Raw genomic sequence first — 57,671 nt, 5'->3', positions numbered from 1 at the left:
GTGAAGAGGGTCGGGAAGCGGGGCGCCAGCCAGGGCCTGCGGCCCCAGGCCAGGACTCGGCCACCGGCGATCGCGCCCCACGGCTCGCAACGGCCCAGCGCCATCAGGAGGAACGTGACCGGCTCGATGAGGATCGTGCAGTCGGGGCGGACCGGCGGCTGCGCATCCACTTCCACCGCGCCGTCCGTGAACGTGACGCCGAAGCCGGTGCCGCCCCGCATGCGGACCCTGTAGCACGCGGTCAGGCCGGCGGTGGCAGCGGCGTTCGTCACCCGGGGCATCGCCGTGATCATGAAGGGCAGGGCGAGCTCCACCCGGGCACGGTCGATCATGTGCGGACGGCGCACGGCAAGGGCGAGGTCGTAGCCGTGGCCCAGCATGTGCGTCAGCAGGTACGAGCCCAGCACGGCCCGGGTCATCGGGCCCAACGGGGTGAGCACGACCTCCTCCGCCGGGCCTTGGTCCATCGCCTTGAGGTAGGCGCCGGCCTGCGCCACGATCATGTCGGCCAGCGGACCGGCCCCGCGCTCCGCGAACTCGGCCAGGGCGCGCTCATTGGCCTGGGCCAGGCTCTGCGGTGTGCCGTCGCCGTGGCTCCGTTCGTTCCCGGCCGCGATGTCCGCCATCAGCTCGTTGGCCTGTGCCAGGTGCGCCGCCGCCTCCCCGACGCTCCACTGCGACCGGGGTACCGGAGCACCCGTGTCGGCGACCCCGCGCAGCAGCGCGGCGATCTCCTCGGCGGTCCCGCGTATCGCGTCGGCGAGTCCGTCGGGCAGAGTGCGTCGCGCCTCCTGGCCGGCCACTGGTTCCACGCCTGTCCCCACACGTTCGTCACCACGCGGAATGCGTGATCGCTCGCCGTACACAAGACCAGGCCACGTGGGCCGCGACAAGAGATGCACCGCAACGATGAGATACCGGAGAGTGGCTCGCGCGGCCGGCTGTCCCGCCGATCCTGTGGCACTCGTCCGGCGGAAGCGTCTGCGGAGCGCGGGACCCGTGATCCGCTGTGAACCCTACGTGACACGGGCCTGATCCGACCGCGCGTGAAAAGGGCCGCGCCCAGGCTGTGACCGCCCCTGACGCAAGGTTCCCGGAACGCAAAAGACCCCAGATGAACTGGGGTCTCGCTGGTGTCCGAGGGGGGATTCGATCACTAACGATACGGTCGTGATCGCCCAAGGGCGTCTCGGGCCGCAAGATCCTCCGGGTGGTCCCACCGCCTCCTCGTGAGAACTGGCTCCCGCCCATCACGACACGGCCAGTCTTCAGCAACCCACCAATCGAATTGCGCTGTCCTACCCACACACCCGCCCGCTGCACTACCGTTCCGGGCACGCTCGATACTCGCTGATCGAGCCGTTCCGAGGTTGAAGATCAGGGTTTCAACTACTCGCGATTCGTCACATCCATTTGAGTTTCATGACGCGTCCGTCGGCCACTCCCAGACAGTGGCTGCCACATCCGTGTCTCGTACTCCCTTAATTGCTCCCGTCCTTTGGCGGCCTCGCCGTTGGCGAAACGGACCTTCGGCTCAACAAGCCCAAGCGCCTGTCGGAGGCTCAGCCGCTCGTCTTGGTTCGGTGACCCGCGTCACACCCGGATCCTGTCAGCAATCGGGGCGCCGTCTCGTTCAAAGGGCACGCGAACGAGACAGGAGCAACGCCATGAAGCACCGCATCGTCGTACTCGGCGCCGGATACGCCGGGGCCTTCGCCGCCGGAAACCTGGCCCGCCGGCTCTCCCCCGCCGACACCGAGATCACTGTCGTCAACGCCGTGCCCGACTTCGTTGAGCGGATGCGGCTCCACCAGCTCGCGATCGGCCAGGACCTCGCGTTCCGCAAGCTCACCGACGTATTCGCGGGCACCGGGGTGCGGCTGCGCCTGGCGCACGTCACCGGCGTCGACCCCGAGCGCAGGACCGTCGCCGTGACCGGCGAGGACGGCGATGGCGAGCTCGCGTACGACACGCTTCTCTACGCGCTCGGCAGCTCCGTAGCCCACCATGGCGTCCCCGGCGTGGCCGAGTACGCCTTCGATGTGACCGGCCGGTCCTCGGCGCTGCGTCTGCGCGAGCGCCTGGCCGGCCTGGGCGAGGGCGGCACCGTGCTGGTCGTCGGTGAGGGGCTGACCGGCATCGAGACCGCCACCGAGTTCGCCGAGTCCCGGCCCGACCTCTCGGTCGCGCTCGCCGCCCGCGGCGAGCTGGGCGCCTGGCTCTCCCCGAAGGCCCGCCGTCACCTGCGCCAGGCCTTCGACCGGCTCGGCATCACCGTCCACGAGCAGACCGGCATCGAAGCCGTCGAGCCGACACGGGCGATCGCCGCCGACGGTACGTCCATCCCGGCCGACGTGACCGTGTGGTCGGCCGGGTTCGCCGTGCACCCCATCGCGGCCGCCAGCGGCCTGGAGGTCGCCGAGACCGGCCAGATCGTCGTCGACCGCACCATGCGCTCGGTCTCGCACCCGGACGTCTACGCCGCCGGTGACTGCGCCTACGCGATCGGCGAGAACGGCCTGCCACTGCCGATGTCCTGCGCCTCGGCCGGCTTCACCAACATGCAGGCGACCGCCGCGATCATCGCGCGCCTGACGGGCAGCGAGGTCCCGACCACCGGGCTGAAGTACCACGGCAACCACATCAGCCTCGGGCGCCGGGACGCGATCTTCCAGATGGTGGACGGGGACGTCCGGTCGAAGTCCTGGTACCTGGGCGGCCGGACCGCCGCGCGGCTCAAGTCGGGCGTGCTCACCGGGGCCGGGTGGGGCATCGCCCACCCGACCTTCGGCATGCCGAAGCGCCAGCGCCGCCTGGCCACCGCACCGGACCGGGCCGGTGTGAGGGTCGCCGCATAGGTTGTTCCGCATGGACAGCGCAGCCATCGATCGGTTCGAGGCCAGCCGGGGCCGGCTGGCCTCGCTCGCGTACCGTCTGCTCGGCTCGGCCGCCGACGCCGAGGACGCCGTGCAGGACACGTTCCTGCGCTGGCAGGCCGCAGACCGCGAACGGGTCGAAGTGCCGGAAGCGTGGCTGACGAAGGTCGTCACCAATCTCTGCCTCGACCAACTCCGCTCGGCGCAGGCGCGCCACGAGCGGGCGGCCGGTGCCTGGCTGCCCGAGCCGCTCCTCGAGGGCGACCCGATGCTCGGCCCGGCCGATACCTTCGAGCAGCGCGAATCGGTGTCCTTGGCCGTACTGACCCTCTTGGAGCGCCTCTCCCCGGTCGAGCGGGCCGTCTACGTCCTGCGTGAGGCCTTCTCGTACAGCCACGCCGAGATCGCCGGGATCCTCGACATCACCGAGTCCGCGAGCCAGCAGCATGCCCACCGGGCCCGGATCCGGGTCGCCGCCGAGCGCCGCGGCGGCGAGGCCGACCCCGTGTCCGCGCGCCGGGTCGTCGAGGAGTTCCTCGCCGCCGCCACATCAGGGCGCACCGAACGGCTGGTGGCGCTGCTCACCGACGACGTGACGGCGGTCTCGGACGGCGCCGGACTGGGCAAGCGGCTGCTGCGGTACAGGACGCGCGAGCGGGTCGCCTCCTACGTGCGGGCCGGCTTCAAGCCCACGCCGGCGAAGCGGCGGCTGGCCGGCGGCTCGCCCGCGATCCATATCGCGCTGGTCAACGGCTCCCCGGCCGTCCTCGCCGTGGTCGACGACCGGGTCGTGGGCGCCGTGGCGTTCCAAGTCAGCGACGGCAAGGTCGCGTCCCTGCGTGGCATCGCCGCCCCGGACCGGCTCGCGCGCCTCAACGAGGCCTGGCGGCAGTACGACCCCGACGCGCCGGTCATCGACGCATGGTGACCAGAGCCACCCCCCGAATCCAGTGACGAGTCGGAGCGAGGACGGCCCCCTGGTGATGGGGGACCCGAATGAAAGCTCGGACGATGGTGAGCGTGGCGGTATCGGCCTGTGTGGCGCTGGTGGCGTGCGCGTGCGGTCCGGAGAACTCGAAGGAGGACACGGACGCGAAGCCTTCGCAGCCGTCCGCGTCTACGCAGGCGGAAGAGCCGTCGGCCACGCCGTCCGTGTCCGCTCGGACCGAGAAGCCGTCGGCCGAGCCGACCGGCGACCAGCGCGCACCCAGGACGAAGGAGGGCGCGATCCAGCGGTACGAGCAGTACCTCCACGCCCTGGGCCGTGAGGACATCGACACGGTCTGCGAAGTGGCCGGGCCCGCCGCGAAGAAGGCACAGGACCAGGGGTCCGGCCCGTGCACGTCGACGTACTCCGTCGTGTTCCAGATGATCTCGCCCGCGCAGAAGAAGGCCCTGCGAACCGCGACGGTCGACCCGCAGCGCATCGCCGTGCGCACGCCTGACAAGATCGAGATGCCGGTCGAAGCGGTCAGGGCTTCCGCAACCTTCTCCGAGAGCGACCTCGGCAGCTACACCCTGGAGTACTTCAAGAACGATTGGTACATCACCGACTGAACCCGACGCTCCACGCGCACGCCACCCGGCGGCCGGTCGACCTACCGGCGCCCGCCGACGACCTTCAGCACGCACCGTCCTTTCGGCTGTTCCGCCCCCGTGTCTGGCCGCGCCGATGTGCTGGCGATCTTCCGCTTCCATGCGGACGATGAGATCGACTTCGACGTTGACCTGCGGGAGTTGCAGCCGCAGCCGCGGATTGATGCGTTCTGCGACTTCCTTCGGGAGATCGGGCGGCGGTTGGGCAGCCGGTGCTGATGATCCCGAAGGCGGCCATGGCCATCCGGCCGCGTCCAGATCACCACCGACACCGTCATCGACGGCCGCACCCTCTTCCGCGACCACGGCCTGATCCAGGGCAATTCGAACCCCGACGGTCGGCGCCGGCCGTTCACTCCTCGCGGCGGGCCGCGCCCGCCACGGTGATGTTCACCAGCCGCGGCACGCGCAGCCCGCGGTCGCGGAACTCCTCGGTCACGGCGGTACGTAAATCCGTCAGCCGCTCCCGCGGTAGCAGGACCATGGCGCTGCGCTCCGGCCGCCGCCCGGGCCACCAGGCGGCCGTCGCACCGGCGCGCCGGGCGCAGGCCACCGCGCGCTCGATCTCGTCCGGCGCGGGCTCGTCGCCACGGGTCACCAGCAGCGTCAGCCGCGAACCATGTGCGTCCGGATCGAAGCGGACCCGGCGCCGAGTGCCGCGGCCGAGCATCAGTGCTTGTCCCGGCCGCGCGAACAGCGCCGCCTCGCGCAGCACTTCGTCCCCTTCGGGGACGGCCGCCCGGGCCAGGGCGGCCAGCCGGCCGCGCGGCAGCCGTGGTCCGGCGCGGCCGGCGTGCAGATCGGCGACCGCCAGCGCCACGGCGCACTCCAGCGGCTCGGCGCTGGACAGCCCGGTCGCCGCGGTCAGCGTGGAGTGGATGTGGAGATCGAGGCCGCCTCTGCCGTATCCGGCGCCGGCCAGGGCGCGCAGCAGGGCGTAGGTGCGAGCCGCCCACTCGGGATGCGGCAGCGGCGGTCCGGTGAGCGGGAGTTCGCAGCTGTGCGCGGGATGGGCGAGGGAACTCAGCCGTACGATCCCGTCGTCGCGCGGCGCGGCAGCGGCGGCCACGGGCCACCCGGCCGCGGCAACAAGCCGCGGTGACCCGAAGTGGAAGGCGTGCGGAGCGCTCCACACGGTGGCCGGTGGCCGGTCGTGGGCGGCCTCCAGGGCGTAGGCGACGAGCCGGAAGAGGGGGTCGGCGGTGTGCCGCCGGGCGATGCCGAGCGGCCCGACCGGCTCGGGGCTCACCTCCGTCACCTCGGCTCGTGGAGCGTCGGTGTGCGGCGGGCCAGCAGACGGTAGGCGTTGCCGCCGTCGGTGACGCGGGCCGCGGCCGCGCGGACTTTGTCCAGGACAGCCGCGGCAGCGAAGCACGGCAGCGAAGCCGTCCAGACGCCACGGCGGATCGCCCGGCTGGTCAGGGTCGCGCTGCCCGGGCCCCACGGGGCGTACGGACTGGGCGCGATCCGGTTCGCGGCGAGCAGGACCGCGCCGACGAAGTCGCAGGACTGGTGGGCCGCGCCGCGTTCCTCGGCCAACACCGTGAAGCCGCGGTCGGCCAGCGCATCGCGGAGGTTGCCGACCGGGATCAGGTGCTGGTGCTGGGGCTGGAACCACGGCAGCCAGTACGGGCCGAGCATGCGGCCGAGGCGTGATTCGGGGTCCGGGAGTTCGATCAGAAGATGCCCGCCGGGCGGCAACACCTTGGCGGCGGCGTCGAGTTCGGCGAACGGGTCACGGGTGTGTTCCAGGTAGTGGCACATGCTGATCGTGTCGTAGCGGTGCACCAGTTGGGCAGCCAGCTCCGGGAACTGCCCGCAGTGAGCCGTTCCGATCCAGCCGCGGGCCTGCGCGCCCTGCACTTCCGCAGCCATGTCGAGGCCGTCGAAGCGCGTGTCGGGCCAGACGTCGCGCGCGCTGTTGCAGAAGTGACCGTGCCCGGTGCCCACATCGAGCCAGGCGGACGGGGTGCCGTACGGCTTGAGCATTTCCGCGCGGGCCAGATACGAGCGGCTCATCCGGCCGAACACGTGGGACGCGCTGCTCACGCTGAGGCCGTCGTAGAAGTCGCGGTAGTAGAAGTCGAGTCCGTCCAGGGACAGGCGCGGGTTCTGGAACACATGCCCGCACACCCCGCACTCCTCGAGGGTGAAGCTGCCCGGCTTGGCCTGGAACAGATCCGGCATCCGGGTGCGTACGGACAGGTCGGCGGAGCCGCACCAGGGGCAGTCGGGGCGGCGCGGTTCGAAGAACCGAGCGGTGCCGGCCTTGAGTTCGGCCGCGTAGAGGGGCCGCAGCGTCTCCATTTCCGGAGTCGGACCGGACTGGGACGGGCCCCTGCTGGTGGCCGTTCGCAGCACGGTGTGGACGGAGTACAGCGGCCGCGCCGTGGTGGCGCGCGGCAGATCGGCCGGTCGCAGCGGGCTGTCCGGACGGCCCAGGATCAGCGAGGGCTGCAGCCAGTACAGCGCGAGCGCCGCCGCGCCCCACCGGCCGTCCTTGACGGCCGCGCGTGCCAGCAGGGCAAGACCTGCCAGCTGGGCCGCGGTCACCACGCCCGGCGGCAGCCCTTGGGCGCGTAACTCCACTGCCCGCCGGGCGGGTTCACGGGCCGGGACGGCCAGTCCCGGAGCGATGGCGATGCCGGTGGAGGCCGGTGCGTAGTCCTTCAACCGGCCGAGCAGAGTGTGCAGTTCGGCGGTGGTGAGGTCGTCGTCGGTCTTGATTCCCGCGCGCGTGCGGACGTCCTCCGTGACCAGGACGGCATGGCCCGCGCCGCGTGGCTGCGCCGTGCGGGCATGGCGCCCGTCGCTGATGTCCAGCAGGCGCAGGAGGCCCAGTGCGCGTTCCGCGTCGAGGCTGCCCGGCAGCAGGTCGAGGACTTCGAGACCGGTTCGTTCCGCGTGGGCGACTGCGGCACTCACTGTCACTCTGTCGACTTCGATGCCCCGGGCCGCGATCACGTGCCAGCCGTCCGTGGGGTGACTCTCGACGGTCATGTCCAGGACGGGTACAGCGGCCAGCCGGCGGCGGGCGCGCACCGTGCCCGCGGTGAGGCCAGCCAAGACGGCGATGGCGGTCCAAGGGACGCGGCGGGCACGAGACGGTGTCATCTGAGCTTCTCCAACCTGTCGGCCGCGGCCGCGGCGCCGCCGGCCGCCGCGAAGGATGCTTGGACACGGCGGGCGGCCCGCCGGTGATCCGGATCGTCGAGCACCGCGGTGAGCGCGGCCTGGATCTCGTCGGCGCGAGGCCGGCCGAAGCGCACCCGGACTCCGGCCCCGGCCGCCGCGACCTGCTGGGCGATGATCGGCTGGTCGTCCCGGACCGGCGCGACGACCAGCGGCAGACCGTGGGCGAGGGTCTCGCAGACGGTGTTGTGTCCGCCGTGGCAGATCACGGCGTCGAGATGCGGCAGCAGGGCGAGTTGGGGAACGTACTCCTGAAGCAGGACATGGTCCTCACGCACCTCGCCGACCACCTCCGCGGGCGCGGCGACGATCAGCTGCACCTGCTCGGCCAGCCGTTCCGCGGCCTTCAGGACAGCGGCGTAGAAGCGGACGCCTGCCTCCCGGTTGAGCGTGCCGAGCGAGACCAGCACCCGGCGCCGTGCGGGATCCAGTCGCCGCCACGGGAACGATGCGGCGTCGGAAGGACGGGGGCCCAGGGCGGGTCCCACCCAGGCATGGTGATCGGGGAACGCGCCGTTCCCGCCGACCAGTTCACGGGTGGAGAAGACCAAGACCAGCCGGTCCGAGAACCGCGGATCCCAGTCGGCGGGCACGCCGCAGTCGGCCAGGAATCCGGCGATCCGGTCCGTCACCCACTCCCCCACCTTCGGGAATCCGGCGAACGGCCCGGTGAACTCGGCCGTGGTCGTCGCGGATGTCACCCATGGCAGTCCGCGCCGCCGCGCGACCACGGCCCCGGCCAGCGCCTGCTGGTCGACGACGAGTACATCGGGGTCATACGTGTCGACCGCCGCCTCCACTCCGGGAACCATCGCGTGGGCGAGCGGGATCAACGCCTCCTGCCAGAGGAAGCGCAGTGCGGCGACGCCGCGCAGATCGCGCCAGCGGCCGTGCAGCGCGCCATAGCCTCCGGGTCCGGTGTGGTCGCCGGACGGGAGGAGCGTGACGTGGGCGGGCAGCAGCGCGGACAGGACTTCGGCGGGGCCGGTCCACGCGACCTCGTGTCCGCGTGCGGTGAGTTCGGCGGCGACGGCGACGGTGGGGTTGACGTGCCCGGCGAGCGGCGGCACGACGAACAGCGCCCTCATACCGTCACCGCGTCGGGCTGTCGGCGGGCGGCTGCGGCCAGCCGGTCGAGCACGACCCGGCGGAGCTCGTCGATGCCGCCCTGCAGTACGTCGTGACCCAAGCCGGGCAGGACGCGAACGGTGCAGTCGGGTGCGTGGCGGGCCAATTCCTCCGCACCGGGGACGAGTTCGGAGTGTTCACCGCACACGGCCAGCACCGGACAGCGCAGCTGCGCGAAGTCCTCGGCCGTGAACACCCGGCCCGCCGCGATGTCGTCGATCAGCGACGTCCGGTTGAGGAGTTCGTCGGCGGTCGCCGTCAGCCGGGCCGCCTTGCGCGCTCCGAGCGAAGCGAGTTCCTTCGGTACCTTGCTGCCTTCGAGGTCGAGAGCCGCGACGGAGAGCGTGTCCAGCATGTTCTCGATCCACGGGCCGCTGAGCGGTGCCTCGATGAGGATCAGCCCGGCGACGAGTTCGGGCCGCGCCAGTGCGGTGCGCAGGGCGATCGTGCCGCCGTAGCTGTTGCCGATGAGGGTCACCGGGCGGGTGTCGAGTCCGAGGGCCCCGAGCAGGGCGGTCAGGTCCTGTACGGCTGTGGCGGTGTCGTAGCCGGTGGGCGGGCGTTCGGTGCGGCCGTGGCCGCGCAGGTCGTACAGGACGATGTCGTGCCCGTCCCGTGCGGCCGGGACGGCGAGGGTGGCGTAGAAGCTGGAGAGGTTGTCGACGACCAGACCGTGGAGGAAGACGGCGGTCGCGCCCGCTTCACCTGGTGCGTCGGCGGCCGGCAGCCGGTGGACATGGAAACTCAGGGAGTTGGCGAGTATCTCGGCCATCGCGTGCTCAGCCGGCCGGAGCCGACACGGGTGTGCCGGAGATATGGGCCACGAGGTCGCCGACCGTCAGCGCCAGGATCCCCTCCATGTCCTTCTCGGCCAGGAAGGAGATCAGGTCCGCCGCGGCGCCGTACCGCTGCTGGAGCAGTTCGGCGAGCGCGACGAACTCGATGCTCTCCAGCGCCAGGTCCTCGTTGAAGGTGGTGTCGAACGTGATCTCTTCCGCGAGGAGGAACTCGTCGCCGACGGTCTGCACGAGCATGGCGGTGATCTCGGCGAGTATTCGCATCGCCGTGGGGTCGGATGTCATGGCTGGGCTCCGTCCGGGTCGGGGGTGGGGGATACGGTCCAGGCGACGACGTGCGGGCTGGGTGCGGTGTCCGGTCCGGACAGGTCGTGCACGGTTTCGGTTCGTACGCAATGGGCGCGGCCATCCGGAGAGACCACGCGGAGCCCGGCCGTTCCGTCGGTGACGGTCCACTGCCGAAGGCGTCCGCCCAGGCCGGTGCCCTCCGCCTTGGCCGCGGCTTCCTTTGCGCACCAGAGCGTGGTGAGCGCGTGCGCCTCGCCGTGTCCGTCACGGGCGGCGATCTGTTCGGCGAGCCGTCGTTCGTCGGCGGTGAGCGCGACACGACTCAGGGCGGCGGGGTCCTCGGTGACGGTCTCGATGTCGATGCCGACGGCGTGGGTGGGGTGGGCATACGCCACCGCGAGGCGGTCCTTGTGGGCCAGCGACATCCGCAGCCCGGCGGTGAGCGGACCCTCGGGGTGCGGGCGGCCCGCCTCGTCATTGCCGACCGTGAACTCCACGGGGAACAGGGGTCCGGCACCACGGTCCCAGAGGAGCTGGCGTACGGCGTCCTTCGCGGCGATCCGCCCGAGTAGCCAGGCCGCGCGGGCTCGCGGCGCGCGCTGCTCGTACGCCGCCCGCTCGGCGGCACCGAGATAGCGCCGCATCACCAGCTCCTGCGAGGCGGGATCGGTCCAGCGACGCCGGGCCAGACACCAGCCGCCGGGCTGCGGCTCGCCGATGCCGCAGATCTCCGGCGTGAACTTCATCGGCCATACCCGCTCGTCGGCGGCAAAGCGCCGGTACGTCCAGCCGTCCAGCCGGGCCAGTACGGTGCCGTCCGCGCGGACGAGCTCCACGTCGCCCTGTACGGCGTCCGGCCGCACGGAGCGGATGCGGGCGGTGGCGCGGATCAGCGAGCCGTCGCGGGGCACCGGTCCGTACAGGCTGACCCGCTCCAGCGACGCGGGAAACACCAGCCGGTCGACCGGCAGCCGCAACTGCATCCAGTGGCCGAGGAGTTGACCGGCCGCGTCGAGCAGCGCGCCGGGCGCGGGCAGGGCCCGCAGCACCCCGCGAATGCCGTCGTCGGCGACGGCGGACACCTCGTGGACACCGGCGAAGCCGGGACCGTGGAACATCCACCGGTCGCGGTAGAGGGCCTCGGCGCTGACGGGAGCCGGGCCTTCGCGGGTCAGTGCGGAAGGATCGCGTGCGGGAGGGGAGGGGTGGCGGGATCCGAGCACGACGGTGACGCTCGCGCACCCGCCGATCTCCACGCGTACACGCCCGCCGGCCTCTGGAGTGACGGTGAACTCCGCGTCGACGGGGGGCGCGACGGGCAGCCAGCGCAGAGCCCGTACGTCGTCGAATCCGGTCACGGTGGTCTGCGGCACCGCTTGGAGGGCGGCGTCCGCGGCGAGGTCGAGCAGGGTGGTCATGGGGACGACGGGGAAGCGGTCGGAGGGCTCGGGCCAGGCGTCGGGCTGGAGGTAGACGCAGTGGTCGCGGACGTAGGGCATGGTGTCGAGGGACAGCTGTCGGATGGTGGCCCCGGACGCCGGCGGGGTACGCCAGCCGTCGGCGACGGCGCGCGCTGCTTCTTCGGCCTCGTCGAGCACGGCGTCGAGGGCCAACTGCAGTCGCGGCCGATCGGCGAGGTGCGTGCGGGCGGTCCGGGGCGGTCCGGCCAGTTGGAGCGTAGGCGCGGCGGGACCGAGGCGGATGAGGGGCGAGCCGAGATCGAGGGGTACGGAGCGGGGCGCGGGGCCGGTGGGCTTCGCGGAGTCGGCTGCAGCTGTCGGCGCCACCGGCTCGGTGCTCATCAGGGCAACGGATTCCGGCTCGCGTTCGACCAGAGCGTCCCAGCGAACGTCCCGGCCTTCCGTCCACAACGCCGCCGCCAACGCGCGTAGTTGGGCGATGCCGGTGTCTCCCCGGGACGCACCCGCCGAGACCGCCAGGTGGGGGTGGCCGTGCAGGGTGTCCGAGACGAAGCCCGGGAGGCTGCCCGGGCCCAGCTGGACGAAGGCGCGCACGCCCTCCGCGTACAGGCGGTTCGTCAGCTCCCGAAAGCGCACCGGTTCCAGCAGGTGGCGGAGCACCACATCCCGTACCTCGCGCTCGTCGGCGGGGTACGGCGCGACCGTGGTCGCCGACCAGACCGGCACCGTCGGGGGCCTCAGCGGCAGGCGGCCGAACGCGGCGCGGACCTGGTCGAGGTACGGGGCCCACATCGGCGTGTGAAAGCCCGAACGGAACGGTAGCTCCTGTGTGAGCACACCCTGCCCGGCCAGCCGCCGCAGCGCTTCCCCCACCGGGCGGGGCTCTCCGCAGAGCACCGACTGGTGGGGGCAGTTGTCGTGGCTGACGGCCACCCCGTCCATGCCTTCCAACACCTCGGCCGCCTGCCGGGATCCGCAGCCGATGGCCGCGTACACCAGATCCGGAACATCGAGGTCGCCCGGCCGCAGCGAGTCGAGGAACGTGTCGACGGCCCGCTGTGGATACATCCCGGCGACCACCATCGCGGTCCACTCGCCCAAGCTGTGCCCCGCCAACAGATCGGCCTTTATGCCGAGTTCGGGCAGGACGCGGGCGAAGAACCGACCGACGGCGATGGCGTCCACCGCTCGCTCCACAAGTGTGCCGCCGTGGGTCAGGGCGGGCCGGGGCAGGCCGAAGTGGTCGGCGACGTCGGCGACGTACGGCGCGAAGTCCGGCTCCAGGCCCGGGAAGACGAACGCCAGCCGGCCGTCGTGCGCGAGCAGCGGGCTGGGGGTGAACCAGACGCCTCCGCGACCACGCCACGGCCTGCCACGAGCCACGACCGCCGCGGCCAGCGCCTGGCGTTTGGGGGTCAGTCCGAGGACGGCGAGGCGGCAGGGTCCGGCCGTCGACGGCATGACTTCTCCAGGCAGCGCCTCGACCAGACGGCCGAGTTCGGCAGGAGTCGTGGCGGCCAACAGCGTGACATCGGCCGACACGGGCCGTCGGACACGGCCGGCCGGGACGACCGCTCCCGGTGCCTCCTCCAGCACCACATGCGCGTTGATCCCGCCGAACCCGAACGCGTTCACCCCCGCCCGCCGCGGCCCGCTCCCACGCCGCCAGGGCTCCGCCTCCGTCACCGGACGCATCCGTGTCCCGGCAAAGCCCTCGTGCGGCTCTTCCAGATGGAGGGTCGGCGGCAGCGTCCCGTGGTGCACGGCGAGTACCGCCTTGATCAGCCCGGCCATCCCGGACGCCTGCATGGTGTGGCCGAGCATCGACTTCACCGAGCCCATCGCCACCGGTTCGGCGCCCGGCGTGCGCCGCCCGAACACCTCACCGAGCGTGACGAGTTCGGCCTCGTCGCCGACGGGCGTTCCGGTGCCGTGCGCCTCGAGCAGACCGAGCGCGTCGGGCGCTGTCGGGTCGAGGCCGGCCTGCGACCAGGCTTTCCGCAGAGCACGGACCTGGCCGTCGACGAGCGGGCTCATCAGGCTCGCGGCCCGCCCGTCGCCCGCGACGCCCACTCCCCGTACGACGGCATAGACGCGGTCGCCGTCGCGCTCGGCATCGGCCAGGCGTTTGAGGAGTACGACTCCGGTGCCCTCGGACAACAGCGTGCCGTCGGCGCGGCGGTCGAACGGGCGGATGTGCTGGCTCGGGCTCAGCGCCCGCAGCTGGGTGAAAACGCTCCAGAGCGTAGCGATATGGCAGTGGTGCACGGCTCCGGCGGCCACCACGTCGCAACTGCCGCTCGCCAGCAGACCGACCGCCTGCTCGACGGCGATCAGCGACGACGCGCAGGCGGCGTCGAGTGTGTAGGCGGGGCCCCGGAAGTCGAGCCGGTTGGCGGCCCTGGCCGCGGTGAAGCTCGGTACGAGGCCGATCGAGGCCTCCGGCTGCTCGGGCCCGAGCCCGGCCTGGAAGGCGTCGCGTACGGCGGCGATCCGCTCGTCGCCGAGTTCGGGTGCGAGTTCACGCAGGGTCGCGGCGAGCTGATGGGCGGTGCGTACGCGCTGGTCCAGGCGGGCGGTGGCGACGCCCATGAACCCGCCGCGGCCGAGGATCACGCCGATGCGGGAACGGTCGGCGGGCAGCCGCTCCTCGCCTCCCGCGTCGGCCAGGGCCTCGGCGATGACGCGCAGCGCGAGCAGCTGATCGGGCTCCGCGCCCGCCACGGCCGCGGGCATGATGCCGAAGCGGGTCGGATCGAACGCGGTGAGGTCGTCGATGAATCCGCCGCGCCGGCAGTAGAAGTGGTCGCTGCGGGCGAAGCCCTCTGACGCGCCCGGGTCGTAGTAGACCTCAGGGTCCCAGCGGTCGGGCGGCACATCGCTGATCGCGTCGGTGCCGGCGAAGAGATTGCGCCGGTAGGCGGCCAGGTCCCCGGCACCGGGGAAGACCGCGCCCATGCCGACGATGGCGGCGTCGGTCGGGCGTGGCCCGCCGTCAGCCATGGGAGGTCTCCCCCGCCATGAGCACGACCTGCCCCTCGGTGCCGTGCGCCAGTTCGGCGAGGAACGCCGCGGTCCCCGCTGCCGGATCGAGGACCGGGATTCCGCGGCTCGCGTACATCCGCTCCAGCTCGGGTGTGACCATGCCGCCGGCCTCGGCTGCCCACGGGCCCCAGTCGACACTCAGCACACGGCCTGGGAACCGGCGTGACCAGGCGGGGGTGGTGGCGAGCGTGTCCAAGGCTTCGTTGGCGGCCGCGTAGTCGGCCTGGCCGCGGTTGCCGAAGACACCGGCGACGCTGCCGAAGAGAGCGAGGAAGGCGGGGGCCGGATCCTCGCCGTGGTCGGCGGCGGCGTGGGCGAGGTGGCGGGCGCCGTCGACCTTGGTGGCGAAGACCCGCGCGAAGGATGCCGGGTCCTTGTCGGCGAGCCGGCGGTCCTCGATGGTTCCGGCGCCGTGCACGATGCCGTCGAGACGGCCGTGGCGCGTACGGATGTCGTGCACGACGGCGCGTACGGCTTCGGCGTCGGTCACGTCGGCGACGTGGTAGCGCACCGAGGCGGCTGTGCTGTGGAGGGCGGCGAGCGTGGCCCGGACCTCACGCGCGACGAGGATGCGGGTCGCCTCGTTCTCGATTTCGGCGGGTGTGCGCAGGCCTTTCCCGAACAGGGCGGCACGCAGGGACACGCGGTCATGGGCGTGGCCGACGGCCGGGTCCTCGGTGTCCTCGGGCCGTGAGGTGCGGCCGACAACTTCGATGTGGCAGCCGGTCGCCTTGGCGAGGGCGAGGGCCGTGCGCGCGGTGATGCCACGGGCTCCCCCGGTGAGGAGGACGACGGCGTCACGGCCGATCGGGAGCGGTGGCATCGCTTCGGTGACCGGCAGGGGCGCGGCCACGGTCCGCAGAGTGTTGCGGGTGCCGTTGGTGTAGCCGATGACCAAGGGCTCGTCGGGCGCGCACAGTTCGGCGATCAGATGGGCGGCGATCCGCTCGGGGCGGTCCTTGGGGTCGACGTCGACGGCGCGTACTGCGGTGCCGGGGTGCTCGATCGCCGCGGTGCGGGCGAAGCCGTACAGTCCGGCGCCGGGGACGGGGTCGGGCGAACCGGTCCGGCCGAAGTCGCCGCCGCGGCCGGTGACGAGCAGGAGCCGGTGCGTTCCTTCGGTCAGAATGTCGCGCAGCGCGGCGAAGTTCTCCGGAAGCACGGGCACGGGGGCGGGTCGCAGGGCGCTGAGGTCCACGACGCCGTCTGCTCCTGCAGCGTCCGCGAGCCGGTCCGGGTGGAGTGTACGCACCTCTGCGCCATGGGACTCCAGCGCGGCGGCGAGGGCAGCGGCGACACCGAGCCCGTCGTCGGCGACGGCGAGCCGCAGTCCGGGGAGTACGTCGGCGGGGTCGCGGGTGTTGGCCGGCCCGATGGGGGCGACCTCGACGACCATCCGGTCCGGCAGCAAAACCGGCGCGGCGGCTTCCTCGGGGGCCGGGGGCGCGGCGGCCCGCACCGGCACGTCGTCCGACACCGTTTCCGCCGCCGCGTCCCGTGTCACGATCCAGTCGACGATCCCGCCGATGGTCTTCAGCCGGGACAGTTCCTCGACGGCCGAATTGGCCGGGCCGTCCGCTCCCCGCGGCAGCCCGATCCGGTCGGCCAGCGCGCCGATGATCTCCACTCGCTTGATGGAGTCGACCGAGAGGTCGGCCTCCAGATCCAGCGTCGGGTCGAGCATTTCTCTCGGGTAGCCGGTCCTGACGTGGACGATTTCCAGGACCGTGTCCAGGAGTTGATCGGGCGTCAGAGGCGGATGCCCGGCAGCGGGCTCATCGGAGTCGACTCGCACCGGCGCAGGCACCGCCTGCGGCTCCGGCAGCGGCTCCGGCAGCGGCTCCGACACAGTTCTCGGACCGGCCTCGGCGCCCAAGTACCCCAGCAGTACGTCCCGCTGCGCGGCCACGAGTTCCCGTGCCCCACGCAGGTACTCCAGTACTGCGTCCTCCCGCCGGTCCACGGCCTCCGCCGCCGCACGAACCGGGGTCACCCGCCGTGCCGGGAGCAGTCCACCCGCCACCGGAACGCCGTCCGCCGTGCGGACGAGGTGGCCGTCGACCAGCCATCCGGCTCGGCGGGGCGGCTCGGCAGGCAGGGCGGAGGCGCGGCCGGCGAACAAGGGCTCCGGGTCGAACGGAATCCCGGCGGCGGCGAGTTCGCCCAGCGCGTTCACCAGGCGGGCCAGGCCGTGCTCGCCCACGATGTCGATCGGCACCGCGGTGTGCGGCCGGTCGCCCAGAATGCGGCCGACGAGGCCCGTGAGCACCCGGCCCGGGCCGGCCTCCACAAAGGTCCTCACTCCCGAGGCGTACATCGCTTCGATCTGCTCGGCGAATCGCACGGGTTCGGCGAGTTGACGCGCGAGGAGCGCCCGTACGGACGCCGCCTCGACCGGATAGGGGCTCGCGGTCGTGTTGGACCACACAGGGATGGCGGGCTCGGTGACGGACGCAGCGGCCAGCTCGGAGGCCAGCGCATCCGCTGCCGCCGCGACGACCTCGCTGTGGAACGCGCAGGCGACCGGGATGCGTTCCGCCCTGATTCCCGCGTCTCGCAGCGCTCCGATCGCGGCGTCGACCGCCGCGGTCGGGCCGGAGATGACGCTCTGCGCCGGTGCGTTGTGGTTGGCGAGGACGCATCCGGGCGGCAGTTCGGGCAGCTCGCTCGGCGCCGCGGACACGGCTGCCATCGTTCCCGGGTCGTCGTCTGCCGCGGCGAGGATCGCATGGGCACGCCGGTCGCTGAGCCGCAGCAGCGTCTCGGTGTCGTACGCGCCTGCGGCCCAGAGCGCGACGAGTTCGCCGTACGAGTGGCCTGCGGTGCAGTCGGGACGTATGCCGAGTGAGGTGAGCAACTGGTGAGCGGCGGCGCCCGCGATGCCGAGGGCGGGCTGGGCGGTGCGGGTGTCGGTGACGGCGGCGCGCTGGGCGGCTCGCTCCTCGGGGGTGAAGGCGGCGGGCGGGAACATCGCGGCCGCGAGGCGTGGATCCGCCTCGTACAGCAGCCCGCGCAGGTGGGGAAAGGCGATGAACAGGTCGTTCAGCATGCCCGGGCGCTGGCTGCCCTGGCCGGGGAAGAGGAAGGCGGACCGGCCGCCCGAAGCGGGCGCGGCGTCGTGCACGTAGACGCCCTCGCCGGAGGCGTAGGTCCGGGCCCGGTCCAGCTTCGCGGGCAGGTCGTCCAGGCCCGTGGCGACGACCGCGATCTGGATGGCTCCCTCGCCGCGCGAGGTCTCCGCGGCGAGGTCGCGCAGGGGCCAGGGCCGGCCGGCCGCGTCGTTCTGCTCCAGACGCGCGGCGAGGCGGTCGATGGCGCCGAGCGCGGCGTCCCGGTCGGCTCCGCGGAAGCAGAACAGCTCGGCGGGCCAGGCGTCCAGGCCGTGCTCGGGCTCACCGCCGCCGTAGGGTCCGTCCTCATGACCCGAGAGCACTGCGTGGTAGTTGGTGCCGCCGAAGCCGAAGGCGCTGACGCCCGCGAACCGCTTTCCCGGGGGCGCGGTCCACGGCCTGGCCTCGGTGTCGAAGCAGAAGGGGCTGGCGTCGGGCTTCCAGTCGGGGTTGGGGCCGGCCAGATGCAGCGTCGGCGGCCGTACGCCGGAGTGCACGGCCCGTGCCACCTTGATCAGCCCGGCCAGGCCCGCAGCGCATTTGGTGTGGCCGAGCTGCGACTTCACGGATCCGAGCGAGCAGGAACCCGCCCCGGAGTCTGCGAAGACCTCGGTGAGGACGGCCAGTTCGGTGCTGTCGCCGACGACGGTTCCGGTGCCGTGTGCTTCCACCAGGCCGATCTCGGTGGGTGCGATTCCCGCGCGCCGGTAGGCGCGTTCCAGGGCCCGTCGCTGTCCTTCGGGCCGGGGCGCGGTGAGGCCGAGGGATCGTCCGTCGCTGGACGCGCCGACGGCCTTGACGACGGCGTAGATGCGGTCACCGTCGCGTTCGGCGTCCGCAAGGCGTTTGAGTACGACGCAGGCGACGCCTTCGCCGAGTGCGATGCCGTCGGCGGATGCGTCGAAGGGCCGACAGCGGCCGGTGGGCGACAGGGCTCGTACAGAGGCGAACATCAGGTAGTCGTTGATGCTGTTGTGCACATCGGCGCCGCCGCAGAGCACCATGTCGCTGTCCCGGTCGCGCAGCTGCTTGCAGGCCAGGTCGAGTGCGGCGAGCGAGGACGCGCAGGCGGCGTCGATGGTGCAGTTGGCGCCGCCGAGGTCGAGTCGGTTGGCGACGCGTCCGGCGATGACGTTCGCGAGGACTCCGGGGAAGGAGTCCTCGGTCAGCTTGGGTAACTGCTCGTCGAGTTCGGGCGGCAACCGGCCGAGATAGCCCGGGTGCACGGCGCGGAAGCCGTACGCCCCGGCGAGGTCGGTGCCCGCTTCGGCGCCGAAGACGACGGAGGTGCGGGAGCGGTCGAACTGCCGCCGGCCCGCGTATCCGGCGTCGGTGAGTGCACGGGCGGCTACGTCGAGTGCGAGCAGCTGCACCGGCTCGATGCTGCCGAGTGAAGCGGGAGCGATGCCGTGTGCGAGCGCGTCGAACGGTGCGGCCGACAGGAAACCGCCCCACCGTGACGGGGTGCGCTCCCCCGCGCGTGCCGGGTCGGGGTCGTAGTGGATCCCGGGGTCCCAGCGGTCGGCCGGGACTTCGGTGACGGAGTCGGTGCCGGCGACGATGTTGGACCAGTACGCGGCGAGGTCGTCCGCGCCGGGATAGCGGCAGGCCATGCCGACGACGGCGATGTCCAGCGGTTCCTCGGGCCCGGACGTCGGCGCGCCCGCTCGCAGCTCCTCGAGTCGCTCTTCGAGCAGCCGTGTTGCCCCGTCGGTGACCTGGGTGTGCAGATCGGCGACGGTGATGACGGCGGTGCGTGCGCCGGCGATCTGGCCGAGCATGTACAGACCCTCATCGCGCTGCACGGCCTCGTCCACCGGCACGAGTCCCGTCTCGGTGCGGCGCAGGCCCTTGCTGGCGAGCCGCAGCCGTCCGAGGTTGAGCTTCTCCAGTTCGGCCCAGATCTCGCTCTGGCTCGCGCCCTCCTGCCGCAGCCGTTCCGCCGTGGCGGTGAAGGCGTCGACGTACGGCGTGGTGGCGCACCGGGTCGCATGGCCCGGGGAGGTGTGCAGCAGGCTGGTGGCCTCGCAGCCGATGGCTTCCTGCTGGAAGCCGGGCAGGACGGCTCCGGCGGTGACGGCATCCTCGGTGAACAGATAGGCGGTGCCCATGACGACCCCTGTCCGGGCTCCGCGCTCGGCCAGCGGGCCTGCGGCGGTCATGGCCATCGCGGCGGACCGCTCGTCGTGGATGCCGCCGGCGAACAGCACGTCGAGTTCGGCGGCGTACGGGCACGCGAGCAGCCGGTCGATCTGCTCCTCCCATAGCGGGAAGGCGGCGCGCGGGCCGATGTGGCCGCCGCACTCCTGCCCTTCGAAGACGAACCGCCGCGCGCCTTCGGCGAGAAACTGCTCCAGCAGTCCTGGTGAGGGCACATGCAGATAGGTCCGGGTGCCTGCGGCCTCCAGCTCGGCGGCCTGCGCCGGCCGGCCGCCGGCGATGATCGCGTACGGGGGTCGGGCGTCGGCGACGGCGGCGAGCTGTTCGCGGCGCAGTTCGTCGGGCGCGAAGCCGAGCAGGCCGACGCCCCAGTCGCGGCCGGCCAGGCGTGCGGCGGTCTCGGTGAGCAGTTCGCGTACGTCGGAGCCGTTCATCACGGCCAGCGCGACAAAGGGCAGCCCGCCCGACTGCGCCACGGCGCAGGCGAAGGCGGGCCGGTCGCTGACGCGGGTCATGGGCCCTTGGGCGACGGGCAGATGGCCTTCGCCGGGGCGAGGCTGGAGCGGACGGGCCAGTACGGCCGCTTCGAGGTGGCCGGTGATGGCCGTTCGCACCGCCTGTACGACGGAGCCGGTGGTGCGGTGGCGCGCGGCGAGCCGGGCGGCGGCGGCTCCGTCCTGGCCGACGGGCAGCGGCTGCGTGCGCAGACCGCGGGCGCCGAGCTGTTCGGCGACTTCGCCGTGAACGGGTGCCAGATCGGGGCGGGTGTAGATGCGGTGGCCCCCGACGACAGTGGTTTCGCTGCCGTCCATGGCCCGGATCGCGGCCTCGACGTCGGCGGGCAGTCCGTTCACGCCTTCGGTGGTGAGCGCGAGCTGGGTGTCGAGTACGACGCCGGCGGCCCCGCCCGCGACGGCTGCGGCGGCCGTGTGCGTTCCGATGCCCCCTGCCGCATGGATCGGCACGGTCAACTCCGGGTCGGCAAGGAGCAGTTGGAGCAGGACAAAGGTGGTCAGCTCGCCGACGCGGCCGCCCGCCTCGTGTCCTTTGGCGACAAGTCCGGACGCTCCGGCGGTGACGGCGGCACGGGCCTCGGCGATGTCGACGACCTCGGCCCATACCCTGCGCGTGGCCGTGCGCGCCCCCCACCCTGTCGTTCCGGTGCGCCAGTGCTCTGCGGCGAGCAGGACGGTGTCCACTGTGTCGGGCAGTTCGTCCGGTGCGACGAGGCATCCGGCCGGTATTCGTACGCCGTACCCCCGTCCCCGCAGTGAGTCCATCGCGGCCCGTGCCCGTTCACGGTCCCTGCCGAGGTCGAGCATGCCCAGCGCGCCGGCACGTTCCGCGGCCGCGACCATCCGCGCGTCGGGCTCCTCGAACGGGCTCACCACGACGACGAGATCCCGTACGGTGTGCCGGAGGGTGGGGTGAGGGATCACGGGCTCTCCTTGGGTTCCGAGCAGGGCCGGGCGAGGGAGCGAGCGTGGCGCATGTGCCTCATGTCCACGGAATACCGGTGGCACGGCACCGCGGATACGCAGGCATGACAAGGCGCACCGCGACGGGTCCCAGGAGGTACGGGCTCCTGTTCGTCAAGGCGGTACCGGGCGGTAACCCGCCATGCCGCTTGAATCCTGCGGCGGTCGGCCGTCAGAGTCAACGCTCAGCCGCCGGCCATGCCACAGAGGTATGGCCTGTCGCCTGCGGAACCACCCTCAACTCCCCGGTATTGACGGGAGTTTGTTCCCATTCGCGCTCTTACACCTGCAACACCCCAGGGCTACCGTCCGCACATGACCCCCACACTTCAGCAGCTGCGTTACCTCGTCGCCGTTGCGGACTGCCGATCCATCACGGCCGCGGCGCACTCGGTCTACGTCGCCCAGCCCGCGCTCTCCCGGTCCATCCAGTCGCTCGAACGCGACTTAGGGGTGGAGCTCCTCGAACGCACGACCTCGGGCGCGACGCTCACGCCGGAAGGCGCTCGTGTCGTGCGGCTGGCCCGCACCGTCCTTGACGCCGTGGAGGCGATCGAGGACATCCGTCCGGCGCATGCGGGCTGCTCGCGCGCCTCGCTGGCGGTCGCCGCGACGCCGACCCTCTCACTGGATCTCGCCGCCGACCTGGTGCCCTCCTTCGCCGAGCGCCATCCCGCCATCGACGTACGCCTGCTCCAGCACGATAGCCGCGAGGCGCTCGTACGGGCCCTGACCGACGGCGCGGCGGAGCTGGCGCTGGTCGATCTGCCGGTCGACAAAGAACTGTTCACGCACCATCTGCAGGACCGGGAGATCGTGCTGATCTCGCCGCCCGGCTCGGGGCTGCCCGATCCGGTTCCGTTCCGCATGCTCGACGGTCTGCGGATGGTGCTGCCGACGCCCGGTACCGGCCCTCGCGCGGAGCTCGACGCGATGTTCGGCCGGCTCGGTGTACGGCCCGTCGCGGTGGTCGAGTCGGACGAGCGGCTGGCGTGGGTGGCCAGCGTCGCGGACGGTCGTGGCTCGCTGATCTGGTACCGGGACATGGTCTTACGGGCTTTCGGCAGTCGCGTGGAAGTCAGATCGTTCACACCGCCGTTGCTGCGTGCTGTCGACATCGTGCACCCGCGCCGCCCGCTCAGCTGCGCCGCCCGCGCGTTCCTCTCGCACGCCCGGCACAACGCAGCGGTGCGGGAGCCTGCGAGATAGGGCGACGGGTCCTCGTGCCTGCCGGGCATCGCCCCATGCCCAACCGGCGGTACACGCTTGGGCCTGGAGTGCTCGACGTTGCTGATGGTTCGGCGCCCCGACGGCCGCTTCTGACCAGGCTCTTGGCGGTGTGACGCCGTGTCGCGAAGGTTGTCGTCTCCTCCCTCTTGACCAGTTTGCCCGAGGAGATCTGGAGAGCCGGAGCGGTTGTTGTTCCCTCTCTCGGCGTAGTGCTCGCCCTTGGAGTCTTCCACCACTGCGACCGGTCCGCGCAAGTGGACTACATTACGAACCTCGATGGCGCCGGCCGGCTTCCACCTCCAACCTGGCTTACCCGCTCGCTTTCCCTTCTGGCAGGAGGGCTGATCGCCGTCGGCCTGAACGTCTGGCTGGGATCCTTCTAGGACCGAGCGGCCTTGACCCCAGAGCTACGAGAAGGCCCGGCCCCATCACGCGATGGGGCCGGGCCTTCTTTGCATTCCGGTGGCGGCGTTCACAGTCGAAGCAACAGGACCCCTGCTGAGGCAACACAGCCTCGCCACCGAGACTCTCCTCGACGAAGCTCGCCACCCCAGGACCTCAACGGCGAAGCCGCCCCCGTTCCCGGAACCCTCAGGGCCGCTTCACGTTTGGTGAAGAGGGCTATCACGGCGTGATGACCCGCCCGATCAGTGTTCCGCCTCGATTGGGCCCGGCGACGCCTGGACCAACCGCCGCAAACCCTGCATGTCCAACCAGCCTGCGCGTCTCCGACAAGGTACCGACCCAGATTCCGCAGACCGGGCACCCCAGCAGAGGAAGCTAGCGGGAAGGGACCGACGAACTGCCCGCCGACGGCGTCGACTCCGATTCTGCTGCTGCCATTTCCCCCCTTCCCATACCCAGCAGAAGAGCGAGGACTGTAATCACGCCCAGCGCCACCCCGATGGCGCCCACCAGGTCTCCCCGGGCTGGCGCACCGAATTGAGTGCGCATCGAGTGCTTGAAGACGGCGACCCCGACGACACAGCCAAGGACGAAGACCAGCGCCGCTTCGGGGGCAATCTGTACGGTCATACCGAGCCTCCTGGCTCCCGGGGCCTGCCCGCCGCGACTCCACATCCCGCGGACAGGCCCCTTGGTCGTGGCCTGCCGCGCCCCATGCAGCATCGGCAGACCGGAACGGGAGCGGAACCCCCAGAGCCCGCCCATTTTTCCTCTGCTTCTATTCAGCACCCGTCTTCGCAGTGCCTTGCTTCCCCATGCCACTAGCGGTGGGGGGCAAGCGATGATCTGCGGAAACGGGCACAGGCGGCTGTCTCCTGCGTGACACTCTCTGACACACGCTGACAGTGAGCTCGCGAGGGGGACGGCGATGAGCCGCAGAGGGGCCCGCGGTGTGGAGCTGCCGCCCGTGGAGGAGTTCCCGGCCGGGCCACGCCGGGTCCTGCTGGAAAACCTGCACATCCTGTACCGGGCCGCCGATCAGCCCGGGGTCCGCGCCATCAGCGAAGGGCTGGCAGACGGCGACTTCCGCGCCACGATGAACCGGGACTTGGTGGCGAAGATTCTCGGCGGCCGCAGATGGCCCACGGCCTGGCAGCTCGACAGCCTCGTCCGGTGGCTCGCCGACCGGGCGATCGGCCCCGCGGACGTCAAAGACGAGGTCGTGCGATTCCTACGGCTGTACGAGCTGGCGGAAGGGGACGGAACCCTGCGGATGCAGTCCCCGACGAATTCACGCATCAGGATCACTCGCGCGGAGGGCCAGTCTGTCGGTGCAGGAGTCTTACTGGGAGACGGAAGCGTACTGACACGCGCCCATGTCGTCGGCGAGAGGACGAAGGACTACTACCGGAACACCCTGACCGATGAGGACGTGCTGATCCAGTGTGTGGAAGGCGACCAGAAGAGCCGACGGGCGCACTTGCTCTGGTCGTCACAGTTGCCGCCGGATGGCTGGGACCTCACCTTGCTCACGCTCGAACCAGCGATCGGGCGCAGAGCGGGGCCCCGCTGGGGTGCGCCTCGGGCGGGGGCGCGCGTAAGGGTGTACGGCTTCCCCAAAGCCGCGCACGAGGACGGCGTCTGGTTCACCGGGAACGTGATCGGACCAGGTGGTGGGAACGGAGACTGGCAACTCGATCTCGCCCGCCCGGATGCCCTGTCCTTCCAAGGGTTCAGCGGCGCCGGCGTCTACGACGACTCCGGCTTCGTCATCGGCCTGATCTCCACAGCCCTACCCAACACCACCTTTGCGTGGATGACGCCACCCGAGGTCCTTGCACGCACGGTCCCCTCCTGGCCACGGCAATAGACCCGAGACACGCCCTGCTGGCTAGTGCCTCGCGGAGTTCAACGAACGGTTCGGCCGACGCGGCATGGCGCACGGCGCCGTGGTTGTCATCGTCTCCGACGGTTGGGACACCGGCGCGCCCGTCGATCTCACCACGCACATGGCGCGGCTGTCCCGCGTCGTATGAGTCAACCCCCGTACGGCCAGCCCCCAAACCGTCCGCTCGTCGGCGGCATGGCCGCCGCGTTGCCCTACTGCGACGCCGTCGTCAGCGCCCACAACTTCGCGGCCCTGGACGACTTCGCCGCCGCCCTGTCCGCCCCTGGCCGGCGACAGTGCGGGTGAGCCTCACGCGCGCGGCGTGAAGCGCCAGGCCGCGAGCGCCGCCTCGGCGCGGCTGCGCAGCGCGGTGTTGAGATCGCCGAGCGCACGGATCACCTCGCGGTAGCCGTCGAGCTCTAGCGCGACGAAGTAGTCGATCACCACGCGGCCACCGGGCTCCACCACGAGCGTGATCACCGACGCGCCGGGCAGGAACGTCTGCTGGGGCGCGGCCGGAAAGCTGGTGCGGGCGAGCGCCACCAGCAGCCCCTCGATCCGCGTGGGATCGACCCGGCCGCGCACGCTGCGGACCTCGCCCTTGACCTGCTGCTGGTAGCCGAGAGTGCCGTCGGTCGTCAGGGTCAGGATCTGCCGGCCCCACGGGGCGTCGGCCGCGGTCGGGTGGCCCTGCTCGAAGGTGATCGTGCGCAGCGCCGAGGTCGTACCAAGCGCGGCCGGGACCTGGCCCTCGCCCACGCAGGTGCTGCAGGTGCCGTAGTCGCAGGCCCTGCAGGGCAGGGCATCGTCGTCGAAGGTGGTGCCCTCGCACAACGCGCAGCCACGGGTTCCGTGACACTCGTAGCACTGCGCGAAACCGGGGTCGGCACCCTCGCGCGCCGACCGAGGCGGGCCGACCGGGTGCCAGCGTCCCCGGCTTTTGCACTGGTTGCAGCGCCCGCTTCCCTTGCACGAGCGGCAGCGGCCGTCGACCGGCGCGACCCCCGGCAGATCGGGCGGGACGCCGGTGCCGCGGCAGGTCGCGCAGATGCCGGTGCGGTCACACGGCCGGCACGGCACCGTGCGCACCGCAGGCACCCGCATTGCGGCGACCGGGGCGTCGTCGTCACCGTCGTCGTCGGACCGGTAGGTCACATGGCTGCGCCCGTCGGGCTGGTGGGTGACCACCTGGCGTAGCCGGTCGCCGTGCCAGGCATAGACGTCGCGCGAGGTCGGCGCCCCGGAGCCGTCGAAGTGCTCCTCGACCTGGGGCCGGCCGTCGAGATCAGTCTCGGTGCGGGCCCGCGCGGTCAGGGTGCCGTCGGCGCGGTGGTAGCCGCGCTCGATCACCCGGCCGGTCGCGGTCCGGGTCGTGCACACCACCTGGTACGGGACCGCACCGTAGCGCGCGGCGTGCCCGGCCGGCTCGACACCGTCGTAGACCACCTCGTGGATCGCGCCCTCGCGGATCCGCTCGACGATCGACCCGGCCCCGGCGTCGATCCGCCGCACGTGGTGGGGCCGGCGCGCGGCCTCGTCGGCGGTGAGTTCGTCGTCGGGCTCGCAGCTCTGATGGGCGAAGTAGCGGGTAATCACATCGGCAAGTATGGGTCCATCGCCGGAGCGTACTCCGGCGATGGAAAGCATCTGGCGCAACGCAACTTCCGTGAACGGCTCGCAGCCGTCGAGGAGTTCACACCGCAGGGTCCGGTGGAACCGCTCGATCTTCCCTGCGGTCGTCGGCGACCGGGGCTTGGTCAGCCGATGCACGACCCCATTCTCCCGGCAGTTCCGGAACAGCACCTCGCCCGGGGCCGCAGGCGTTGGTCGCGATCCCGCCCGGTCTGTACGTCATGGCGGCCACGACGCCGGGCCGACCTCCGGTGGGCGGGTCGAGGGCGACGGGACGGCGGAAAGGGTCGGCGTGTGAACGGCACAATAATCCGGTGAGCATCCCGATCGCGATTTTCAGGCTCTTCAGCTACCGGCCTTGCGGGCACGAACTGCTGGTGCGCGTTCGTCGGCCCGCCGCCTCGAACGCTGATCAAGGGGCGCTGGATGCGGCCGACGACGTCGCCGACTCCGCGACGGAGTTTCTTCGCACCTGGTGGGAGCGACGGCACTTGCAGCGCGAGTGTCCGCACCAGCACACGTCAAGCCTGGTCGCTGAGATGCAGGAGGAACCGGTCGGAGAGGACCTGTTCGGCTCGGGTCTTCGGCAATTCGCGGTATGGGTGGCGGCGACGAAGTACGGCACACCGTGGATGGTCCTCGGGACCGCATCGACCGAAGCGGAGTTCTGGCAACGAGTCCAAGACGACTCCGACCTTCTCGATCTTGACCCCCAGGCTCCCGCCGAGCTGCACCACGTCTACTTCCTCACCGACGAGGACGGCCGATCAAGCCTCACGCACAGCTGAAACAAACCTGCTGCTCGGCCGCCGACCGCAGTCGGCGGCCGGGCCAACCGGCTCGGTGATCCCGCGTGGTCCGGGCGGACTTTGGCACCAATCCTCAGGAGTGGGCGGCCGTGCTCACCGGCGGGATTGCCTATCTCGGTAACCGGCCTGCCAACACCACAGGCAACTACGGCTGGAACGACCTCACCGAGGGACCGTTCGGGGACAGCTTTCCCGAGAACGCCTGCCAAATCGGAATTCAGATCCCGTCGCCCAACGTGGTCCTGATCCAGGTGCTGACTACCAACGGCGAGGTGCAGGAAACCCGTTGCGCCCCCTGCCAGGACCAGTGGGTCCAGCTGGCCTCACCATGGCCGGCGAACGTCTAAGCGTCGGAAGACCTACGCAGTGAACCAAGCAGCGCCGAACCGAACCGCCGCACCAGGACATCTCGAGCGCCCGCGCAATCAAGTGACGGGGTGTAAGCCGCCACGGCTCCCTCCCCCGGTTCAGGCGCTGAATCCGTGCATCGCACACTGCCGTTGTCGGCGTTTCGGCCAACCCTCCTGCTTCGGACTCCTGTTGCAGGAGGCGGGTCGATGCATCCTCCATGCTCCGACACGCGTTCTATCTCGGGATTCCGAGACCGACCGAAACACATGTGTTCGATATCTCGGCCGGCTCGTTGAGCCTCACGACCACGCCGGACGACCGTCAAGGGGGACCACGTTGACTTCGGCCACAACGAACGAACAGCAGGACACCGCGCCTCCTCCGCCACCGCCGGCGGAGATCACCTACAGCGGGCAGTACTCCGTCAATCCGCTCGCCGAGGTCTCCTTCCGGCGGATGTGCGCGCAGATCCCGGCCGTCCTGGGCCGGATCGCCCGGCTGTCGTGGCGGACCGACCGGCGGGCGGTGCAGATCCTTCTCGGCTGCCAGGTGGTCACGGGCGTCTCGGCCGCCGTGCTGCTGGCCGCCACCGCCCGCGCCATGGAGCCCGTCCTCGGGGACGGCTCCGCCGGCGACCGGCTGCGCGGGGCCCTGCCGGCGCTGCTGGTGCTGGCGCTCGCCGCCGCGCTGGGCCGCGGCGCGGGGGCGGCGGCCACGTACGCCGAGCGGCTGATCACCCCTCGGCTGACTACCGAGACGGACAGTGCGCTGGTCGAGGCGGTGTGCCGGGTCGAGGCAGCGGCGTACGCGGAGGACGGGTTCTCGGACCGGCATGAGGCGGCCGAGATGGGGGTGATTCGCACCCACGTGATGGTCACCGACGCCCAGCGTTTCCTGTCCGCGCTGATCCGCATGGTCACCGCCGGCGGCGTGCTGTCGGTGCTGAACCCGCTGATGTTGCCGCTGCTCCTGCTCGCGGTGTTGCCGGCCGGTGTCGGCGCCGTCCTGACCGCCCGGGTCGACTACGAGATCCACTACGCCAACGTCGCCGACCGCAACGTGCGCGGCATGATGCGCTGGTGGGCGACCACGTCGAAGTACGGTGACGAGGTCCGAGCCAACTCGATGACCGACTACCTCATCTACTGGTATCGGGCCCTGTCCGACCGGTGTGACGGGCGCACCCTGGCCGCCGCGCCGCGGACCCTGCGGATCGCCCTGCTCTCCGCGCTGGCCGGCGGTGTCTTCCTCGTCGCGACCTGGGGAGCCCTCGCGTGGCTGGCGGTGTCCGGCCGGATCGAACTCGCGGTCGCCGCCACGGCCGTCATCGCCGTCCAGACCACGCTCGCCGCTCTCTCCCAGGTCGTCATCAACGGCGCCGCGGTCTTCCACACCAGCCTTTACCTGAGCGACATGCAGTCCTTCCTCGACGCCGCCGCCGCCCGCGCCCCCAAGCGCGGCCCCCGCAAGCTCACCACGCCGGTCGAAGAGATCCGGCTCGAGGAAGTCGTCTACCAGTACCCGGGCAAGGACAAACCCGCCGTGGACGGTATCTCCCTCACCCTGGAGCGCGGCCAGATCCTCGCGATCGTCGGAGCGAACGGCTCGGGGAAGTCCACGCTCACCCGGCTGCTCACCGGGATCTACCTGCCCGACAAGGGCAAGGTCACCTGGAACGACGCCGACCTCGCCGACGCCGACCCCGCGACTGTCTGGCGCTGCACCGGTCTGGTGCCCCAGATCTTCGCCCAGTGGCCGCTGCGGGTCCGCGAGAACGTCACCCTCGGCCAACCCCATACCCACGACGACGCCCCGGTGTGGGAGGCCATCGACGCGGTCGGCCTGCGCGAAGCCGTCGAAGACCTCCCAGCCGGCCTGGACACCCTCCTGGCCCGCGACGTCTTCGGCGGCTCGGAGCTCTCCGGCGGCCAATGGCAGCGCGTCGCCTGCTCCAGGGCCCTGTACCGCCGCCCGGGACTGCTGATCCTCGACGAGCCCACCTCCCAAATGGACCCGCGCGGCGAACACCAGATCTTCGAGCAGCTCAAGGCCACCGCCGCCGACCGCATCACCATCGTGGTCACCCACCGCCTGGAGAACACCAAGATCGCCGACCACATCATCGTGATGGAACACGGCCGCATCACCGAACAGGGCCGCTTCGACGACCTCGTCCACGCCGGCGGAACCTTCGCCGAGCTCCTGGAACTCTCCCAGGACCGCTGACTGCCCCTTCCGAGCCCGATCCGAGATGCTGTTCATGATCACCACCGAGGAACCCCGCGGGACTGCCGCGCTGCTGGTCGATTCCCGCGGCCGGTACCTGCTGCACCTGCGCGACGCGAACAAACCCATTTGTGACCCTGGTACGTGGAGCATCCCGGGAGGCGACCGCGAGGGAGCGGAGTCCTGCCGGGAAGCGGTTGATCGGGAGTTGCGGGAGGAGACCGGCCTCACCGTGCCGCTGGAAGAGTTCACGGTCGTGGACAGTCTGGGCCCGGACGGACATACCAAGGGCCGCATCCGCGTCTACCTCGGCGCCTGGGACGGCGACGCCAACGAACTGCCGTGCCCCGAGGGGATCATGTTCCGGCACTTCGACGCCGCGACCGTCCCGTACCTGACGATGTGCCCCTGGACGAAGGAGGTCATCGACCTCTACCAAGCCCAGGCTCCCGCCCCGCCCACCGTACCGACCCAGATCCGCCCTGGCAGCCAGGCGCGCCTGAACGTCGTCGGCGTGCACCTCTACCTGGAGCAGGACGGCAAGGTGCTGCTCGGCCTGCGCCACCCCGACGCCGCGTTTGCGGCCTCCACCCACCACTTCCTCGCCGGACACTGCGAGCAGGAGTCCGCCGCCGGGTGTCTGGTCCGTGAGGCCAAGGAGGAGGCGGGGTTGGTCATCGACCCCGCCCACGTGGAGCTGGCGCACGTCGTGCACATGGTGGACGAGCCTGGCGGTCAGCCCCGGATCGGGATGGTCTTCCGCACACACCACTGGCAGGGCGAGCCGGTGGTGCGTGAGCCGGACCGGTGTGTCAGCTGGGGTTGGTGGCCGATGGACGCGCTTCCCTCCCCGATCGTGCCCTACACCCGGGCCGCGATCGACGGTATCAAGGCCGGCCGCCTCTACAGCGAACTCGGCTGGATCTGAACCGCCTTGACGACCAATCGGGCTGACGTGACCGGGCGGCGTCCCGGCACTCTTCCTCGATGTGCCGGCGGTCCCTGATCGCCGATCCGAGCCACCTCTCGACGCCCAGCACATCCTACAGATTACGGAGGGCCTCGGAGACATCGCACAACGCATCCACGCAGCCAGCGCCGAGAAGAAGGGCCCACTCTACGAAGCCCTCGGCATCACGATCACCTACGAACACGAAACGAGGACCGCGACCGTAAGGTCGAGGCCCTCGCATCCGTATCGTTATAGCGAGTAGCGAGTGTCCGAGGGGCGATTCGACCACTAACGATACGGTCGTGATCGCCCAAGGGCGTCTCGGGCTGCAAGACCCTCCGGGTGGTCCCACCGTCTCCTTGTGAGAACTGGCTCCTGCCCATCACGACACGGCCAGTCTTCAGGAACCATCAATCGAGTTGCGCCGTCCTACCCACACCCGCCCGCTGCACTACCGTTCCCGGCACGCACGATACTCGCTGATCGAGCCGTGCAGAGATGCCGCGCGACCCGGTGCGCCGCGGTCAGACAGCTCCTCAAGAGCGACTCTGCGGACGGTGCCGCGCACGCCGGTGGGGTCGTCCCCGGAGACGACCATACGGAGGAACATCTCCCGCGCGGAGTCCTGTTCCGCGGTGCTCAGACCGATGAAAGCGTGCTCGGCGAAGTCGCCGTGGGGCAGCAGCGGGCCGGTCAGGCCCGCTGGCGGACGTAACAGCCAGGCCTCTCGCGTGCTCGCCGTTGACGTGTCGAACAGGCTAGCCGGGCGGGTCAAGGGGTGGGTGGTGTTCTGCGGTGCGGCCGTGGTGGCCGGCGCAGTCGGCGTGGGCTGCTGGTGCGCGAGGCGGCCACGATCCGCTCCAGCCCACGGCGGCTGTCCAGGGTGTGGGGATGGTCGGCACCCAGGACGCGAGTGAAGTCGTCGAGGTTCTGCCGATGCAGGTCTTCCGCCTCCCGGTACTCGCCCCGCCTGAACAGGGCGCTGGCGAGGTTGTAGCGGGTGATCAGGGTGTCGGGATGGTCGGGTCCCAGGACGCGGATGCGGTCTTGCAGGTTCTGCCGATGCAGCTGTTCCGCATCCTGATACTCACCCAGGAAGTGCAAGGCCATGGCGATTCCGTTGCGACTTGTCAGGGTGTCGGGATGGTCGGGTCCCAGGACGCGGATGCGGTCTTGCAGGTTCTGCCGATGCAGGTCTTCTGCCTCCCGGTACATACGCACGACCCATAGGGCGGTGGCAAGGTTGTTCCGGCTTCGCAGGGTGTCGGGGTGGTCGGGTCCCAGGACGCGGATGCGGTCCTGAAGAGTCTGTCGGTGCAACTGTTCCGCCTCCCGGTACTCACCCAATTCGTGCATGGTGTTAGCAAGGTTGTTCCGGCTTCGCAGGGTCTCGGGGTGGTCGGGTCCCAGGACGCGGATGCGGTCCTGAAGAGTCTGTCGGTGCAACTCTTCCGCCTCCCGGTACTCACCCAAGAGATACAAGGCGGTGGCGACGCCATTACGGCTCGTCAAGGTGTCCGGGTGATCGGAGCCGAGGACGCGGGCACGATCCTCGAGATTCCGGCGGTACAGGCGCTCGGCCTCTCGGTGTTCACCCAAGAGGTACAGCGCAGTTGCCACTCCGTTGCGACTTGTCAGGGTGTCGGGGTGGTCGGGCCCCAGGGCGCGCATGTCTGCCTGCAGGGCTCGTTGAGCCACCACCAGTTGCAGGGCATGTGCGCCGGCTTCTCTGAGTACACGTCCCAGGACCTGAAGCACGTGCCGAGAGGAAACGAAGGGCTGAGTGATAGCGGGGCCATGCAGGTACACCAAGTGCGGGGCGAGGAGGGCAGCGGTGGGCCAGCCCGGACGCCCGATTTGGCCGATCTCGTCCACATTGACGCTCAGGTGTTCGGCGATGGCCTGATACCAGGAGGTGAGGTCGGCCGTGTCGGTGGCCAAGGCGAGAGCGCTGATCTCCCGAATCAGCGGGTGCAGGGCTACCTGGGCGATGGTGTCGTCACCGGGCGCGCCCGGGGTGGCGCTGTTGGGTGTGGGCGTGTCAAGGAGGCCGTAGCGGTGCAGGCTGGCAAAGGCTGCTTCCAGCATGACGGTGGTGACCGGCTGCCCGGTGACCGTGGCCAGCAAGCCGGGAGTGATCAGGGTGAGAGGAATGGGCGCGGACGCCAAGAGGGCCAGGAGGCGCAGCAGAGGCCGCGCCAGGGGGATGCCGTCGCGGGCGAGCTGATCCAGAGACAGCTCCCAGGTGTGCCTGACCACTCTCCGGGCGGTGTCCGGATCACGGGCGTGTGGGTGCTCCGCTCCCAACAGGTCGGGCATCTCCGCTGCCAAGGCCTGCTGGTAGGCGCGAAGGGTGCGGTAGCGGCTGGTAGGCGTAGCCAGGTAGGCACCCGCAGCACGTAGCGCCAGCGGCAGACCGCCCAGCCGGTCCGCCAACTCCTCCGCCTCCGCAACGCTGCCTGCTTGGGGAGCGGCATCCAGCAATACCTGCCCTGCGGGCGCTGGCGTCAAGGGGGCCAGCGGCACTATGTGTGCGCACGCTCCCCACGTCTGCGCGCCGGCGTCGCGGCTGGTGATCAGCAGCAGGCCGCCGCCGTCCGGGCGGATCCAGCCTCGATAGTCGGCGATCCGCTCGCCGTCCGGGCCGATCGCCTCCGGCTCGTCGGCGTTGTCCACCACAACCAGCCACCGGCGCGCCTGGGCCAGTTGCCGCCAGATGACATCGGGAAGATTCGCTTGCCCGGCCCGCGCCGCCTGCAACTCGTCATCGCCCAGCCCGCATGCCACCGCCACCTGCGTCAGCTGCTGCGCAAGCTGGGTGGTGCCGCGCCAGCGGATCCAGAACACCGCACAACCGACCTGCTCCGCCTGGGCGGCGAGCTGAGCGGCGACAGTGGTCTTGCCCATGCCTCCGGTTGCGCACAGCACCGCCAACCGCCCCTGCGGCCGCTCCAGCAGCCGCTCAAGCTCTGCCAGTTCCCTCTCGCGGCCACGGACCTGCCCGGGATGCGGCGGGCGCAGTGAGCTGTGCCCGGCCTCGGCCAGTCGGCGCACCGCCGTAGTCCTGACTCCGCTGCCGACATCCAGGCGCCGCCCCCACAGCAAGAGCCCCACACAACCGACAGCCAGCATGACGAACAGCGGCCAGATCATCCACGGATTCCGTGCCCACCCAGGCACCGACTCACTCGCATAGTTCGTCACCAGCCCGAGTAAGAACGTCAGCACCGCGCCCGCACCGGACACCGCCGACCCCGCCCACGCCCCCCGCCTACGCCGCACTTGCCCTCCCGACTCGTCGTCCTCCACTTCAGCATGGCGGATCTGCCCGATCACCAGGCGGACCAGAGGAAGTTGCCTGCGATGTGAAGCCCGGCCAGCTAGATGGATGCGGTCCTCTCGCAACGGGGCACGAGGCCGCGCCTGCTTCAAGCGGTTGATGCAGCGCCACGCACGGGAAGGTCAACATCACGCGAGCCACCCTCCGATGACCTAGCGACCGTTGGGGCGGGGTTGCCAGCGAGCGGTGGCGTTGCGCCAGCGCGCAGTGCGAACACCTCGTTGGAAGGGCATGGGCTTGTACCGCGATCAGGAATCGGCTCTGGTGCCTGTCCGATGGCTGCTGGGCGAGTACTGGCTTGACTCGCCTGTGCATGACGACAGTGAGTGCAGATGGTGTGGACAGCTGGGCAAGGGAACGCCTTTGCCTGGGAACCCCGGGCGGATGCCACTGCCAAACGGGGCAAACATTTCCGCCCTGCTCGTGCCTGGCGTTCCTCCAGCTCCGGTGTGTTGATCAACGCGGTGGCGCGGCGTGTGATGCTCGGCTTCGCTGCCGCCGCGATCATCGCTGGCGCGATGTCCGCCGTACTGGCTTGAGTCCGCAGTCGCCTTCGCCTTGCGATCCCGGCGCCGCCTCGATGCGCCCCATGTGGGCACCCTTTCCGCTGCCCGCCACGTCGCACGTATCCGACAACTGGCGGTACGCATGTACGCGCTGATCGTTCCGGCTGCAGTCCCCTTCGTCCTGCTCGGCACCGTGATGGGCCTGTCCTGGTGGGAGGACCATGTCCTGCCACCGCCCAAGGAGCCGGCGGAAGCCCCTGCCGAGGCTCCGTCGACACCAGCGCCCCCAACCGCCGTAGCACAACTCCCCAGCAGCCCGGGCACGAGAGAGCGGTAGGAGTCGTGACGCGCAGCAACAAGGAGCCGGCAGGTGGGCACATCCAGGTACAACCGGCCGGTCCACGGCCTGCCCGAGGTCGAACTTCTCCGGCAGGCTGTGCCGGCACAACAGCTTCGCCTTTGGGCTGGGGCGGACGAAGATCCGGCCCCCAAATCGCGTACGCGTTGAACACCCGCGGTCAGTCCCGCCGTACAACTGAGAAAGGCGAGAGACCGGCGCGCAGCAAGGGATGACAGTGACCGAAGGGCAAGCCACCACGCAGGAGTTGATCGCCGATCGCTATTGGCCGCAGGAGGTCGTACACCGTGAGGAAGGCCGCACCGGCTGGCACGGTCAGGACGTCCGGTTCGGACGGCCGGTTTCCTTGATGGAGGCGCGGCCAGTTCAGGCCACCGGTGCACGCCGCACCGCCGCTCGGATTCTGCGTGAGTCCGAAGCCATGGAGCTGACCTGCCCCGGCCGGGCGGCCACTGTCTTCGACGTCCTGGAGGAGAACGGCGCCGTGTGGACGGTCATGGATCGGATTGAGGGCGCTCCCCTCAGCGACCTCCTGTCGCGAGGCCCGGTCAACTACGTCCGCGCTGCCCGCATAGGCCTGGAGATCCTCGACGTTCTCGCGGCGGCCCATCGTGAAGGCATCACGCACGGCGATCTCAGCCCCGGGCAAGTATTTGTGCGCAAGGACGGCGGAACGCTGGTCGCCGGCTTCGGGCTGCTGGGGAACGTGTCGGCCCCACGCGTTACCGCCCCGTCGTACGCCTCTCCCGAGCAAGCCCGCGGCGAGGGCACGGAACCCGCGTCAGATCTGTGGGCACTTGGGGCAATCTTGTACATGATGGTAGAGGGGCGTCCGCCTGTCCCGGACCGTGGACCGGTCGAGGCGACGCTGCGAGCGGTTGACCTGCGGCCCATCCGACCCCCGCGGAGCGCGGGGTTGCTCGGCCCTGCCATCCAGGGGCTGCTCCGCAGGGACCCGCAGGAGCGCCTGCCCGCGCCGGTGGTCCGCGCGGCGTTCACCCGCATCCTGCGCGAGGATCCCGAGGAACCAAAGCAGGCGGCGCCGCTCCCCTGCCTACGCGACGCGTACGCTGCCGTCCGGCGGACCGGGCGGGTGTGGAGCAGACGAACCGTCGGTCGGCCCGCCCTCCTCAAGGTCCTGGCGCTGGCCATGGTCGGGGCCTCGCTCACCACCCTCGCCCTGACCGGAGGATCGGACGACGGCCCCTCCGCGTCGGACCCCACGCCGCCCCGCCCAGCCCTCAGCGGAACCGCCGACCCTAACTCTTTCTACAACTACGAGGCTCCTGAGGGGTTCTCCATCGACCTGCCCACCGGGTGGAAGCCGCTCGACCGCAGCGGTTCAGCCGATGCGTCCTACCGCGTCACGTTCGGCGCGTCCGGCGACCCTCGCACGCTGGCGATCACCTACAGCGAGCAGCTCGGACCGGACCCCGTCGCAGTCTGGCGGGCATTGGAGCCGTCCCTGAAGCGAGTGTTCGTCGACTACGAGCGGCTGGGCGACATCCGCGCCGCCGACTACCGTGGCCTCGACGCGGCGGACATGGAGTGGTTCTCCGAGGACACCGGTGTCCGCGAGCGCACGCTCGGCCGCGGTTTCCTCATCGGCTCCGGCCGTGGCTTCTCCTTGCGCTGGACGACCCCGGCCGACAACTGGAACGACGCCGCGAACCGGGGCGCGCTGGGCGTCTTCCTGCGCTCCTTCCGGAGCTCCGCCAACTGACCATGCTCCGATGGCCCCGGAGCCGCAACTGCCGTCCCGTCGCATGAGCCATCCACCCGCAGGCAGTTGTCCCAGACCACTTAACCTCTACCTCCCGGCCTAACAAACCACCGCTAGTGACCTGCGCCGGAGATCCGTTGGCAGAAGCGGGCGAGTGAGTCGAGGTTCTCTTCGGCAGTTTTGGTCCAGGTGAAGGGGTGTGGGATTCGCGTTCCACTCCTTGACCCAGGCGCGGATGTCGGCTTCCAGGGAGCGCACGCTTTTGTGGGAACCGCGGCGGATCTTCTGGTCGGCGAGGATGAACCGCTCCGGAATTGGTGGAGGCTCTATGCGTTGGCTCCAGCCGCCGGTCGGGGCTGGTGTTGAGCGTAGTGGTTGGTCTCGTACTCGTGGGGCGGGAGGTCTCCGGTCGCACTGTGGAGGCGCTGGTTGTTGAACCAGTCGACCCATTCCGCGGTGCCGAGTTCGACGTCGGCGAGGCCGTGCCAGGGCCTGCGGGGTTTGATTAGCTCCGTTTTGTAGAGGCCGATCTGAGACTCCATGAGAGCGTTGTCGAGGGCGTCACCGACGGTGCCGATCGAGGCGTCGATGCCAGCCTCGAGGAGGTGCGCGGTGAACGCGAAAGACGTGTATTGGGCGCGTCCGAATGATGCACTAGCCCCGGTCCAGCGGGAGTTGCGGCACGGTCCCGCCGCCACAACGCCATGTCGAGGGCGTCGAGGACGAGCTTGGCCCGCTTGCTCGTGGCGGCGGACCAGCCCACGATCGCCCGGGAGAACACGTCCACGACGAACGCGACGTAGACGATGCCGGACCAGGTGGCGACGTAGGTGAAGTCCGCGACCCATCGCTCGTTCGGCCGGGACGCGGTGAAGTCGCGTTGCAGCAGGTCCGCGGCCCGCTCATGGCCCTCGTCCCGGATGGTGGTGCGGATCTTCGTCCCTCGTCGGGCGCCCTGGAGGCCGAGGTCGCGCATCAGCCGGGCGACGGTGCAGCGGGCCACCGGTATGCCCTCGCGATGCAGTTGCCGCCAGACCTTTCGGACCCCGTAGACGCTGAAGTTGTCCGTGTGGACGCGGCTGATCTGCGTCTTCAGTTCCGCGTCACGGACGGTCCGGGTGCTGGAAGCACGGTTCTTGGCGGCGTAGTAGGTGCTCGTCGCGATCTTCAGTCCGTGGCTGGTCAGGACTCGGCAGATCGGCTCGACTCCGAACACCTGGCGGTGCGCGTCGATGAAGGTTACGAGCGCTTCGACGGCCGGTCGAGCTCGGCCGCGAAGAAAGCCGAGGCCGCCTTGAGGATCTCGTTGGCCCGTCGCAGCTCGGCGTTCTCGGTTTTGAGCCGCCTGATCTCCGCGGCCTCCTCAGAGGTGACGCCGGGACGCTGGCCGGCGTCGACCTGGGATTTGCGGACCCACGTCCGCACTGTCTCCGCGGCACCGATGCCCAGCTTCGCGGCGACCGCCTTCATCGCGGCCCACTCGGTCGGGTAGTTGGGGCGGATCTCCGCGACCATGCGCACTGCACGCTCACGAAGCTCGGCAGGGTAGGGGGATGGACGAGCCATGACTCGATCCTCTCAGGGAATCGAGCCTCCACCAGACCCGGAGCGGTTCAGGCATGTCCTGTTTCCGCAGGTGAGAGGCGCAGTACCTGGACCGCCACCGCCCCACCCCCTCACCGAGCCGATCACGAGGCTTGAAGTCCCCAGGAACGACGAAATACCGGTGAGTCACATGAACTCGACCGGTAATTCGTGAACGCTTCGGAACGATCTCGTGAACGTCCCGCGAGTGTCCGAGGGGGGACTTGAACCCCCACGCCCGATAAAGGGCACTAGCACCTCAAGCTAGCGCGTCTGCCATTCCGCCACCCGGACCAGGTGTGTTCGCACCGGAGAGTGATCCCCGGCGGCGACATGGACAACAATACCAGGGGTTTGAGGTGCCTCTCACCTGCATATCCGGTGGTCAGTGGGGTGTGCTGGGGTGCCCGGAGCAGGGTGCGTACAGTGTGTACCGGTGCGTATACGCTGCGTGAGACTACCGTCGGGTGCGTGAGTGATGGCAGCTATCGACGGCCCAGGGCGCTCTCCCCCCTGCGCGAGCATCTGCGGGACACCTTCTGGTTCGCGCCCAGCCTGGCGCTCGTGCTCGTGTGTGTGCTGTGGTGGGCGGCCGACTCTCTCGACGCCCTGATCCTGGACTCTCTCCAGGAGGCCGGGCAGTACGACGACGTCCACTACCTCACCGGGATCGCCGAGGACGCGAAGACGATCGTCACCACGATCAGCGCGGCAATGATGACCTTCATCGGTGTCGTCTTCAGCATCTCGCTGGTGGCCGTGCAGATGGCCGCCGGGAACTTCAGTCCCCGTGTCGTACGGATCTTCATCCGGAGCCGGATCAGCAAGCTCACCTTCTCGGTGTTCCTGGCGACGTTCCTGCTGTCGCTGCTCGTGCTGACGGCGTACGACAGCGAGAGTGATCCGGCGCTGGTGAAATCCGTCCCGCTGGTGCAGAGCGCGCTGACGCTTCTCATGGTGGCGCTCAGCCTGGTGCTGTTCATCGCCTATGTGACGCAGACGCTGCAACTGATGAAGGTGGGACCCGTGGTGGAGCGGGTGACCAAGGAGTCGCTCCATGTGCTGGCCAAGATGCCGGTGCAGGAGGCGGAGGGGGAGCCGCTGCCCGCCGAGGTCGGCAGGGTGAATCATCAAGGGCGGTCCGGGACGCTGCGGGATGTGCACGTGGCGCGGCTGGTACGCATCGCGCGGCGACGCGGGGTCGTACTGCGGTTGATCCCCCGGATCGGGGACTTCGTTGTGCCGGGGATGCCGGTGATCGCCGTGCACGGGGAGCCGGGGCACGTGCCGGTCCGGTGGGCGCTGCGGTCCACCGTGTCGGTCGGGGTGGAGCGTACGTTCCACCAGGATCTCGGGTTCGGGCTGCGGCAGCTGTCCGACATCGCGCTGCGGGCGCTCTCGCCGGCTGTGAACGACCCGACCACCGCCGTGCAGTGCCTGGACCGGATCGTGCTGTTCCTGGCGATGGTCTCGAACCGGCCGCTGGGAGCCGTGCACCACCGGGACACCAAGGGGGTGGTGCGGCTGGTTCAGGACGTGCCCGAGTGGGGCGATCTCGTCGATCTCGGGTTCACGGAGATCCGGGGGTGCGCCGTGGGGAGCCCGCAGGTGTCCCGGCGCATGGTGGCCGGGATCGACGATCTGCTGCGGTTCGTCCCGGACGAGCGGCGAGAGCCGCTGGAGCGGCATCGGGCGCTGCTCGTGCAGGCTGTGGAGAGGGCCGTGCCCGAGGCGGCCGAGCGCGCGTTCGCGCTGGAGCCCGACCGCCAGGGCATCGGATAGGGGCCGTTACGCGTTGAGCCGGACCGGGACCGTTACGCGTTGAGCTGGTAGTCCGGGAAGTTGCCCGGCAGCCGCTCCCCCGCCGGTCCTTCCGTCACCGCCCGGACCAGCAGTTCGCCGCCGACGAAGGCACCCCGCCATGACGCGCCGAAGCCGCCGAAGAGTTCGTCGCGGTCACCGCGGGAACGGGGCTTTCCGTGGCCCGTCTTGAAGGCCCGGATCTGCGGGGCGAGGCGCTCGAACGTCTCCGGGTCGTCCGTCGACAGGGTCGCGACGAGTGCGCCGTTGGAGGCGTTCATCGCCGCCAGCAGTTCCGCCTCCGTGTCGACCAGGACGATCGTGTCGACCGGCCCGAAGGGTTCCGCGTGGTGGAGCGGGGAGGACGGCGGCGGGTTGAGGAGAGTGACCGGCGGGAGATAGGCGGAGGTGTCCTGGCCCGGGAGGAAACGGCCTTCGGCGAGCGAGCCCCGGTGGAGCGGGACCGCGCCGCGGCCGATGGCCTCGGCCACCTGGTCGGTGAGTTCCTTGGCCTTGGCCGCGTTGATCAGCGGGCCGAAGTCCAGGGTGGGCAGCGGTTCGTCCGCGTTCTCGACCGCCAGCGGGTGGCCGGTGCGGATGTCGCGTACGGCGGGAAGGTACGCGGCCAGGAAGTCCGCGAACGCCTCGCGCTGGACGACGAATCGCGGGTACGCCGTACAGCGTTGCTTGCCGTAGTCGAAGAGCTTGGGGATGACCGCGGTCAGGGCCGGCCAGTCCGTGTAGTTCCAGATGCCCCAGGTGTTCAGTCCCTCCTGCTCCAGGATGTGGCGCTTGCCGAGGTCGGCGACGGCGGTGGCGATACGGGCGCCGGTGTCGCGGCCGCCGACGAAGGAGACGCAGCCGATCTCAGGGGAGCGCACCAGGGCCTCGGACAGTTCGCCGCCGCTGCCGCTGAGCAGGGTGATCGGGATGCCCTCGCGGGCGGCGAGCGCGCACGCCAGGGTGAGGCAGGCGACGCCGCCGTCGGTCGGAGTCTTGGCGATCACCGCGTTGCCGGCCAGGGCCTGCACCAGCATGGCGTGCACCAGGACGGACATCGGGTAGTTCCAGCTGGCGATGTTGGAGACCGGGCCGTCCAGTGGGGAACGGTCGGTGAGCATGGGCTCGATGCCCTCGACGTACCAGCGCACTCCGTCGATCGCACGGTCGACGTCGGCCTGGGCGAGCCGCCAGGGCTTGCCGATCTCCCAGACCAGGAGCATGGCGAGCAGTTCACGGTGTTCGGTCAGGGCGTCGAGGGCGGCGCCGACGCGGGCGCGGCGCTCGGACAGCGGGACGTGCCGCCAGGCGCGGTGCTGGTCGAGCGAGGCGCGTACGGCCTGCTGCGCGGTGGCCGCGTCCAGGCGGGGCGGTCCCGCGATGGGGCTGAGGTCGACGGGGCTGGTGGCGGGCAGGGCGCGGCCGTCGGGGCGCCAATGCGCCGCCCAGAGGTTGAGTACGCGGTCGTCCCGGAAGGACTCGGGTGCGGCGGCGAGACAGCGCTGCCAGGCATCGGGCCAGGCGGTGCCCGGCTTGAGGGCGAGGTTGGGGATGGGGGTGGGTGCCATGAGGTGGTCTCCGCTCGTCAGGGGCGGGAGGGTCAGGCCGTCTGTGGTGGGTGGGGCGTCGGCCCCGAGTCATGGGCCGTGAGTAAGGAGCGCTTGATGGCAGCAGGTGCCATGAGCCCTTGGTCTCGGTCCGTGCACCGCGGGCCATGCCTTGTGAGCATGCCCGCCGGAGGGTGGGCGGCCGGCTCGCACACGCCGGTCGCCTCCCTGGATGGTCGGTGTCAGCCGTGTGCCTCCGCAAGACGGCCCGGTACCGGGTGGGGGTCGCGGTAGGCGTCGCGCCGACCCGTGCTCCCGCTGCTTCGAGTGCCTGCTGCTCGGGCTTCGGCCGTGCGACGGCGAGATGATTTCGGTGTGTCCGGGTCCTTCGAAGGGGGCGCGGCAGTCGATGTGGGTGGTGCCGACGACCGGGGCTCCGCCAATGCCGATCGCCGATCGCCGACGGGAAACGTACGTCCCGCCGCTCGTACATGAGTTGACCGGTGAGCGTGCCCGACGCGGAGACCAGGCCGGCGGGGTCGCTGTGATCTGCCTGTTGTGCCCGTCGGGTGCCGGCATCTACGGCTTCGCCTTCAAGGGCGCCGTTCGGTGACGAGGCGGGCTTCGCGGGCGGGATCGCGGACACGGCGACGCCGCCGCAGGCGGCGGAACGACACGGGACGCGGGGTGATCGGTCGGCGGTCCGACCGGTACGGCCGCGTGCAGTGTCCGGTCGTCGTGCGACGGGTGGCCGCGGCGGCCGGGAGACCGGTCGCCGCAGGCACCCGGCAGTGTTACGACAACTGGCCGTCGTAGTCGGGCAGCTTGAAGGTCCGCTCGGCGTGACCGCCGACGAGGTCGGTGGTGTTGTTGCCGATGTTCGCGATGATGGTGTAGCCCTTGGCCTCGATCTCGGCGCGCTTCTCGGTCTTGTACGCGCTGACCTCCTCGAAGAGGTCCGGCAGGTCCCGCACGTACAGCCCGTCGACCGGGTAGCCGGCCTTCTTCAGGTTCCAGTCCGTGAGCGAGTAGATGATGCCCGGGCGGGCGGTGACGAAGAAGATGGCGACGCCTCGGGAGTCCGCGTAGCGGGCGAGGTCGCGGACCTGCTCGACCGCGGGGGTCGGCAGCTCCCAGAAGTAGTGGAAGTCGGTCTCGAGCGAGGTGTTGTCGATGTCGAGGACGATCGCCCGCTTCTCGCCGGACGCCTGCGCGGTCCGCTGCTGGATGTAGGGGCGGGCGACGGCGACGACGGCCGCCACATCGCGCTGCCAGGTCCGGTAGTCGACGTCCGTGGTCTGCGCGGCGGCAACTGCGGTGCGGTTGCTGGCGATCGCCGCGTCGGGTTCGGTGGCGGAGGCCGCGGGGACGGCCGTCGTGAGGGCCGCGACAGCGAGGGCTGCCGCTGTTCCGGTACGCCATTGACGTGCATGCATGGGGGGTTCTCCTGGTTTCGGCGTTGCTCAGGGAAAGCCCCTTCGTCCGGGGCGGCCGAAGGGGCGTTGGCATGCTCGCGTTCAATGATGGACGGAATGAAACATTCCCTCTACTGGTCGGTAGCGCCAATTGGTGGGCTCGTCGTTCCGAGCACGCGAACCGCCCGTCGGCGCGGGTTCACCGACGGGCGGGGGGACATGGCACCGCGTCGCGCCCTAGCAGTCCTTCTCACGCAACGAGTGCAGGTGGGCGCTGGACTTGCGGGCGAAGGCGAACGACTCGACAGGGTTGTCGTGCTCCGCCTGCCAGTGGTGGGCCAGGCGTCCGCCGCGGGTTCGGGTCACGGCGGAGATGAAGCGCTGGTAGTCGATGTCACCGTCGCCGACGTCCACCATGCGGTAGCCGTCACGCGTACTCGCGTCATGCTCGCCGTCCTTGACATGGAACAGGGGATAGCGGTCCGGCTGATCGAGGACGTATCGCAGCGGGTCGAAGGGGGCGGGAGTCCCGTCGACGCGCTTGCTGAAGCGGAACTGGCCCGCGTACGCCCAGTAGATGTCCATCTCCAGGTAGACGAGATCGGGGTCGGTCTCGGCGAGCAGTACGTCGTACAGACGCACGTCGGGCCTGTCGGTGGCGAAGGAGAACTCTTCGGCGTGGTTGTGCTGGTAGAACTTCATGCCGCGCCTCCTCGCCTCGGCGCCGTAGCGGTTGAAGTCCTCTGCGCAGCGCTTCCAGCCGTCGACGGTGGCTCCGTAGCGCCAGGGGCCGGAGGCGGTGCCGATGTGCTCGAGGCCGAGGGCCTGGGCGTCGTCGAGGACCTTGGTCAGGTTCTGGGCGAAGCTGTAGGCGTTCGGGTCGCTGTCGTTGTAGTAGTTGACGTGGCTGCCGATGCCGCGAAGGCCGTGGTCGCGGGCGAGCCGCCGCAGCTGGGGAAGGGTGATGGCCCCGGTGGCGCCCTGGGTGTAGCCGGCGTACTCGATCTCGTCGTATCCGTAGCGCTCCAGCTCCGCGAAGACCTTGGCGAAGCCGAGGGTGGAGACCTTGTCGCGCAGTGAGTAGAGCTGAATGCCGAGGCGGCCGGGCGGCAGTACGGGGCGGCCGTGACCGCGGCCTTGGGCGGCGGCCGGAGTGGCGGCGGCGCCGATGCCGAGGAGGGCCGCCGCGCTCGCTCCCGCGGCGACCGAGAGCATGCCTCGTCTGCTGAGCTTGCGGGCCAGTTCGGGGTCGTCGGCCTTGCTGTTGCGGCTCATGCGGGGAACTCCTTGTCAGTGCAGTGCGTTGTCAGTGCAGTCCGGCAAGCCGGAGGAGCAGGGACTTCACATCGGCGGCCGCGATGCGGCCACCGACGGCGCGGGGGGTGGAGCACAGGATGAGCGGCCCGGTGTCACTTTCGTCGCTCGCGGGGAGGCGGCCGTGGCTGCCCCGAACAGGTGACGGGTCCAGGGGTACGACCGCGAGGCGGTAGCGCATTCCGAGCTTCTTGCGGGCGATCGCCGTGGCCGCCTTGAGGCGTACGTAAGGGTCGAGGGGATCCATGAACAGCTCGACGGGGTCGTAGCCGGGCTTGCGGTGGATCTCGACGAGCTGCGCGAAGTCGGGCGCGAGGTCGTCGTCGAGCCAGTAGTAGTACGTGAACCAGGCGTCGGGTTCGGCGACGGCGACGAGTTCGCCGGAGCGCGGATGGTCGAGGCCGTTCGCCTTCTTGCCGTCGTCGTCGAGGAGTTCGTCGATACCGGGCAGGCCTGTGAGGGCCTCGCGGGTGGCCTCGAGGTCCTCGGGGCGGCGGACGTAGATGTGGGCGAGCTGATGGTCCGCGACGGCGAAGGCGCGGGAGGCCATGGGGTCGAGGTACTCCATGCCGTCCTGGGTGTGGACCTCGAGGAGGCCGGCGCGGCGCAGTGCCCGGTTGATGTCGATGGGGCGGCTGACGCGGGTGATGCCGTACTCGGACAGGGCGACGACGGTCCGGCCTTCGCGCTCGGCGTCCGCGAGCAGCGGGGCGATGACCGCGTCGAGGTCGGTGGCGGCCTGGTGGGAGCGGGGGTCGTCGGGGCCGTAGCGCTGCAGGTCGTAGTCGAGATGCGGCAGATAGCACAGGGTCAGGTCGGGGTGACGGGTGTTCATGATGTGCCGGGTGGCGTCCGCGATCCACCGGCTGGAGACGATGTCGGCGCCCGGGCCCCAGAAGTGGAAGAGGGGGAAGGTGCCGAACTTCTGGGTGAGTTCGTCGTGCAGGGCCGGGGGCCGGGTGTAGCAGTCGGGCTCCTTGCGGCCGTCGGCGTAGTAGACGGGACGGGGGGTGACGGTGATGTCGGTGTCGGCGCCCATCGCGTACCACCAGCAGATGTTGGCGACGGTGTAGCCGGGGTGGGTGCGGCGGGCGGCGTCCCAGATCTTGTCGCCGTGGACGAGGCCGTTGTGCTGGCGCCACAGCAGGACCTCGCCGAGTTCGCGGAAGTACCAGCCGTTGGCGACGATGCCGTGTTCGGCGGGCAGTGCTCCGGTGAGGAAGGTGGACTGGGCGGCGCAGGTGACCGCGGGCAGCACGGTCGACAGGGCGGCCTGTGAGCCTGAGCGGGCCAGGGCCTTGAGGTGGGGCATGTGCTCGAGCAGCCGGGGCGTGAGACCGACGACGTCCAGAACGAGGAGGGGGGTGGGTCGCTCGGTGTCGTTCATGGAAGTTCCTTGAGGCCGAGGTCGGTCAACAGGTCGCGGGCCAGGGTGAGTTCGGCGGCGATTCCGTCGGCGAGCTGCGTGCGGTTGCGGGGGCGCAGCTCGGACGGGAGGGCCTGCCAGGTGTAGGTCTCGACCTCGAGATGGCGGGTGCGGGGGGCGGCACCGCCGACGAGCCGGGTCAGGGTGTCCTGGAGCACGTGCAGGGTGGAGGTGAGCGGCGCGGCGGGCGGGGCGTGCAGCGGGACGTGGAAGTGGGCGCGCCAAGGGGCGGCGTCGGGAAGCGTCCGGCCGGCCAGTGCCTCGGAGAGGTCGTCGGTTCCGCGCAGCCCGGCGACGGACGGGGTCTCCCCCGCTCGGTGAGGCCGGGGAAGGGTGCGGGTCTGGTGCAGGAAGCGGGGCTCGGCGAACGCGGCGAGTGCCTTGCGCACCTCGGGCAGATGGGGTTCCTCGGCGTGCAGTGCGGCGGACAGCTGTGCCTTGGGGATGGTGATGCCGGCCGCGGTGATGGCTCCGATGGCGGTCTCGGGGTCTTCGAAGGAGGTGGCGAGGTGGCAGGTGTCGATGCAGATGCCGATCCGGTTGCCGGCTGTGGCCGCGACTGCGGTGAGCGGGCCTATCGCGTCGGCGGTGGTCTCCACGGTGCAGCCGGGTTCGGGTTCGAGGGCGATCCGGATGGACTTCCCGGTGAGGTCCTCCAGCGCGTCCAGGCGTTCGGCGAGAGTCGCGAGGGCGCTGCAGGCGCTGGTTTCGGCGGCCTCGTCGAACCCGGTGCGCCAGGCGAGCGGCAGGGTGGAGATGCTGCCTTCGGTGACGTCGTCGGGCAGCAGCGCGGCGAGGAGCCGGGCCAGGTCGGTCGTGTGGGCCAGGCGCTCTGGATCGGTCCAGTCCGGCGTGTAGACGCGGTACTTGACCTCTTCGGCGCCGAACCCTTCGTACGGGAAGCCGTTGAGTGTGACGACTTCCAGCCCGCGGCGCTCCAGTTCGGCGCGCAGGCCGCGCAGTGCGGCCGGGTCGGTGATCAGGGAGTGGGCGGCGTCCTTGGCGAGCCACAGGCCGATGCCGAGGCGGTCCCGGCCGAGGCGCTTGCGTACCGGCTCGCAGTGGTCGCGCAGCTGTGCGAGGACGCCGTCGAGGGTCTCGGCGGGGTGGACGTTGGTGCAGTAGGAGAGATGGACGGTGGAGCCGTCGGGGTGGCGGAAGCGCATCCGGTGGCCTCCTCATTCCCCGCCGCGGAGGATGGAGTTGCCCTCGTGCAGGCCTTCCGGTTCGGGCACATCGAGCTGGAGGCGGCCGCTGAGGCCGTAGAAGGCGACGGGGTTGCGCCACAGGATCCGGTCGACGTCGTCCTCGCAGAAGCCGGCGGCGAGCATCGCGTCGCCGACCTTGCGGGTCTTGAGCGGGTCGCTCCTGCCCCAGTCGGCGGCCGAGTTGACCAGGATCTTCTCGGTTCCGTAGGTCTTGAGGACCGCGATCATGCGGTCCTCGTCCATCTTGGTGTCGGGGTAAATGGAGAAGCCGAGCCAGCAGCCGCTGTCGGTGGCGTGCTTCACGGTCGTCTCATTGAGGTGGTCGAGCAGGACGCGGTCGGCCGGCAGGTTCGACTCGCGGATGACGTCGACGGTGCGGTGCAGGCCGGCGAGCTTGTCGCGGTGCGGGGTGTGGACGAGGGCGGGCAGGCCGTGGTCGGCGGCCAGCTGGAGCTGGGCGGCCAGTGCGGTGTCCTCGGCGGGGGTCATGGAGTCGTAGCCGATCTCGCCGACGGCGACGACGGAGTCCTTGACGAGATAGCGCGGCAGGGCGTCCAGGACAGGGGTGCAGCGGGGGTCGTTGGCCTCTTTGGGGTTGAGGGCGATCGTGCAGTGGTGGGCTATTCCGTACTGGGCGGCGCGGAAGGGTTCCCAGCCGAGGAGTGCGTCGAAGTAGTCGAAGAAGCTGGCCGGCGAGGTGCGGGGCTGGCCGAGCCAGAAGGAGGGTTCGACGAGGGCGCGCACGCCAGCGGCGTACATGGCCTGGTAGTCGTCCGTGGTGCGGGAGGTCATGTGGATGTGGGGGTCGAAGATGCGCATCAGAACTCCTCAAGCCGATCGGACTGCTCGTCGGCGTGGCGACCGGACTGCTCGCGGGGACGGGGGCAGGGGTGTTCGCCGGGGTGCTCGCGGGTCAGGGTCAGCACGCGATCAAGGTCGTGGGGGATGTCGCGGCCGGCTGCGGTGCGCTCGGCGGCGTAGTCGGTGAGCATCCGGGCGAGCTCGTCGTCGCCCGGGGCCCGGCGGCCCAGGTCGGCCACGTCGTCGAGGGGTACGCCGGTGAACAGGCACTTGAGGACGGCGTGCCGCCAGGCGTGGGCGTCGAGGTGCTGGGCGGCATAGGGGCCGACGGCGGCGGCGACGAGCCGGGTGTCGTTGGTGCGCAGGGCGTCGTCGACGAGGGGCAGGGCGAGCGGGCTGTCGACGAGGGCGGGCAGGGCGAGAAGCACGGCGCGGCGTTCCGCGGCGGAGCCCTGCTGGTAGAGGCGGGTGAGGGTGTCCAGGCCCGCGCGGGCCTGGATGAGAAGAAGGATGCGTACCGAGTCGGCGTTGTCCTGGCCGCAGTGCCGGCCGGCGGCGGCGAAGCGGAGTTCCCAGGTGTGCGCGGCGTACGGGGAGAAGGCGGCCGGGTGCGATTCGGCGGCGGCGCGTGCGGCTTCGACGAGGGCGTCGTCGAGCCAGGCGCGGGCGGTGCCGTCGAGGTGTACGCCGAGTTCCCCATCGGTCCGGGTCACGATGCCGGTGCTCCCTTCGCGCGGAGGAACTCGATCGAGGTGCGGGCGAGTCCGGGGCCCGCGTGGGAGTGGCGGGGCAGTTCGACGACGGTGAGGCCCTGATAGCCGGTCGCGGCGAGGGCTTCGAGCACGGGCGGGAAGTCGATCTCGCCGTCGCCGAACGGGAGGTGTTCGTGGACGCCGCGGCGCATGTCCTCGATCTGCACGTGCCGCAGCCAGGGGGCGGCCTCCCGGACGCAGTCGGCCGGGGGTGCGGGCTCCAGGCACTGGCAGTGGCCGATGTCGAGGGTGAGACCGAGGGGTGCGGGGTTGCCGAGACCGGTACGCAGATGGTGGAAGTCGGCGAGGGTGGCGAGGAGGTGGCCGGGCTCGGGCTCGATCGCGACCGGTACGCCCACGGCCGCGGCGGCATCGAGCACGGGCAGGAGTGCCTCCTCCAGGCGCTTCCACGCGGTGTCGGGGTCGGTGCCGGACGGGGTGATGCCACTGAAGCAGTGCACGGCGTGCGCCCCGAGGTCGGCGGCGACACGCACGGCCGTGATCAACAGCCGGGTGCGGGCGGCCCGGGCGTCCGGTTCGGGGTCGAGGAGGGAGGGGCCGTGCTTGCGGCGGGCGTCGAGTACGTAGCGTGCGCCGGTCTCGACGGTCGCGGTGAGTCCGAGGTCGTGCAGGCGCCGGGCCACGTGGGCGGTACGGGCGGCGAGGTCGGGGGCGAGCGGGTCGAGGTGCATGTGGTCGAGGGTCAGCCCGACACCGTCGTACCCGAGATCGGCGAGGAGAGCGAGGGCGTCGTCGAGGCGGAGGTCGGTGAGGCCGTTGGTGCCGTATCCGAGGCGGAGGCCGGAGTGCGTGATCACGTCGGGCTCACCCTCCGTGCGAGCCGGCGGGCGAGTGGTGCGAGCCCCATGACGGCGAGTCCGGTGCCCTTTGCCCCGGCGCGGGCGGCGAGGGCGGCCTGGAGGGGGATCATGGCGCGGATGCCACCGCCGACGGCGCGTTGGGTGAGGGGCGGGGAGGGGTTGAGGGCGGCGTGGAGGAGGGGCTTGGCGGTGTTGTGGAGGTAGACGGCGGTGAGGAGGTGGGTGGTGGCCTCCCCCGCCGCCGGGGTCAGGCCCGTTCCCCCGTTGCGCGCGCCGGGCCGGGCCGGGTGCTGGTCCGCCGACCGGGCGGATGCGCGGGAGTCGCGACGCGGTCGTGCCGCGACGGCAGCGATTGCCACCGCGGCGGCGAGGGCCCCCAGGGGCGTGAGGGTCGAACCGCCTTGTGCCTCATGGCGGGAGACCGCGGTGACGGCGTAGGTGTGCGCGGCCAGCAACGCGGCGGCGGGCAGCGCGCCGGGTAGGCCGTGGACATGGGCGTGGGGACCGGGTGCGCCGGGACCGCCGGACCGGCCGGCCCCGGCGCGTCTCGAGGACCGCACGGAGCTCGGCGTGCTCTGCCGCAATCGGCTCGCGCCGGAGGCAGACCCGCCCCCAGGTGCGTCGGAGGGCAACGGTGTGTCCGATCCGGCTCCGGGCACGGGCCTTCGCCCGGGTGCCTGAACTGCCCCGCTCGGCACGTCGGGCGTCGTATCTGGGGCGGCGGCCGGCGCGGCGCGCAGGCCTTGGGCATGGGCGGCGCGTGCGCCTGCAGCGGTCGGCGGCCGGGGCGGGCTGTCAGGTGCCGGGCCGGGTACGGGACTTCGTCCCACGGCGTTCGCGCCGCCGGGTGGGACGGGCCGGAGCGGCGCGCGGCGCGCGGGCCCGGACACCGTTGCCGTCGCGCCCAGCAGGAGGTCCAGGCCGCGGGCCGTGGCCATGGCCACCGGGCCGGCCTCGGTGTGCTTCAGGTGGAGGTCGTAGGACCAGACCGTTGCCGACAGGGCGGTCGCGACCGCGAGGGCCGGGCGGCCCGCTCGGGCCGCAAGGGCAAGGCCCGCGGCCGTCAGGGCTGCCGAGGCCGCCAGGGCCGCGCCCGGGGTGATGCGGCCCGAGGGGATCGGACGGTGAGGGCGGTCCACGGCGTCCTCGCCACGGTCCGACCAGTCGTTGAGCGCCATGCCCGCCTCGTACAGACACAGGGAGGCACCCACGGCGAGTGCCGTGCCCCGGTTGGGGCGCAGACCCACGGCAGCGGCGCCTGCCAGGGCGTCGCCCGGGACGGTGAACAGGGCAGAGACACGCAGCAGTTCGGCCCAGGCCCGCAAGGCGCCACCACGCGTGCCGGGCATGGGCGCGGTCCGCCCGGGGCCCGGCAGGCGTGGCTGCTCGGCGGGTGGAACCGCAGAGCGGGGACGCGCCGGACCCGCTGCCAGGCCCTGTCCGAGTCGCAGCAGAAGGAACCGGATCACCTCGCCTCCCGCAGGCGGTCGGCGAAGGACAGGAGCGACTCGAACTGGTCGGCCAGCGCCGCCGGGCCGCCGTCCGGATCCTTGAAGTAGAAGCCGAGCTCCGGGAGCGGTCCGGACAGGCCCGCCTCGTGGGCGCGGGCGACCAGGCGGGCCAGGTCCAGGACCAGCGGCGCGGCGAGGGCCGAGTCGCAGCCCTGCCAGATGGTCTGGAGGATCATCCGCGAGCCGAGGAAGCCCTCGAAGGCGATGTGGTCCCACGCCGTCTTCCAGTCGCCGAGCGCCGGGACGTCGTCGATGTGGACCTCGCCCTCCGGCGTGTGGCCCAGAGTGTCGGCGAGGACGCGCTCCTTGCCGGCGTTCTTGGCGGCCGCCGCGGCCGGGTCGGCCAGGGCGGCTCCGTCGCCGCCGCCCAGGAGGTTGGTCCCGGACCAGGCCCGTACGGACAGGGCACGTTGGACGAACATCGGGGCGAGTACGGAGCGCAGCAGCGTCTGACCGGTCTTGCCGTCGCGGCCCGCGTGGGGAAGTCCACTGGCCGCGACGGTGTCGGCGAGGGCCGCGTGTCGCAGCCCGGTGGAAGGGGTGAAGTTGACGTACGGGCAGCCGGCACGCACCGCCGCGGCCGCGTACAGCGAGCTCGGCGGCAGCCGTACGACGCCCGGCTCCGGCAGCGGCTCGGTGGAGGAGACGTTGACGACGACAACCCGCGCCAGCCCGTGGCGCTCGCGGAAGTCGCCGAGATCCGCGGCGAAGGCGGTGATGAGCTCCTCGTCCGTGCGGGTGTCTCCGGACTGCGGCCCTCCGGCGCGTATCTCCTCGTCGGCCGCCGCGAGTTCGCCGCGGACGGCCGTGACGAGGCCGTGCGGCAGTACCCCGGCGTCGGTGAGTGTCTCGGCCCGCTTGGGCAGCGGGCAATGGGCGGTGTCGTGTCCGCCGAAGACGAGCGCGGGCAGGGGAGGCAGACCGGCATCGGCGAAGGGTGCTGTTTCGGTGACCATGCCGGTCGGCGGGTGCAGTCCGGCCGTGACGGCCGCCCAGCCCGCCACGGCTGTGGTGGCCACCGATCCGCGCGCTCCGACGAACCAGACTCCTGTGCGTCCGGTGCCTTCGGAGCGTCCATTTCCGTGGGTCACGGTCTGACTCCCTGCCATTGGGTGTGGTGGAGACGGCGGGCGGGGGGTACGGCGCCTCCCCGCCCGCCGTCGGCTTGCGGGCCGCCTACGAGGGCAGCTCCTTCAGCTGGATGTCCCGGAAGGACACCTGGTCGTCGGCCCCGTGGTTCTGGATGCCGATGTAGCCGTCCTCGAGGCTGCGGGCCGGGTCGGTGTTGGTGAAGTCGTTGATCTTCACTCCGTTGAGGAATATCTGGAGCCGTTCACCCCGGACCCGGATCTCGTAGCTGTTCCACTGGCCGGGTGGCCGCAGGACCTGGTCACGGACCTTGGTGTTCGCCGACCTGAAGCCGTAGACGGCGCCGGTGGTGCGGTCGGCGGCATCGGTGGCGTCGATCTGTACCTCGTATCCGTTGTTCACCGCGGACCACGGGTCGTCGGAGGCCGGGAATCCGACGAAGACACCGGAGTTGTCGTCGCCCTCCATCTTCCAGTCGAGCTTGAGGGAGTACGCCTTGAGCTCCTTGGCCTGGTACCAGAGCATGCCCATGCCGCCCTGGGTACGCAGTTCGCCGCCGGTGACGTCGAACCTGCCCGGCCCGGCCTGCTTCCAGCCCTCGAGCGTCCTGCCGTTGAAGATGTCCCGGTACCCGGTCCGCGGCTTGCAGTCGGCCGCCACCTGGCCGGCCGTGTAGCGCAGTCCACCGAGCAGGTGCTGACGGAAGGCCGGTTCGGCGTAGGACTCCTTGGTGTGGCCACCGCCGGTGTAGAAGGCGCGGCCGCCCTCGTAGGTCTGGCACCAGGCGATCGGATGGTCGCCCTTCATGGTGCCGCCCTGGTAGGTGGTCTCGTCGAGGGTGGCCAGTACCCGGGCCTGCGAGCGCGGGTTGGTGCGGTAGTTGTACCACTCGTCGGTGCGCTCCCAGGCCTCGTCCAGGTGGGCGGTGGCCGGGTGGGTGTGGTCCTCGACGCGTACGGTCGCGGGCTGGATGTGCGGGTGCGACTGGAAGTACGCGCCGACGAGGCCGCCGTAGAAGGACCAGTCGTACTCGGTGTCGGCGGCGGCGTGCACGCCCATGTAGCCGCCGCCGGTGGCGACGTAGTTCTCGAACGCCTTCTGCTGGTCGGCGTTCAGGACGTCGCCGGTGGTGGAGAGGAAAACCACCGCGTCGTACCGGGCGAGGTTGCTGGTCGTGAACTGTCCGGCCTCCTCCGTGGCGTCGACCGTGATGTTGCTGGTCGCACCGAGCTCCTTCAGCGCGGCGACGCCGGAGGCGATGGAGTCGTGGCGGAAGCCCGCCGTCCTGGAGAAGACCAGGACGCGCTTGGCGCTCCGGTCGACCGGGGTCCTGGAGAGCTCGAAGTCGTCGACGTCGTAGAGCGCTCCCGCACCGCCCTTGAAGGCCAGGAAGAGTTCGGTGGTCTTGCGGGGTACGGCCCGCAGGGCTATGTCGATGTCCTGGAAGGTCTCCCAGCCGCCGGTGACCGGTACGGGCGCCGAGCCGAGGATCGGACCGCCGGCAGAGCCGGTGCGCACCTCGAGGAAGCCGCCGGTGCCGCCGGAGGAAATCCGGGCGGTGAGCTTGGTGGACCCGGTGAGGTTGTAGGGCTTGAAGGAGATCCAGTCGCCGTCGTGGATGTCGCCGACGGTCCTGCCGCCGTGGGCGGCCGTCTTGTCGTAGGTCTTGATGCCCGAGGAGTCGGTGAAGTGCTCGGCCTGCCGGTGGCGCGGCTGGAGCTGCGCCTGGTCGTGGCTGGTCAGTGCGGCCTGGCCGCCGCCCCCGCCGTCGGTGTACTCGGCGTCGAGGACTCCGAAGATATTGGCGTCCTGGTCGTGGCCGCCGTCGGCGTCGGTCTTGATGGTGCCGGTGCAGCCGTGGGCCGAGGTGACGGGGTGGCCGTGGCTGTCATGGCCGAGGATGTAGGTCACCTTGACCTTGGTGCAGTCGATGGTGCCGTCCTCAGGATCGGTCACCGTCACCTTGAACGGGATTTCGTCCCCGAAGCTGAACAGGGCGCCGTCGACGGGAAGTTCGAGCGTGACCTTGGGCGCGGTGTTGCCGACGACGACATGGACGCTCGCGGAGCCGGTGCGGCCCGTGGAGTCCTTGGCGGTGACGGTCGCGGTGTAGGTGCCGTTCTTCTTGTACGTGTGGGTGGGATCGGCCGCGGTCGAGGTGCCCCCGTCGCCGAAGTCCCAGGCGTAGGTGAGGGCGTCGCCGTCGGCATCGGTGGTACCCGCGGAGGAGAAGGCGACCCGCAGGGGCGCCGTGCCGGAGGTCTTGTTCGCTGCTGCCCGGGCGACCGGGGAGCGTCCGTCGGTGGCGTTCTCGATGCGGTACAGGCCCGAGTTCTCGTCGCCGCCGAACCAGGCGGTGCCGTAGTCGAGTACGTACAGCGCACCGTCGGGCCCGAAGGCCATGTCCATGATCTGGGTTCCGGTCCAGGCGACGGGGTTGATGGACTGGACGGTGCCGTCCTCGCCCTGTTCGATCCGCTTGATCCAGCGCCGGCCGAACTCACCGGCGAAGAAGTCCCCGTCGTACTCCTCGGGGAACTTCACCGGGGATGTCGACTCGGCGTCGTAGCGGTAGACGGGTCCGCCCATCGGGGACTCGGAGCCGGTGCCGAACTCGGGTACCGATCCGCCGTTGTACGGGATCCATGCCTTCTGCGCGGGCGGCAGGTCGACGAGTCCGGTGTTGTGCGGCGACTCGTTCCTCGGGGCCGCGCAGTCGAAGGCCGCGCCGGAGGTCTTGGTGGCGAAGTCGTAGTCGCGGTAAGCCTCGTTGTCGCCGGTGCAGAACGGCCAGCCGAAGTTGCCGGGGCCACTCACCCGGGCGAACTCGACCTGACCGGCCGGTCCGCGGTTCGGGTCGGCGGCGCCGGCGTCGGGACCGTAGTCGCCGACATAGACGATGCCGGTCTTCTTGTCGACGCTGAACCGGAAGGGATTGCGAAAGCCCATGGCATAGATCTCGGGCCGGGTCCTGTCGGTGCCGGGGGCGAAGAGGTTGCCGTCGGGTATGGAGTACGACGCGTCGTCGTTGACCTTGATGCGCAGGATCTTGCCGCGCAGGTCGTTGGTGTTGCCGGAGGTGCGACGGGCGTCGTAGGCCGGGTTGCGTCCGGGCCGGTCGTCGATGGGCGTGTAGCCGTCGGAGGCGAAGGGGTTGGAGTCGTCACCGGTCGACAGGTAGAGATTGCCGGCGGCGTCGAAGTCGATGTCGCCGCCGACGTGGCAGCAGATGCCGCGGGTCGCCGGGATGTCGATGATCCTTTTCTCGCTGGCGTTGTCGAGGGTGTCGTCGGCCTTCAGCGCGAAGCGGGAGAGCCGGTTGACGCCGTCGAACCTCGCGAAGTCCTCGGGGGTGCCCTCGTTGGGGGCATCGCCCGTGGGGGTACTCAGCGGGGGCGCGTAGTAGAGGTAGATGAAGCGGTTCTCGCTGAACTTCGGGTCCAGACCGATGCCTTGGAGGCCTTCCTCGTCGTGCGAGTAGACCGGGATGCTGCCCACCACGCGGGTGTTGCCCGCGGCGTCGGTCATCCGCAGTTCGCCGTCCCGGGAGGTGTGCAGCACGCTGCGGTTCGGCAGGACGGCCAGCGACATGGGTTCGCCGGTCTCCTCACCGCCCTTGGCGAGGGTGACCTGCTGGAATTCCGCGGCGGCCGCGGCGGCGGCGGCCTCCGGGTCGGCGGCGGTTGCCGTCTGCGGGGCGGTGAGGGCGAGCGAGGTGGCGGCGAGAAGGCCGCAGGTGAGGAGTGCGAGCGCCTTGCGTGCTCCGAGCCTTTTTCTGTGCACGAATGTCCTCCGGTAGTGGCCGGTCGAACGGGCGGGTTGCCGTGGAGTGCTGGGCCGGGGCCGGTTCGCGCCGAGACGCGCGGCCGGCCCTCGTCGCGGTGCTGTGCGCACCGCGCGCCGGGCTTGTTCCGTGGAACCGGAGTGCGCCGTCACACCGGGGACCACCTGTGTCCTGTACGCCTCATGGGACGGTAGCCGGGTTCGTCCTGGACCGAAAGCCCTTGTGCAGCCAGGAAGTTGAACTTCTTCCCGCTTGAGGACAAAGCCGCACCAGGGCAGCCGGGACCGGCCCGGCGGCGTACTGCCGCCGGGGCTCGCACCTGCAGTCTTCTATTGGCCGCCGCTGCCGAAGGCAGCGTCGAAGGAGGCCCCGGGCGGGTCGAAATCGAACCGCTTCAGATCGGCAAGCGCTTGTGGCGCACCCATCATCCGGTCCATTCCCGCGTCCTCCCACTCCACCGAGACCGGGCCGTCGTAGCCGATGGAGCGCAGCATCCGGAATACGTCCTCCCAGGGCACATCGCCGTGTCCGGCCGAGACGAAGTCCCAGCCTCGGCGCGGATCGCCCCAGGGCAGATGGGAGCCGAGCCGCCCGTTGCGCCCGTCCAGACGCTTACGGGCCTCCTTGCAGTCGACGTGGTAGATCCGGTCCCGGAAGTCGTACAGGAAGCCGACCGGATCCAGGTCCTGCCAGACGAAGTGGCTGGGGTCGAAGTTGAGCCCGAAGGCCGGCCGGTTGCCGACCGCCTCCAGGGCGCGCTTGGTCGTCCAGTAGTCGTAGGCGATCTCACTGGGATGGACCTCGTGCGCGAAGTGCACGCCCTCGGTGTCGAACACGTCGAGGATCGGGTTCCAGCGCTCCGCGAAGTCCTCGTAGCCGCGCTCGATCATCCGCTCGGGCACCGGCGGGAACATCGCCACCAGATGCCAGATCGACGATCCGGTGAAGCCGACGACCGTACGGACCCCGAAGGCCGCCGCGGCCCGTGCGGTGTCCTTCAGCTCGGCCGCCGCCCGCTGCCGTACGCCTTCGGGTTCACCGTCGCCCCAGATCCGGGCGGGCAGGATGCCCTGGTGTCGCCCGTCGATGGGGTTGTCACAGACTGCCTGCCCCACCAGATGGCTGGAGATCGCCCAGCACTGGAGGCCGTACTTGTCCAGCAGCGCATGCCGCCCGTCCACGTACGAGGTGTCGGCGAGCGCCTTGTCGACCTCGAAGTGGTCGCCCCAGCAGGCGAGTTCGAGGCCGTCGTAGCCGAAGTCCCGGGCGAGCCGGCAGACCTCCTCCAGCGGCAGATCGGCCCACTGGCCGGTGAACAGCGTGAACGGACGTGGCATCGGACCTCCTCCTAGTGCTGTGCCTGGACGGCTTGGACCGCCTGCTGAACTGCCTGAACTGCGCGGACCGTCGGTACGGGGGTGTAGGCGGCGTTCCTCTCCGCGCTCTCCGCCACGGCCGCGAGCACCCTCTGGACCTGCAGACCGTCGGCGAACGAGGGTGCCGGGTCGGCCTTGGCGGCGATCGCCTCGACCAGGTCGCGGGCCTGGTGGGCGAAGGTGTGCTCGTAGCCGAGGGCGTGGCCGGGCGGCCACCATGCCTCGAGATACGGATGGTCGGCCTCGGTGACCAGGATCCGGCGGAAGCCGGCGGTGGTGGCGGGCTCACCGTGGTCGTGGAAAGACAGCTCGTTGAGCCGCTCCAGGTCGAAGGAGAGCGAACCCAGTTCTCCGTTGATCTCGAGCCGCAGCGCGTTCTTGCGGCCCGCGGCCATCCGGGTCGCCTCGAAGGAGGCCAGCGCTCCCGAGGCCAGCCGCCCGGTGAACAGCGCGGCGTCGTCGACGGTGACCGGACCACGCTCGACGGTGACCGGACCGCAATCCATCCCGCCGGACGCCGAGAGGCCCGCGGACGCCGCCTGGAGCAGCGGCCGCTCCCGGACGAACGTCTCCAGCTGCGCCGACACCCCGACGAGCAACTCCCCCGACAGATACTGCGCGAGATCCACGATGTGCGCACCGAGGTCGCCGAGCGCGCCGGACCCGGCGTGCTCGGCCTTGAGCCGCCAGGTCAGCGGGAACTGCGGATCGACCAGCCAGTCCTGCAGGTAG

36 protein-coding genes, 1 tRNA gene and 4 pseudogenes (2 of these 41 only partly in view) are annotated in these 57,671 nt (G+C 70.8%); 14 read left to right on the top strand and 27 right to left on the bottom strand.

All coding sequences use genetic code 11. From position 1 onward, the window contains the following. Window positions 1–812, bottom strand: partial view of a maleylpyruvate isomerase family mycothiol-dependent enzyme gene (locus ACFYWI_RS15745; RefSeq protein ID WP_389231393.1) — the 5' portion only. 10 nt of this gene lie to the left of the window's left edge; 812 of the gene's 822 nt are visible here — the first part of the coding sequence; its start codon is at window positions 810–812; its stop codon lies beyond the left edge, outside the window. 855 nt (window positions 813–1,667) lie between these two features. Here ACFYWI_RS15745 and ACFYWI_RS15740 point away from each other — a divergent pair. The 4 genes and pseudogenes from ACFYWI_RS15740 to ACFYWI_RS15725 all read left to right on the top strand — a co-directional run. Continuing rightward, window positions 1,668–2,858: an NAD(P)/FAD-dependent oxidoreductase gene (locus ACFYWI_RS15740; RefSeq protein ID WP_389231390.1), complete on the top strand. Its 1,191-nt coding sequence runs from the start codon at window positions 1,668–1,670 to the stop codon at window positions 2,856–2,858. Between the two features lie 10 nt (window positions 2,859–2,868). Then, the gene (locus tag ACFYWI_RS15735; RefSeq protein WP_389231387.1) at window positions 2,869–3,804 is read left to right on the top strand and encodes a sigma-70 family RNA polymerase sigma factor; all 936 of its coding nucleotides are present in this window, start codon (window positions 2,869–2,871) and stop codon (window positions 3,802–3,804) included. Between the two features lie 92 nt (window positions 3,805–3,896). Then, window positions 3,897–4,433 carry a hypothetical protein gene (locus ACFYWI_RS15730; RefSeq protein WP_389231384.1) on the top strand — a complete coding sequence of 179 codons (537 nt, stop codon included), beginning with the start codon at window positions 3,897–3,899 and terminating at the stop codon, window positions 4,431–4,433. A 98-nt stretch (window positions 4,434–4,531) separates the two neighbouring features. Continuing rightward, a pseudogene (locus ACFYWI_RS15725) lies at window positions 4,532–4,785 on the top strand (hypothetical protein); the annotation flags it as partial. 39 nt (window positions 4,786–4,824) lie between these two features. Here ACFYWI_RS15725 and ACFYWI_RS15720 read toward each other — a convergent pair. From ACFYWI_RS15720 to ACFYWI_RS15690, 7 genes are read right to left on the bottom strand one after another with little or no spacing between them, the layout of a single operon-like run. Then, window positions 4,825–5,721 (bottom strand): galactokinase, encoded by an 897-nt coding sequence (locus tag ACFYWI_RS15720; RefSeq protein WP_389231381.1) that lies wholly within the window; start codon window positions 5,719–5,721, stop codon window positions 4,825–4,827. Between the two features lie 5 nt (window positions 5,722–5,726). Continuing rightward, entirely contained in the window at window positions 5,727–7,538 is a 1,812-nt protein-coding gene (locus tag ACFYWI_RS15715) for a class I SAM-dependent methyltransferase (RefSeq protein WP_389231378.1), read from the bottom strand. A 44-nt stretch (window positions 7,539–7,582) separates the two neighbouring features. Continuing rightward, a complete protein-coding gene (locus tag ACFYWI_RS15710) occupies window positions 7,583–8,752 on the bottom strand; it encodes a glycosyltransferase (protein WP_389231375.1) in 1,170 nt (389 codons plus the stop codon). Then, the gene (locus ACFYWI_RS15705; protein WP_389231373.1) at window positions 8,749–9,564 is read right to left on the bottom strand and encodes an alpha/beta fold hydrolase; all 816 of its coding nucleotides are present in this window, start codon (window positions 9,562–9,564) and stop codon (window positions 8,749–8,751) included. Before ACFYWI_RS15705 ends, ACFYWI_RS15710 begins: the two co-directional genes overlap by 4 nt. Window positions 9,565–9,571: 7 nt before the next feature. After that, entirely contained in the window at window positions 9,572–9,874 is a 303-nt protein-coding gene (locus tag ACFYWI_RS15700; protein ID WP_389231370.1) for an acyl carrier protein, read from the bottom strand. Further along, window positions 9,871–14,301, bottom strand: coding sequence for a beta-ketoacyl synthase N-terminal-like domain-containing protein (locus ACFYWI_RS15695; protein ID WP_389231367.1), 4,431 nt, complete (start codon window positions 14,299–14,301; stop codon window positions 9,871–9,873). The genes ACFYWI_RS15700 and ACFYWI_RS15695 overlap by 4 nt, the downstream gene beginning before the upstream one ends. Then, entirely contained in the window at window positions 14,294–21,052 is a 6,759-nt protein-coding gene (locus ACFYWI_RS15690; RefSeq protein ID WP_389231364.1) for an SDR family NAD(P)-dependent oxidoreductase, read from the bottom strand. Before ACFYWI_RS15690 ends, ACFYWI_RS15695 begins: the two co-directional genes overlap by 8 nt. A gap of 354 nt (window positions 21,053–21,406) precedes the next feature. Between ACFYWI_RS15690 and ACFYWI_RS15685 the strand changes: the two genes are divergently transcribed. Then, on the top strand, window positions 21,407–22,300 hold the full coding sequence (locus ACFYWI_RS15685; RefSeq protein ID WP_389231361.1) for a LysR substrate-binding domain-containing protein: 894 nt from the start codon (window positions 21,407–21,409) through the stop codon (window positions 22,298–22,300). Window positions 22,301–23,101: 801 nt separating this feature from the next. Here ACFYWI_RS15685 and ACFYWI_RS15680 read toward each other — a convergent pair. After that, complete coding sequence (locus ACFYWI_RS15680) at window positions 23,102–23,356, bottom strand: hypothetical protein (RefSeq protein ID WP_389231358.1); 255 nt, start codon at window positions 23,354–23,356, stop codon at window positions 23,102–23,104. A 298-nt stretch (window positions 23,357–23,654) separates the two neighbouring features. On the opposite strand from ACFYWI_RS15680, the gene ACFYWI_RS15675 reads away from it, so the two are divergent. The 3 genes and pseudogenes from ACFYWI_RS15675 (at window position 23,655) to ACFYWI_RS15665 (ending at window position 24,920) form a co-directional block, all read left to right on the top strand. After that, a complete protein-coding gene (locus ACFYWI_RS15675; RefSeq protein ID WP_389231355.1) occupies window positions 23,655–24,596 on the top strand; it encodes a serine protease in 942 nt (313 codons plus the stop codon). Between the two features lie 40 nt (window positions 24,597–24,636). Next, window positions 24,637–24,762, top strand: a pseudogene (locus ACFYWI_RS15670) (VWA domain-containing protein); the annotation flags it as partial. Further along, window positions 24,759–24,920, top strand: a complete 162-nt coding sequence (locus ACFYWI_RS15665) for a hypothetical protein (protein ID WP_389231352.1) — start codon at window positions 24,759–24,761, stop codon at window positions 24,918–24,920. The pseudogene ACFYWI_RS15670 and the gene ACFYWI_RS15665, both read left to right, overlap by 4 nt. A gap of 3 nt (window positions 24,921–24,923) precedes the next feature. Here ACFYWI_RS15665 and ACFYWI_RS15660 read toward each other — a convergent pair whose 3' ends face one another. Next, on the bottom strand, window positions 24,924–26,210 hold the full coding sequence (locus tag ACFYWI_RS15660; protein ID WP_389231349.1) for a hypothetical protein: 1,287 nt from the start codon (window positions 26,208–26,210) through the stop codon (window positions 24,924–24,926). 51 nt (window positions 26,211–26,261) lie between these two features. Beyond that, window positions 26,262–26,435: pseudogene (locus ACFYWI_RS15655) on the bottom strand (integrase core domain-containing protein); the annotation flags it as partial. 125 nt (window positions 26,436–26,560) lie between these two features. On the opposite strand from ACFYWI_RS15655, the gene ACFYWI_RS15650 reads away from it, so the two are divergent. The 4 genes from ACFYWI_RS15650 to ACFYWI_RS15635 all read left to right on the top strand — a co-directional run bounded on the left by ACFYWI_RS15650 (window position 26,561) and on the right by ACFYWI_RS15635 (window position 30,560). Then, on the top strand, window positions 26,561–27,034 hold the full coding sequence (locus tag ACFYWI_RS15650) for a hypothetical protein (RefSeq protein ID WP_389231346.1): 474 nt from the start codon (window positions 26,561–26,563) through the stop codon (window positions 27,032–27,034). A 65-nt stretch (window positions 27,035–27,099) separates the two neighbouring features. After that, window positions 27,100–27,402: a hypothetical protein gene (locus ACFYWI_RS15645; RefSeq protein WP_389231343.1), complete on the top strand. Its 303-nt coding sequence runs from the start codon at window positions 27,100–27,102 to the stop codon at window positions 27,400–27,402. 340 nt (window positions 27,403–27,742) lie between these two features. Then, on the top strand, window positions 27,743–29,632 hold the full coding sequence (locus tag ACFYWI_RS15640) for an ATP-binding cassette domain-containing protein (protein WP_389231340.1): 1,890 nt from the start codon (window positions 27,743–27,745) through the stop codon (window positions 29,630–29,632). 34 nt (window positions 29,633–29,666) lie between these two features. Beyond that, window positions 29,667–30,560 (top strand): NUDIX domain-containing protein, encoded by an 894-nt coding sequence (locus ACFYWI_RS15635; protein WP_389231337.1) that lies wholly within the window; start codon window positions 29,667–29,669, stop codon window positions 30,558–30,560. Between the two features lie 795 nt (window positions 30,561–31,355). Here ACFYWI_RS15635 and fxsT read toward each other — a convergent pair. Further along, a complete protein-coding gene (gene fxsT, locus ACFYWI_RS15630; protein ID WP_389231334.1) occupies window positions 31,356–33,737 on the bottom strand; it encodes an FxSxx-COOH system tetratricopeptide repeat protein in 2,382 nt (793 codons plus the stop codon). Window positions 33,738–34,999: 1,262 nt separating this feature from the next. Here fxsT and ACFYWI_RS15625 point away from each other — a divergent pair. Continuing rightward, window positions 35,000–36,511 carry a serine/threonine-protein kinase gene (locus ACFYWI_RS15625; protein ID WP_389231331.1) on the top strand — a complete coding sequence of 504 codons (1,512 nt, stop codon included), beginning with the start codon at window positions 35,000–35,002 and terminating at the stop codon, window positions 36,509–36,511. Window positions 36,512–36,837: 326 nt separating this feature from the next. On the opposite strand, the pseudogene ACFYWI_RS15620 reads toward ACFYWI_RS15625, so the two are convergent. Further along, window positions 36,838–38,077: pseudogene (locus ACFYWI_RS15620) on the bottom strand (IS3 family transposase). 227 nt (window positions 38,078–38,304) lie between these two features. Continuing rightward, a tRNA-Leu gene (locus ACFYWI_RS15615) sits at window positions 38,305–38,389 on the bottom strand. A 177-nt stretch (window positions 38,390–38,566) separates the two neighbouring features. Here ACFYWI_RS15615 and ACFYWI_RS15610 point away from each other — a divergent pair. Then, entirely contained in the window at window positions 38,567–39,877 is a 1,311-nt protein-coding gene (locus ACFYWI_RS15610) for a DUF2254 domain-containing protein (protein ID WP_389231328.1), read from the top strand. A 32-nt stretch (window positions 39,878–39,909) separates the two neighbouring features. Here ACFYWI_RS15610 and ACFYWI_RS15605 read toward each other — a convergent pair whose 3' ends face one another. From ACFYWI_RS15605 to ACFYWI_RS15545, 13 genes are all read right to left on the bottom strand, one after another. Then, window positions 39,910–41,463, bottom strand: coding sequence for an aldehyde dehydrogenase family protein (locus tag ACFYWI_RS15605; RefSeq protein WP_389231325.1), 1,554 nt, complete (start codon window positions 41,461–41,463; stop codon window positions 39,910–39,912). 773 nt (window positions 41,464–42,236) lie between these two features. Next, a complete protein-coding gene (locus ACFYWI_RS15600; protein WP_389231322.1) occupies window positions 42,237–42,878 on the bottom strand; it encodes an HAD family acid phosphatase in 642 nt (213 codons plus the stop codon). Window positions 42,879–43,094: 216 nt separating this feature from the next. Further along, window positions 43,095–44,132: a sugar phosphate isomerase/epimerase family protein gene (locus ACFYWI_RS15595; RefSeq protein WP_389231320.1), complete on the bottom strand. Its 1,038-nt coding sequence runs from the start codon at window positions 44,130–44,132 to the stop codon at window positions 43,095–43,097. Window positions 44,133–44,163: 31 nt separating this feature from the next. After that, a complete protein-coding gene (locus tag ACFYWI_RS15590; RefSeq protein WP_389231317.1) occupies window positions 44,164–45,558 on the bottom strand; it encodes an alkaline phosphatase family protein in 1,395 nt (464 codons plus the stop codon). Beyond that, a complete protein-coding gene (eboE, locus tag ACFYWI_RS15585) occupies window positions 45,555–46,763 on the bottom strand; it encodes a metabolite traffic protein EboE (RefSeq protein WP_389231315.1) in 1,209 nt (402 codons plus the stop codon). The genes ACFYWI_RS15590 and eboE overlap by 4 nt, the downstream gene beginning before the upstream one ends. Window positions 46,764–46,775: 12 nt before the next feature. Continuing rightward, on the bottom strand, window positions 46,776–47,624 hold the full coding sequence (locus tag ACFYWI_RS15580) for a TatD family hydrolase (protein ID WP_389231312.1): 849 nt from the start codon (window positions 47,622–47,624) through the stop codon (window positions 46,776–46,778). Then, on the bottom strand, window positions 47,624–48,319 hold the full coding sequence (locus ACFYWI_RS15575; RefSeq protein WP_389231309.1) for an EboA domain-containing protein: 696 nt from the start codon (window positions 48,317–48,319) through the stop codon (window positions 47,624–47,626). The genes ACFYWI_RS15580 and ACFYWI_RS15575 overlap by 1 nt, the downstream gene beginning before the upstream one ends. Next, window positions 48,316–49,176, bottom strand: coding sequence for a sugar phosphate isomerase/epimerase family protein (locus tag ACFYWI_RS15570; protein WP_389231306.1), 861 nt, complete (start codon window positions 49,174–49,176; stop codon window positions 48,316–48,318). The genes ACFYWI_RS15575 and ACFYWI_RS15570 overlap by 4 nt, the downstream gene beginning before the upstream one ends. Beyond that, window positions 49,173–50,528: a UbiA family prenyltransferase gene (locus ACFYWI_RS15565; protein ID WP_389231303.1), complete on the bottom strand. Its 1,356-nt coding sequence runs from the start codon at window positions 50,526–50,528 to the stop codon at window positions 49,173–49,175. The genes ACFYWI_RS15570 and ACFYWI_RS15565 overlap by 4 nt, the downstream gene beginning before the upstream one ends. Window positions 50,529–50,644: 116 nt before the next feature. Then, the gene (locus tag ACFYWI_RS15560; RefSeq protein ID WP_389231300.1) at window positions 50,645–51,799 is read right to left on the bottom strand and encodes an inositol-3-phosphate synthase; all 1,155 of its coding nucleotides are present in this window, start codon (window positions 51,797–51,799) and stop codon (window positions 50,645–50,647) included. A gap of 67 nt (window positions 51,800–51,866) precedes the next feature. Then, window positions 51,867–55,562, bottom strand: a complete 3,696-nt coding sequence (locus ACFYWI_RS15555; protein ID WP_389231297.1) for a ThuA domain-containing protein — start codon at window positions 55,560–55,562, stop codon at window positions 51,867–51,869. Window positions 55,563–55,892: 330 nt separating this feature from the next. Beyond that, complete coding sequence (locus ACFYWI_RS15550) at window positions 55,893–56,900, bottom strand: sugar phosphate isomerase/epimerase family protein (protein WP_389231294.1); 1,008 nt, start codon at window positions 56,898–56,900, stop codon at window positions 55,893–55,895. Between the two features lie 11 nt (window positions 56,901–56,911). Then, window positions 56,912–57,671, bottom strand: partial view of a Gfo/Idh/MocA family protein gene (locus tag ACFYWI_RS15545; RefSeq protein WP_389231291.1) — the 3' portion only. The gene runs 506 nt beyond the window's last position; only the last 760 of its 1,266 coding nucleotides appear in the window; its start codon lies off the right edge, out of view; its stop codon occupies window positions 56,912–56,914.

The organism is Streptomyces sp. NPDC002889, from assembly GCF_042888425.1.
GTDB lineage: Bacteria > Actinomycetota > Actinomycetes > Streptomycetales > Streptomycetaceae > Streptomyces.
The sequence above is the reverse complement of the archived record's forward strand: the minus strand, read 5'-3'. Positions and strand labels throughout refer to the sequence as shown.

Excerpts from the sequence above, each read along its gene's own strand:
- eboE (WP_389231315.1), bottom strand. The coding sequence starts at position 46,763 with ATGCGCTTCCGCCACCCCGACGGCTCCACCGTCCATCTCTCCTACTGC.
- ACFYWI_RS15625 (WP_389231331.1), top strand. The coding sequence starts at position 35,000 with ATGACAGTGACCGAAGGGCAAGCCACCACGCAGGAGTTGATCGCCGAT.
- ACFYWI_RS15680 (WP_389231358.1), bottom strand. The coding sequence starts at position 23,356 with ATGACCGTACAGATTGCCCCCGAAGCGGCGCTGGTCTTCGTCCTTGGC.
- ACFYWI_RS15605 (WP_389231325.1), bottom strand. The coding sequence starts at position 41,463 with ATGGCACCCACCCCCATCCCCAACCTCGCCCTCAAGCCGGGCACCGCC.
- ACFYWI_RS15565 (WP_389231303.1), bottom strand. The coding sequence starts at position 50,528 with ATGCCCGGCACGCGTGGTGGCGCCTTGCGGGCCTGGGCCGAACTGCTG.
- ACFYWI_RS15705 (WP_389231373.1), bottom strand. The coding sequence starts at position 9,564 with ATGGCCGAGATACTCGCCAACTCCCTGAGTTTCCATGTCCACCGGCTG.
- ACFYWI_RS15735 (WP_389231387.1), top strand. The coding sequence starts at position 2,869 with ATGGACAGCGCAGCCATCGATCGGTTCGAGGCCAGCCGGGGCCGGCTG.
- ACFYWI_RS15560 (WP_389231300.1), bottom strand. The coding sequence starts at position 51,799 with ATGGCAGGGAGTCAGACCGTGACCCACGGAAATGGACGCTCCGAAGGC.
- ACFYWI_RS15685 (WP_389231361.1), top strand. The coding sequence starts at position 21,407 with ATGACCCCCACACTTCAGCAGCTGCGTTACCTCGTCGCCGTTGCGGAC.
- fxsT (WP_389231334.1), bottom strand. The coding sequence starts at position 33,737 with ATGATCTGGCCGCTGTTCGTCATGCTGGCTGTCGGTTGTGTGGGGCTC.
- ACFYWI_RS15600 (WP_389231322.1), bottom strand. The coding sequence starts at position 42,878 with ATGCATGCACGTCAATGGCGTACCGGAACAGCGGCAGCCCTCGCTGTC.
- ACFYWI_RS15740 (WP_389231390.1), top strand. The coding sequence starts at position 1,668 with ATGAAGCACCGCATCGTCGTACTCGGCGCCGGATACGCCGGGGCCTTC.
- ACFYWI_RS15635 (WP_389231337.1), top strand. The coding sequence starts at position 29,667 with ATGATCACCACCGAGGAACCCCGCGGGACTGCCGCGCTGCTGGTCGAT.
- ACFYWI_RS15710 (WP_389231375.1), bottom strand. The coding sequence starts at position 8,752 with ATGAGGGCGCTGTTCGTCGTGCCGCCGCTCGCCGGGCACGTCAACCCC.
- ACFYWI_RS15580 (WP_389231312.1), bottom strand. The coding sequence starts at position 47,624 with ATGCGCATCTTCGACCCCCACATCCACATGACCTCCCGCACCACGGAC.
- ACFYWI_RS15590 (WP_389231317.1), bottom strand. The coding sequence starts at position 45,558 with ATGAACGACACCGAGCGACCCACCCCCCTCCTCGTTCTGGACGTCGTC.
- ACFYWI_RS15550 (WP_389231294.1), bottom strand. The coding sequence starts at position 56,900 with ATGCCACGTCCGTTCACGCTGTTCACCGGCCAGTGGGCCGATCTGCCG.
- ACFYWI_RS15595 (WP_389231320.1), bottom strand. The coding sequence starts at position 44,132 with ATGAGCCGCAACAGCAAGGCCGACGACCCCGAACTGGCCCGCAAGCTC.
- ACFYWI_RS15665 (WP_389231352.1), top strand. The coding sequence starts at position 24,759 with ATGAGTCAACCCCCGTACGGCCAGCCCCCAAACCGTCCGCTCGTCGGC.
- ACFYWI_RS15695 (WP_389231367.1), bottom strand. The coding sequence starts at position 14,301 with ATGGCTGACGGCGGGCCACGCCCGACCGACGCCGCCATCGTCGGCATG.
- ACFYWI_RS15700 (WP_389231370.1), bottom strand. The coding sequence starts at position 9,874 with ATGACATCCGACCCCACGGCGATGCGAATACTCGCCGAGATCACCGCC.
- ACFYWI_RS15675 (WP_389231355.1), top strand. The coding sequence starts at position 23,655 with ATGAGCCGCAGAGGGGCCCGCGGTGTGGAGCTGCCGCCCGTGGAGGAG.